56 protein-coding genes (2 of these 56 running past the window's edge) are annotated in these 55,328 nt (G+C 66.6%); 28 read left to right on the top strand and 28 right to left on the bottom strand.

The window, feature by feature from the left end:
* From EP380_RS17170 to EP380_RS17160, 3 genes are all read right to left on the bottom strand, one after another.
* Positions 1-151, bottom strand: partial view of a glutathione S-transferase family protein gene (locus EP380_RS17170; RefSeq protein WP_127599543.1) — the 5' portion only. The gene continues 461 nt to the left of window position 1, outside the view; the window shows 151 of its 612 coding nt (coding positions 1-151); the start codon lies at positions 149-151; the stop codon falls past the left edge of the window.
* 115 nt (positions 152-266) lie between these two features.
* Entirely contained in the window at positions 267-1,085 is an 819-nt protein-coding gene (locus EP380_RS17165) for an EAL domain-containing protein (protein WP_127599541.1), read from the bottom strand.
* A gap of 103 nt (positions 1,086-1,188) precedes the next feature.
* Positions 1,189-2,121 (bottom strand): EAL domain-containing protein, encoded by a 933-nt coding sequence (locus EP380_RS17160; RefSeq protein WP_127599539.1) that lies wholly within the window; start codon positions 2,119-2,121, stop codon positions 1,189-1,191.
* A 248-nt stretch (positions 2,122-2,369) separates the two neighbouring features.
* Here EP380_RS17160 and EP380_RS17155 point away from each other — a divergent pair, with 248 nt between their 5' ends.
* Positions 2,370-3,572, top strand: a complete 1,203-nt coding sequence (locus tag EP380_RS17155) for a pyridoxal phosphate-dependent aminotransferase (RefSeq protein WP_127599537.1) — start codon at positions 2,370-2,372, stop codon at positions 3,570-3,572.
* Positions 3,573-3,746: 174 nt separating this feature from the next.
* On the opposite strand, the gene EP380_RS17150 is transcribed toward EP380_RS17155, so the two are convergent.
* Positions 3,747-4,754: a helix-turn-helix domain-containing protein gene (locus EP380_RS17150; protein WP_127599535.1), complete on the bottom strand. Its 1,008-nt coding sequence runs from the start codon at positions 4,752-4,754 to the stop codon at positions 3,747-3,749.
* A gap of 114 nt (positions 4,755-4,868) precedes the next feature.
* On the opposite strand from EP380_RS17150, the gene EP380_RS17145 reads away from it, so the two are divergent.
* The gene (locus EP380_RS17145) at positions 4,869-5,594 is read left to right on the top strand and encodes an alpha/beta hydrolase (protein ID WP_127599533.1); all 726 of its coding nucleotides are present in this window, start codon (positions 4,869-4,871) and stop codon (positions 5,592-5,594) included.
* A 51-nt stretch (positions 5,595-5,645) separates the two neighbouring features.
* Here EP380_RS17145 and EP380_RS17140 read toward each other — a convergent pair whose 3' ends face one another.
* Positions 5,646-6,650 (bottom strand): hypothetical protein, encoded by a 1,005-nt coding sequence (locus tag EP380_RS17140; protein ID WP_127599531.1) that lies wholly within the window; start codon positions 6,648-6,650, stop codon positions 5,646-5,648.
* A 375-nt stretch (positions 6,651-7,025) separates the two neighbouring features.
* On the opposite strand from EP380_RS17140, the gene EP380_RS17135 reads away from it, so the two are divergent.
* Together EP380_RS17135 and msrP are read left to right on the top strand one after the other, a co-directional pair.
* Positions 7,026-9,074, top strand: coding sequence for an elongation factor G (locus tag EP380_RS17135; protein WP_127599529.1), 2,049 nt, complete (start codon positions 7,026-7,028; stop codon positions 9,072-9,074).
* A 110-nt stretch (positions 9,075-9,184) separates the two neighbouring features.
* The gene (msrP, locus tag EP380_RS17130) at positions 9,185-10,150 is read left to right on the top strand and encodes a protein-methionine-sulfoxide reductase catalytic subunit MsrP (RefSeq protein WP_106570553.1); all 966 of its coding nucleotides are present in this window, start codon (positions 9,185-9,187) and stop codon (positions 10,148-10,150) included.
* A 345-nt stretch (positions 10,151-10,495) separates the two neighbouring features.
* Here msrP and EP380_RS17125 read toward each other — a convergent pair whose 3' ends face one another.
* Both EP380_RS17125 and trxB read right to left on the bottom strand, forming a co-directional pair.
* Positions 10,496-11,392, bottom strand: a complete 897-nt coding sequence (locus tag EP380_RS17125; RefSeq protein WP_106570554.1) for a LysR family transcriptional regulator — start codon at positions 11,390-11,392, stop codon at positions 10,496-10,498.
* 27 nt (positions 11,393-11,419) lie between these two features.
* On the bottom strand, positions 11,420-12,394 hold the full coding sequence (trxB, locus tag EP380_RS17120; protein ID WP_106570555.1) for a thioredoxin-disulfide reductase: 975 nt from the start codon (positions 12,392-12,394) through the stop codon (positions 11,420-11,422).
* A gap of 251 nt (positions 12,395-12,645) precedes the next feature.
* Between trxB and EP380_RS17115 the strand changes: the two genes are divergently transcribed.
* Positions 12,646-13,119, top strand: coding sequence for an Lrp/AsnC family transcriptional regulator (locus tag EP380_RS17115; RefSeq protein WP_106570556.1), 474 nt, complete (start codon positions 12,646-12,648; stop codon positions 13,117-13,119).
* A 9-nt stretch (positions 13,120-13,128) separates the two neighbouring features.
* Here the strand turns inward: EP380_RS17115 and greA are convergent, their stop codons facing one another.
* Together greA and EP380_RS17105 are read right to left on the bottom strand one after the other, a co-directional pair.
* On the bottom strand, positions 13,129-13,602 hold the full coding sequence (gene greA, locus EP380_RS17110; RefSeq protein WP_106570557.1) for a transcription elongation factor GreA: 474 nt from the start codon (positions 13,600-13,602) through the stop codon (positions 13,129-13,131).
* Positions 13,603-13,762: 160 nt separating this feature from the next.
* Positions 13,763-14,299: a PH domain-containing protein gene (locus EP380_RS17105; protein WP_106570558.1), complete on the bottom strand. Its 537-nt coding sequence runs from the start codon at positions 14,297-14,299 to the stop codon at positions 13,763-13,765.
* Positions 14,300-14,436: 137 nt separating this feature from the next.
* On the opposite strand from EP380_RS17105, the gene EP380_RS17100 reads away from it, so the two are divergent.
* Positions 14,437-15,582: a PQQ-dependent sugar dehydrogenase gene (locus EP380_RS17100; RefSeq protein WP_338036307.1), complete on the top strand. Its 1,146-nt coding sequence runs from the start codon at positions 14,437-14,439 to the stop codon at positions 15,580-15,582.
* A 75-nt stretch (positions 15,583-15,657) separates the two neighbouring features.
* On the opposite strand, the gene EP380_RS17095 is transcribed toward EP380_RS17100, so the two are convergent.
* Positions 15,658-16,197, bottom strand: a complete 540-nt coding sequence (locus EP380_RS17095; protein ID WP_106570559.1) for a carbohydrate-binding module family 14 protein — start codon at positions 16,195-16,197, stop codon at positions 15,658-15,660.
* A gap of 202 nt (positions 16,198-16,399) precedes the next feature.
* Between EP380_RS17095 and EP380_RS17090 the strand changes: the two genes are divergently transcribed.
* The 4 genes from EP380_RS17090 to EP380_RS17075 all read left to right on the top strand — a co-directional run bounded on the left by EP380_RS17090 (position 16,400) and on the right by EP380_RS17075 (position 19,667).
* Complete coding sequence (locus EP380_RS17090; RefSeq protein WP_127599527.1) at positions 16,400-17,290, top strand: DMT family transporter; 891 nt, start codon at positions 16,400-16,402, stop codon at positions 17,288-17,290.
* A gap of 72 nt (positions 17,291-17,362) precedes the next feature.
* Positions 17,363-17,788: a DUF3775 domain-containing protein gene (locus EP380_RS17085; protein WP_106570561.1), complete on the top strand. Its 426-nt coding sequence runs from the start codon at positions 17,363-17,365 to the stop codon at positions 17,786-17,788.
* 223 nt (positions 17,789-18,011) lie between these two features.
* The gene (locus EP380_RS17080; protein ID WP_238719899.1) at positions 18,012-18,722 is read left to right on the top strand and encodes an extensin-like domain-containing protein; all 711 of its coding nucleotides are present in this window, start codon (positions 18,012-18,014) and stop codon (positions 18,720-18,722) included.
* 132 nt (positions 18,723-18,854) lie between these two features.
* Entirely contained in the window at positions 18,855-19,667 is an 813-nt protein-coding gene (locus EP380_RS17075; RefSeq protein ID WP_420845874.1) for an extensin-like domain-containing protein, read from the top strand.
* A 14-nt stretch (positions 19,668-19,681) separates the two neighbouring features.
* Here EP380_RS17075 and EP380_RS17070 read toward each other — a convergent pair whose 3' ends face one another.
* Complete coding sequence (locus tag EP380_RS17070; RefSeq protein ID WP_127599523.1) at positions 19,682-20,074, bottom strand: acyl-CoA thioesterase; 393 nt, start codon at positions 20,072-20,074, stop codon at positions 19,682-19,684.
* Between the two features lie 196 nt (positions 20,075-20,270).
* Between EP380_RS17070 and EP380_RS17065 the strand changes: the two genes are divergently transcribed.
* From EP380_RS17065 to EP380_RS17055, 3 genes are read left to right on the top strand one after another with little or no spacing between them, the layout of a single operon-like run.
* Positions 20,271-21,362 carry a Zn-dependent alcohol dehydrogenase gene (locus tag EP380_RS17065; protein ID WP_127599521.1) on the top strand — a complete coding sequence of 364 codons (1,092 nt, stop codon included), beginning with the start codon at positions 20,271-20,273 and terminating at the stop codon, positions 21,360-21,362.
* Between the two features lie 30 nt (positions 21,363-21,392).
* The gene (locus tag EP380_RS17060; protein ID WP_106570566.1) at positions 21,393-22,607 is read left to right on the top strand and encodes a mandelate racemase/muconate lactonizing enzyme family protein; all 1,215 of its coding nucleotides are present in this window, start codon (positions 21,393-21,395) and stop codon (positions 22,605-22,607) included.
* Positions 22,608-22,617: 10 nt separating this feature from the next.
* Entirely contained in the window at positions 22,618-23,541 is a 924-nt protein-coding gene (locus tag EP380_RS17055; RefSeq protein WP_127599519.1) for an NAD(P)-dependent oxidoreductase, read from the top strand.
* Between the two features lie 355 nt (positions 23,542-23,896).
* Here the strand turns inward: EP380_RS17055 and EP380_RS17050 are convergent, their stop codons facing one another.
* The 8 genes from EP380_RS17050 to EP380_RS17015 all read right to left on the bottom strand — a co-directional run bounded on the left by EP380_RS17050 (position 23,897) and on the right by EP380_RS17015 (position 31,904).
* Positions 23,897-24,574 carry a hypothetical protein gene (locus EP380_RS17050; protein ID WP_127599517.1) on the bottom strand — a complete coding sequence of 226 codons (678 nt, stop codon included), beginning with the start codon at positions 24,572-24,574 and terminating at the stop codon, positions 23,897-23,899.
* An 84-nt stretch (positions 24,575-24,658) separates the two neighbouring features.
* Positions 24,659-25,321 carry a twin-arginine translocation signal domain-containing protein gene (locus EP380_RS17045; RefSeq protein WP_275069010.1) on the bottom strand — a complete coding sequence of 221 codons (663 nt, stop codon included), beginning with the start codon at positions 25,319-25,321 and terminating at the stop codon, positions 24,659-24,661.
* 308 nt (positions 25,322-25,629) lie between these two features.
* A complete protein-coding gene (locus tag EP380_RS17040) occupies positions 25,630-26,304 on the bottom strand; it encodes a 5-formyltetrahydrofolate cyclo-ligase (RefSeq protein WP_127599512.1) in 675 nt (224 codons plus the stop codon).
* 135 nt (positions 26,305-26,439) lie between these two features.
* Positions 26,440-27,336: an NAD-dependent epimerase/dehydratase family protein gene (locus EP380_RS17035; RefSeq protein ID WP_127599510.1), complete on the bottom strand. Its 897-nt coding sequence runs from the start codon at positions 27,334-27,336 to the stop codon at positions 26,440-26,442.
* Between the two features lie 4 nt (positions 27,337-27,340).
* The gene (locus EP380_RS17030) at positions 27,341-28,165 is read right to left on the bottom strand and encodes a glycosyltransferase (protein WP_127599508.1); all 825 of its coding nucleotides are present in this window, start codon (positions 28,163-28,165) and stop codon (positions 27,341-27,343) included.
* Positions 28,166-28,198: 33 nt separating this feature from the next.
* Positions 28,199-29,419 (bottom strand): NAD-dependent epimerase/dehydratase family protein, encoded by a 1,221-nt coding sequence (locus tag EP380_RS17025; RefSeq protein ID WP_106570572.1) that lies wholly within the window; start codon positions 29,417-29,419, stop codon positions 28,199-28,201.
* A gap of 168 nt (positions 29,420-29,587) precedes the next feature.
* A complete protein-coding gene (locus tag EP380_RS17020) occupies positions 29,588-29,830 on the bottom strand; it encodes a DUF1344 domain-containing protein (RefSeq protein ID WP_106570573.1) in 243 nt (80 codons plus the stop codon).
* 442 nt (positions 29,831-30,272) lie between these two features.
* Positions 30,273-31,904, bottom strand: coding sequence for an FAD-binding oxidoreductase (locus EP380_RS17015; protein ID WP_238719898.1), 1,632 nt, complete (start codon positions 31,902-31,904; stop codon positions 30,273-30,275).
* Between the two features lie 452 nt (positions 31,905-32,356).
* Here EP380_RS17015 and EP380_RS17010 point away from each other — a divergent pair, with 452 nt between their 5' ends.
* On the top strand, positions 32,357-33,097 hold the full coding sequence (locus EP380_RS17010) for a helix-turn-helix transcriptional regulator (protein ID WP_106570575.1): 741 nt from the start codon (positions 32,357-32,359) through the stop codon (positions 33,095-33,097).
* 292 nt (positions 33,098-33,389) lie between these two features.
* Positions 33,390-34,148: a helix-turn-helix transcriptional regulator gene (locus EP380_RS17005; protein ID WP_127599504.1), complete on the top strand. Its 759-nt coding sequence runs from the start codon at positions 33,390-33,392 to the stop codon at positions 34,146-34,148.
* A 635-nt stretch (positions 34,149-34,783) separates the two neighbouring features.
* Here EP380_RS17005 and EP380_RS17000 read toward each other — a convergent pair.
* Positions 34,784-36,028 carry an endonuclease/exonuclease/phosphatase family protein gene (locus EP380_RS17000; protein WP_238719897.1) on the bottom strand — a complete coding sequence of 415 codons (1,245 nt, stop codon included), beginning with the start codon at positions 36,026-36,028 and terminating at the stop codon, positions 34,784-34,786.
* A gap of 217 nt (positions 36,029-36,245) precedes the next feature.
* On the opposite strand from EP380_RS17000, the gene EP380_RS16995 reads away from it, so the two are divergent.
* The 4 genes from EP380_RS16995 (at position 36,246) to uvrB (ending at position 41,154) form a co-directional block, all read left to right on the top strand.
* Entirely contained in the window at positions 36,246-36,743 is a 498-nt protein-coding gene (locus EP380_RS16995; RefSeq protein ID WP_127599502.1) for a hypothetical protein, read from the top strand.
* Between the two features lie 9 nt (positions 36,744-36,752).
* Positions 36,753-37,268 carry a SixA phosphatase family protein gene (locus EP380_RS16990; protein ID WP_127599500.1) on the top strand — a complete coding sequence of 172 codons (516 nt, stop codon included), beginning with the start codon at positions 36,753-36,755 and terminating at the stop codon, positions 37,266-37,268.
* Positions 37,269-37,556: 288 nt separating this feature from the next.
* Entirely contained in the window at positions 37,557-37,985 is a 429-nt protein-coding gene (locus tag EP380_RS16985; protein ID WP_127599498.1) for a GNAT family N-acetyltransferase, read from the top strand.
* Positions 37,986-38,100: 115 nt separating this feature from the next.
* A complete protein-coding gene (gene uvrB, locus EP380_RS16980) occupies positions 38,101-41,154 on the top strand; it encodes an excinuclease ABC subunit UvrB (RefSeq protein WP_127599496.1) in 3,054 nt (1,017 codons plus the stop codon).
* Between the two features lie 22 nt (positions 41,155-41,176).
* Here the strand turns inward: uvrB and EP380_RS16975 are convergent, their stop codons facing one another.
* Positions 41,177-41,404: a hypothetical protein gene (locus EP380_RS16975; protein WP_127599494.1), complete on the bottom strand. Its 228-nt coding sequence runs from the start codon at positions 41,402-41,404 to the stop codon at positions 41,177-41,179.
* 313 nt (positions 41,405-41,717) lie between these two features.
* On the opposite strand from EP380_RS16975, the gene EP380_RS16970 reads away from it, so the two are divergent.
* From EP380_RS16970 to EP380_RS16960, 3 genes are all read left to right on the top strand, one after another.
* Complete coding sequence (locus tag EP380_RS16970) at positions 41,718-42,107, top strand: hypothetical protein (RefSeq protein WP_127599492.1); 390 nt, start codon at positions 41,718-41,720, stop codon at positions 42,105-42,107.
* Positions 42,108-42,367: 260 nt separating this feature from the next.
* A complete protein-coding gene (locus EP380_RS16965; RefSeq protein WP_106570583.1) occupies positions 42,368-42,583 on the top strand; it encodes a cold-shock protein in 216 nt (71 codons plus the stop codon).
* Positions 42,584-42,890: 307 nt separating this feature from the next.
* On the top strand, positions 42,891-43,349 hold the full coding sequence (locus tag EP380_RS16960; RefSeq protein WP_106570584.1) for a BA14K family protein: 459 nt from the start codon (positions 42,891-42,893) through the stop codon (positions 43,347-43,349).
* A gap of 66 nt (positions 43,350-43,415) precedes the next feature.
* On the opposite strand, the gene EP380_RS16955 is transcribed toward EP380_RS16960, so the two are convergent.
* The 3 genes from EP380_RS16955 to EP380_RS16945 all read right to left on the bottom strand — a co-directional run bounded on the left by EP380_RS16955 (position 43,416) and on the right by EP380_RS16945 (position 45,533).
* Positions 43,416-44,057, bottom strand: a complete 642-nt coding sequence (locus EP380_RS16955) for an MBL fold metallo-hydrolase (RefSeq protein WP_106570585.1) — start codon at positions 44,055-44,057, stop codon at positions 43,416-43,418.
* A 140-nt stretch (positions 44,058-44,197) separates the two neighbouring features.
* Positions 44,198-44,482 carry a hypothetical protein gene (locus EP380_RS16950; protein WP_106570586.1) on the bottom strand — a complete coding sequence of 95 codons (285 nt, stop codon included), beginning with the start codon at positions 44,480-44,482 and terminating at the stop codon, positions 44,198-44,200.
* A gap of 154 nt (positions 44,483-44,636) precedes the next feature.
* Positions 44,637-45,533: a branched-chain amino acid aminotransferase gene (locus EP380_RS16945; RefSeq protein ID WP_106570587.1), complete on the bottom strand. Its 897-nt coding sequence runs from the start codon at positions 45,531-45,533 to the stop codon at positions 44,637-44,639.
* Between the two features lie 238 nt (positions 45,534-45,771).
* Here EP380_RS16945 and EP380_RS16940 point away from each other — a divergent pair, with 238 nt between their 5' ends.
* From EP380_RS16940 to EP380_RS16920, 5 genes are all read left to right on the top strand, one after another.
* Positions 45,772-46,305, top strand: coding sequence for a MarR family winged helix-turn-helix transcriptional regulator (locus EP380_RS16940; RefSeq protein WP_106570929.1), 534 nt, complete (start codon positions 45,772-45,774; stop codon positions 46,303-46,305).
* Positions 46,298-47,002 (top strand): response regulator, encoded by a 705-nt coding sequence (locus EP380_RS16935; RefSeq protein ID WP_106570588.1) that lies wholly within the window; start codon positions 46,298-46,300, stop codon positions 47,000-47,002. The genes EP380_RS16940 and EP380_RS16935 overlap by 8 nt, the downstream gene beginning before the upstream one ends.
* Before the next feature lie 60 nt (positions 47,003-47,062).
* Positions 47,063-48,478, top strand: coding sequence for an ATP-binding protein (locus EP380_RS16930; protein ID WP_106570589.1), 1,416 nt, complete (start codon positions 47,063-47,065; stop codon positions 48,476-48,478).
* Between the two features lie 71 nt (positions 48,479-48,549).
* The gene (locus EP380_RS16925) at positions 48,550-48,966 is read left to right on the top strand and encodes an antitoxin Xre-like helix-turn-helix domain-containing protein (RefSeq protein WP_106570590.1); all 417 of its coding nucleotides are present in this window, start codon (positions 48,550-48,552) and stop codon (positions 48,964-48,966) included.
* Positions 48,963-49,643, top strand: a complete 681-nt coding sequence (locus tag EP380_RS16920) for an RES family NAD+ phosphorylase (protein WP_238719896.1) — start codon at positions 48,963-48,965, stop codon at positions 49,641-49,643. The genes EP380_RS16925 and EP380_RS16920 overlap by 4 nt, the downstream gene beginning before the upstream one ends.
* Positions 49,644-49,663: 20 nt before the next feature.
* Here EP380_RS16920 and EP380_RS16915 read toward each other — a convergent pair whose 3' ends face one another.
* Genes EP380_RS16915 through EP380_RS16905 form a run of 3 tightly spaced genes read right to left on the bottom strand, consistent with a single transcriptional unit; the run spans position 49,664 to position 54,394 of the window.
* Positions 49,664-50,791, bottom strand: a complete 1,128-nt coding sequence (locus EP380_RS16915) for an osmoprotectant NAGGN system M42 family peptidase (protein ID WP_127599490.1) — start codon at positions 50,789-50,791, stop codon at positions 49,664-49,666.
* Positions 50,788-52,614 carry an N-acetylglutaminylglutamine synthetase gene (ngg, locus tag EP380_RS16910; RefSeq protein ID WP_127599488.1) on the bottom strand — a complete coding sequence of 609 codons (1,827 nt, stop codon included), beginning with the start codon at positions 52,612-52,614 and terminating at the stop codon, positions 50,788-50,790. Before ngg ends, EP380_RS16915 begins: the two co-directional genes overlap by 4 nt.
* 4 nt (positions 52,615-52,618) lie before the next feature.
* Positions 52,619-54,394, bottom strand: a complete 1,776-nt coding sequence (locus EP380_RS16905; RefSeq protein ID WP_106570593.1) for an N-acetylglutaminylglutamine amidotransferase — start codon at positions 54,392-54,394, stop codon at positions 52,619-52,621.
* 102 nt (positions 54,395-54,496) lie between these two features.
* Here EP380_RS16905 and EP380_RS16900 point away from each other — a divergent pair, with 102 nt between their 5' ends.
* A complete protein-coding gene (locus EP380_RS16900; RefSeq protein ID WP_106570594.1) occupies positions 54,497-54,970 on the top strand; it encodes a MarR family winged helix-turn-helix transcriptional regulator in 474 nt (157 codons plus the stop codon).
* Positions 54,971-55,167: 197 nt separating this feature from the next.
* On the opposite strand, the gene EP380_RS16895 is transcribed toward EP380_RS16900, so the two are convergent.
* Positions 55,168-55,328: the end of a tRNA-binding protein gene (locus EP380_RS16895; RefSeq protein ID WP_106570931.1), read on the bottom strand. It continues 199 nt past the right edge of the window; only the last 161 of its 360 coding nucleotides appear in the window; the start codon falls outside the window, past its right edge — the gene reads right to left on this strand; the stop codon is at positions 55,168-55,170.

The following is a 55,328-nucleotide window of genomic DNA, read 5'->3' as shown; positions in this document are numbered from 1 at the left end:
CGTTCGGGTTTTTGGCGAGGAAGTCCGGCGCGCGGGTCGACCCGTCGAGCGCGTCGACCTCGACGTGGCGAAAGCCAATCCCGAGCTTGGCCAGCAGCAGCCGCGGCTTGTAGCAATTGCCGCTGTCTCCCATGCCGTAGATCGTGATCATCGCCCGCCACCTTGCCGATCCGGAAACGCGCAAACCGCGCCGCGCCCACTATCGGCCGCGCGGGAGCGCTTGACCAATCAATCGTTTTGGTGGACCGATCGACAATCTTGACCTGTCAGCGCGAGGTCGCCTGCGCTCCCGGCGCGGCCTCGGCCGAAAGCGCTGCCACCGACAAGGCGGCATCGTCGAATATCGTGCCGGCGAGCGCCGGGCGGGCCAGCAAAAACCCCTGCAGATGGTCGGCACCGGCCGCGATCGCGACACGCAGTTGCTCGGGCGTCTCGATCCCCTCCACCAGCACCTGGGTGCCCAGTTCGTGAAAGCGCGCGAAAAGCGTGGGCAGGAAATCGCGCGCGGCCTCGTCGGCGACGATCTTTTGAAACCAGGCCGCATCGAGCTTGACGATATCCGGCCTGATCAGCCGCAGCCGGGCCGGCGTCGAATGGCCCGCCCCGAAATCGTCGACCGCCACCCGCATGCCCGAGCGGCGGATATTTTGGGTCAGCGCCGTCACCCGCTCCGTTCCCGCGCCGAGGGCTTCGGTGATCTCGCACACCACCATCCCCGGCGCGATTTCGTTTTCCGCAAACAGCCAGTCCAGATGCTCGACGTCCTCATCGGGCATGGCCGGGTCGACATTGAAGAACAGTTCCAGCCCGTCCACGCCGATATTGTGGTAGTTGCGCATGTGCAGCACCCGGCACAGGCGCTCGAGCGCGGCCCGCTCCTCGGCCGCGGCGCGCTCGAAAAGCTTGGCCGCCGGCACGGCCCTGCCGCCGGTAAAGGCGATCACCAGCGCCTCGACCGCGAACGGCATCAACAGGTCGTCCTCGACCCGGAAAAGCGGCTGATAGCAGCTTTTCAACCGCAATTCCTGAAAGCGGCCATAGGCGATGCCGACCTCGTCGACATTGAAGGCGAAGGCGTCGCTCACCCTCGCCCCCCCGGCCGCGCCGTCGCACGGCAGCGACACGAAAGCGGCGCGCGCAGGCGATTTGCTGCGATGGCCGGGAGCGCGGCGTGGGCCATGGCAGCGGTCAACGGCCGGACTGACGGCGGCCGAATGTCGGGCGCCTCGCAGCCTGTTGATGACGGCTCTGCGGCGGCGCGTCGTCGGTTTCCCGCACAGGCATCGCGCCGCCCCCCGACCATGACGGGTCCGGCCCGCCGGGCGCGTGCGCGGCGGAGAAAATCGAAAAGCTCGTCGGGGCCAGTTCCGGCCGGGCCAGCACAAAACCCTGCACCATCGACGCGCCGCTTTCCTCGGCGAGTTCCAACTGCCACATCTCCTCGATCCCCTCGAACACGGTTTCGATGCCGTTGTCGGCGAAACGCGACACCATCACCTTCAAAAGTCCGAATCCGGCTCCCGAATCCATCAGCCGCGTGATCCACTGCGCGTCGAATTTGACGATATCGGGCTTCAACTCGTCAATACGCTGAATATCGGAATCGTCCGCCCCGTAATCGTCGACGGCGATCTTGAACCCGCTGGCCCGCAAGGCGTCGACAAAACGATGCAGCGCGCCGGAGGAGGCGGATTTCTGTTCGGTCACCTCGCATACGATCCGGCCGGGATGCATGCCCGCCTCGTGCAGCACCAGCCGCATGTCGCGGATCGCCACGTCCACGACCTCGGCGTCGGTGAACAGGGACGGATCGAAATTGACGAAGATCGACACTTTCGGGTCGAGACACGCCGCCGCGTTGAGCAGATGCAGCGTGCGCATCAAGGTTTCGACATGGAAGCGGTCGATCGGCGGGATGCTGCGAAAGAACGCATAGGGCGACAGGCCGGTCCCGTCGCGAAACGGCCGCACCAGCCCCTCGAACGCCGCGATGGAAAGCTTGCCCTCGCCGAAGGCGAACACCGGCTGAAAGGCGCTCTTGATCGTGTAGACGCCCCACACGCCGGTCGAGGTGCCGTCATTCTGGCGAACGATATGGGCAAGGCCTGCGCTGCGCGACACGAAACCGGCTCTCCGCATTGAACCCGACCGGCGACGATGATCCGCCGCACCGCGATCCGCCGGCCGCACCGATACGAAACCGGCCGGATCCGCGCCATTATCGGCGAACCGGTTTTGATCAAGGTTAACGACGCCGATTTTTTTGCGTCGACGGCGGACGCCGGCAAGTCTTGCGCTCGTGCCCGCATTCGGACATTACAAGCCGCTGCCCGATGCAGCGACACCCTGGCCGAAAGGAGACGATCACCATGGCCTTCCTCGCCGACGCCCTGTCCCGCGTAAAGCCCTCCGCGACCATCGCGGTCAGCCAGAAAGCGCGCGAGCTCAAAGCGAACGGCCGCGACGTGATCGGCCTGGGAGCCGGCGAGCCGGATTTCGACACGCCCGACAACGTCAAGCACGCGGCGATCGAGGCGATCCGGCGCGGCGAGACCAAATACACGCCCGTATCCGGCATCGTGCCGCTGCGCGAGGCGATCGCGGCGAAGTTCAAGCGCGAGAACAATCTCGACTACAAGCCGGAGCAGACCATCGTCGGCACCGGCGGCAAGCAGATCCTGTTCAACGCCTTCATGGCCACGCTCAACCCGGGCGACGAGGTCGTCATCCCCGCGCCCTACTGGGTCAGCTATCCGGAAATGGTGGCGATCTGCGGCGGCACGGCGGTGTTTGCCGAAACCAGCATCGAGGACGGCTTCAAGCTGACGCCGGCCGCACTGGAAAAGGCGATCACGCCCAAGACCAAATGGCTGGTGATGAACTCGCCCTCCAACCCGTCGGGCGCGGCCTATACCGAGGCCGAGCTGAAGGCGCTCGCCGACGTGCTGTTGAAAAACGAGCATGTGTGGACGCTCACCGACGACATGTACGAGCACCTGACCTATGGCGATTTCGCCTTCCGCACCATCGCCGAGGTCGAACCGGCGCTGTACGGACGCACGCTGACCATGAACGGCGTGTCGAAGGCCTATGCCATGACCGGCTGGCGCATCGGCTACGCGGCCGGGCCGGTCGAACTCATCAAGGCGATGGACATGATCCAGGGCCAGCAGACCTCGGGCGCCTGCTCGATCGCGCAATGGGCCGCGGTCGAGGCGCTCAACGGGCCGCAGGATTTCATCGCCCGCAACAAGGCGATCTTCCAGGGGCGCCGCGATCTCGTCGTGTCGATGCTCAACCAGGCCCGCGGCATCTCCTGCCCGGTGCCGGAGGGCGCCTTCTACGTCTACCCGTCCTGCGCGGCGCTGATCGGCAAAAAGACGCCGTCGGGCAAGGTGATCGAAACCGACCAGGACTTCGTCACCGAACTGCTGGAGGCCGAGGGCGTGGCCGTGGTGCAGGGGTCCGCCTTCGGGCTCGGCCCGAATTTCCGCATTTCCTACGCGACTTCGGAGGAACTGCTGGAAGAGGCCTGTACCCGCATCCAGCGTTTTACCGGCTCGCTGAGCTGACGCTTTTCGGCACGGGCATAGCCCACAACAAGACCGACCCGGCCCCCGCGGCCGGGTTTTTGCTTTCCGGCGGTCAGGGCCGTTCTGCTTTTCACGGAATCGCAGACCGGTTTAACTTATTGTTTTGACGTGTTTTTGAACGGCGAACCGGCTTCCACTTCGCCTGGAAACGCTTTAGTGAGCCAGACGCCGCCAGGCGCCCGGCGGCGCGCCGTAGCGGGCGCGAAACGACCTGGAAAAATGCGACAGGTCGGAAAAGCCGCACGCATAGGCGATCGACGTCACCGGAACGGCAGCCTTCGCCGGCGCGCGCAGCGCGGCCGCGGCCTCGCGCAGCCGCACCTCCATCACAAAAGCACCGAGCGTGGTTCCGGCCCGCGCAAAGAGCTTGTGCACATAGCGTGGCGAGATGCCGATGGCCCGGGCACACCGCGCCGCGTTGAGACGCGGATCGGCGAAACAGCGCTCAACATAGCGACGCAGGGCCACAAACTGCGCGTCCGCCCGCGACCCGGGCGCCACCGCGACGCCCTCACCGCCCAGGGCCATCGCCGTCAGGTCGAGCAGCATGGAAAAAAGCCGCGCCGACGCGGCTTCGGGCAGATAACCGGCAGTCTCGTCGATCGAGCGCGCGGTCTCCGCAATCAGCCGCCCGAGCGCGGGCACCGTCGACAAAAGACGGGGCCGCTCCGGCAAATGGCCGCCGAGGCGGGAAGCCAGCGCTTCGCGCGGCACCCAGAACGAGGATACCGCCAGCGACGACAGCCGGCGATGCTCGAGCGAAAACGGCCGCCCCGAATCGAAAATCCCGACATCGCCGGCGCGCAGGGCGATCTCCGTCCCCGCCTGATCGATGCGGCACTCTCCGCCCCGCTGCAGATTGAGATAGTAGCATTCGCGCGGCGAGCGGGCGATCTCGCGGCCAGTCCGCAAGACAAGATGGGCTGTCGCATCGACCCGGTTGACGGCGCCCTCGCCCAGCCGGTGCGATTCCACCCGCGCCTTGAACCGCCGCCGCCGCGCCGCCTCCAACTCGGGCAGGAGCTCCATGAAGGACTGGCAGATGCCGTCTCGATAATAATCGAAGGCCTCGACATCCCCGACATCGCGCGTGTCCCACACGCTGCCCCAATGCAAAGACGGCCCGGCAACAATATGCCTCCCCCCCGGCGTGGTCGTCATCGCCTGCCCCCTTGCGTTCGCTCCGGTCCATCATCGGTGCGCGCCCGGCCAAGTCCGCCGCGACCGTTTGCGCCAACATCGTATGCCCGACAACAAAAGCGCAGGGAGAAAAAAATGGCAACTTACGTGCTCGTTCACGGCGCCTGGCATACCGGCGAACTGATGGAGGCGGTCGCCCGGCCGATCCGCGACCAGGGTCACGATGTCCACACGCCGACCATCGCCGGCAACCGGCCGCACGACGATCGGCGCACCGGACTCGAGGCGGCGATCGGCTCGATCGTCGCCTTTATCGAGGACCGCGATCTGACCGACATCATCCTTGTCGGCCACTCCTATGGCGGCATGATCATCACCGGCACCGCCGACCGGCTGCCCGGCCGCATCCGCCGCCTGGTGTACTGGAACGCCTTCGTGCCGAACGACGGCGAGTGCCTCAACGACATGGTGCCGCCCCACTATGTGGCGTTGTTCGATAGCATCAGCGCCGCGAGCCCGGACAATGCCGTCATGCTGCCGCCGCCGGTCTGGCGCGAGGCGTTCATGAACGATGCCGATGGCGCGATGGCGCAGGCGAGCTACGAAAAGCTCAATCCGCATCCCTACGCGACCTTCACCGACGCGATCGCGCTGTCGGCGAACCCGGCCGACATGGAGGTTGCCAAATCCTACATCAACTTCACCGAAGACACCGCCCTGCCCCAGTCGCTCGGCTGGCATCCGCGCCTGTCCGAAAAGCTCGGCCTGTTCCGGCTGGTCCAGGCGCCCGGCGGGCATGAGGTCTGCTTCACCAATCCGGCGCTGCTCGCCCAAAAGATCATCGAGGCCGGTCGCGACTGAACCGGTGCGGGCATTGCGGGGGCGCGGCCGACACGGCCGCGTTCTGCGCCCTCACCAGACCGACAATTCGTGCGCGGCGGCGATGACACCCAGCGCGCGCCAGTGCTCCTGCGGAATATTGGCCAGGGTCTTTTCGTCGAGCACGTCGCGGGTCTCGAGATAGCGCATCTTGTTGTAGAACTGCGCCTTGTCCCGTTCGATCAGCTCGTGTTTCTGCAAAAAATCATTCAGGTCGGCGGCGAGCCTGTCGAATACGCCGGGCTCGACCCCCCTCAGCATCTCGTCCACCCTGAGCTCCAGGTCGGAGGGGCCGGCCGCCTGGTAGAGATGGTAGAGCCGCGCCAGATGGTACGTGCTGACGAAGCGGGATTTGACGGCGACCGTCCTGACGCTCGGCGACCGGCGGCTTTCGATCATGGCCACCCCGCCGCTGACCGAAACGCCGATCCGCGGCGTATCGCCCAGAAGCGCCTGCAGCCGTTTCTGGGTCAGCCCGGCCTCCAGCGACGCGCCGCCGGCAGCCATCATCCGCGTCCGCGCCTTGACCTGCCCCCTGATGATGTCGCTGACCATGAGATAGGCCGTCTCGCGCCCGTCGATGACGAACCGCACGAGGTCGCATTTTTTGTCGTTCGAAACGCGCTCCGTCGACGGCTCGTGCTCGGTGTGTTCGCGCGAGGCCGGGTCGATCGCGATCCTGGCGATGCCCGAGATCGCCAGATCGAGATCGGCCTCGATCTGCGCCAGCCCTTGAACGGAGATGCCGGCGCCGACACCGAACGACACCTCGTTGGCGAGCGTGATGTCCAGCGCATCGACGTCGCGAAAAGCCGACGCGCCGAGATCGAGGCAGTTTTTCCGCGGCACCACCCGTCCCTCGTCGGGATATTGGATGATGTCGCCCTTGCGGATGTTTCCGTTGGTGAAAATCGGAACAGCATAGTGGTTGGCGAGGAAATAACGCGCCATGACGGCCTTGTACTGGTCCTGGTACATATCCGCCAAAGCCGGCGACGACATCAGTGCAAAGGCAAGAATAAGAAACAAGCGACGCACAGGACCCTCCCTCATTTTCAATGGAACGCCGTATCTTTCCAAGTAAAATGACAAATCTTGCCCAATACAACAAAAAACCGACAAGCGGCACCGGGCTTTGGGGGTTCCGCCCCGACGAAGCGGTGCGGATCCGGACGGCGACACCAGGCGGCGGGGCGTGTGCCGGACGGCGGCGTCAGGCCCGGTCGCCCCCGCCGCAAGAGCCGCGCCGACCGGTTTGCCGCCGCCGAAATCCGGCGGGCGCCGCGCGGGCGCATCTCTTGCCACATTGCCAAAGCCGTGTGACGATATCCGTGCCGGGTGCCCGAAGCCCGGCGCGCGACGGCCGCGGGCCGGCCGCCGCTCGCGAGCAAGCGTGAGGAGGAGGTCGTTGACATGGGCAATCGCGCCGGAGGAAGACGCACGGGACCGAAATGCATCGCCATTGTCGGTCCCTTCGCCAGCGGCAAGACATCGTTGCTGGAAGCCATTCTGGCCCGCACCGGCGCCATCGCGCGCCAGGCCACCGTCGCCTCGGGCGCCACGGTCGGCGACGACAATCCGGAGGCGCGCGCGCATCTGATGAGCGTGGAGGCGAGCCTTGCCACCACCGGCTTCATGGACGACGACCTGACCTTCATCGACTGCCCGGGCTCGATCGAGTTCGCCTACGAGGCCGAACCGGTTCTGGCCGCCTGCGACCTGGCGATCGTGGTCGCGGAGGCCGACGAGAAGAAAATCCCGGCCCTGCAGCTGATCATGCGCACGCTGGAAGAACACGGCATTCCGCGCGTTCTGTTCCTCAACAAGGTCGACAAGGCCGCAATCGGCGTGCGCGCCACGCTGAAGCTGTTGCAGCCGGCGAGCGCGGTGCCGCTGGTTCTGCGCCAGATTCCGCTGCGCAAGGACGGCATCGTCATCGGTTCGATCGATCTGGCGCTGGAACGCGCCCACATCTATCGCGAACACGCCGAAAGCGAGATCGCGCCGATCCCCGACGACGAAAAGGCCCGCGAGGTTGAGGCGCGCTTTTCCATGCTGGAAACGCTGGCCGACCACGACGACGCGCTGATGGAGCAATTGCTGGAGGAAATCGAGCCGCCGCGCGACGCGGTGTTCGACGACCTGGCCGCCGACCTGCGCGCGGGCTCCGTCATTCCGGTGCTGATCGGCTCGGCCGAGCATGGCAACGGCGTGCTGCGGCTCTTAAAGACGATACGACACGACGCGCCCGACATCGCCCAGACCCGCGAACGGCTCGGGCTCGGCGAGACCGACGAAACGATCCTCCAAGTCGTCAAGACCGTACACACGCCGCATGGCGGCAAGCTTTCCTATGCCCGGGTGCTGGCCGGCTCGATCGCCGACGGCGCCGAAATCGTCACGCATGACGGCCGCACCGGACGCGTTTCCGGCCTTTACCGCATGCTCGGCCGCAACCAGACCAAGCTGCAGAATGCCGGCGAGGGCGAAACGGTCGCGCTCGGCAAGCTCGAGGAGGTGCGCACCTGCGACACGCTCGCCGTCGGCAAGACGCCGCCGCCGGCCCTGGCCACGCCCGAGCCGCCGCAGCCGGTCAACGCCGTCGCCCTGCGGCCGCACGAGCGCAAGGACGAGGTCAAGCTGTCGGCCTCCCTGCAGAAACTGGCCGAGGAAGACCCCTCGATCGCGATCGAGCACCAAGACAGCGGCGAGACGGTGATTTCGGGCCACGGCGAAATGCATCTGCGCGTGACCACGGAGCGGCTCGGCAGCAAGTTCCAGATCGAGGTCGATTCCAGCCGGCCCGGCGTTCCCTATCGCGAAACCATCCGCAAGGGCACCACCCAGCGCGGCCGTCACAAGAAGCAGTCCGGCGGCCATGGCCAGTTCGGCGACGTCGTGCTGGAGATCAGGCCGCTGCCGCGCGGCAGCGGCTTCGAGTTCACCGACACCATCACCGGCGGCGTCGTGCCCAAGCAATATATCCCCTCCGTCGAGGCCGGCGTGCGCGACTATCTCAAGGCGGGCCTGTTCGGCTTTCCGGTGGTCGACATCGCGGTCAATCTCGCCGACGGTTCGTTCCATTCGGTCGATTCCTCCGACATGGCCTTCCAGATGGCGGCGAAGCTGGCCATGCGCGAGGCGATGCCGGCCTGTTCGCCGGCGATCCTGGAGCCGGTCATGAAGATCGAGGTCTTCACCCCCTCCGACGCCACGGCCAAGGTGACCGCCATCCTGCCGCAGCGCCGCGGCCAGATTCTGGGGTTCGACGCCAGGCCCGGCTGGCCGGGGTGGGACGTGGTGGAGGCGATGATGCCGCAGGCCGAGATCGGCGACCTGATCGTGGAGCTGCGCTCGGCGACCGCCGGCGTCGCCACGTTCCGGGCGAGCTTCGATCACATGGCCGAACTGACCGGACGCCTTGCCGACGAGGTGGCCAACGCCCACGGCAAGGCGGCCTGACGTTGCCGGGCACGGCGGCCGTGCCCGGCCCACGCAGATGTGATGGCGATTGAGTTGCCCGCCCGTTCACGCGCGCTAGGTTTTGCGCCACACGGATTCGGGAGGACGTCATGGTTGCCATCCACCGCCGGCCGTCCTGGGCGCTCGCCGAGCGCCTGGCGACGCCCGAGGCCGCCTTCATCAATCGCCGCGCCCTGCTCGCGGGCCTGGGCGCCGGTGCCGCCGCGCTGGCCGCGCCCGCCCTGGTCGGCACGGCGCGGGCGGCGGCCGATCCCACCGCCGACCTCTACCCCGCGACCCGTAACCCGGCCTTCACCGTCGCCCGCCCTCTCACCCCGGAGGAAACGTCGAGCCAGTACAACAATTTCTACGAATTCGGCTCGCACAAGCAGATCGCCAACGCGGCCCAGGCGCTCCAGACACGGCCATGGGACATCGAAATCGCCGGCCTTGTCGACAAGCCGCAAAAGCTCGCCTTCGACGAGCTGATCCGCAAAATGCCGCTGGAGGAGCGGCTCTATCGCCATCGCTGCGTCGAGGCCTGGTCGATGACGGTCCCGTGGACGGGTTTCGCGCTGTCGCGCCTGGTCGCGCTGGCCGAACCGCAGGCCGAGGCCAAATATCTGCGGCTCGAAACGTTCCTCGACCCGAAAATGGCCTCCGGCCAGAGACAGGTCTGGTATCCCTGGCCCTATGTGGAGGGCCTGACCCTTGACGAAGCGCGCAACGAGCTCGCCTTCATGGTGACCGGCGCCTACGGCAAGCCGCTCGCCAAACAGTTCGGCGCGCCGCTGCGGCTCGCCTTGCCGTGGAAATACGGGTTCAAATCGATCAAGTCGATCGTCAAGATCACCGTCACCGCCGAACGGCCGGTCAATTTCTGGCAGGAGATCGCACCCGGCGAATACGGGTTCTGGGCCAATGTGAACCCGCAGGTTCCGCATCCGCGCTGGAGCCAGGCCGAGGAGCGCGTCCTGCACACCGGCGAGACCGTGCCGACCGTGATCTACAATGGCTATGGCGAACAGGTGGCCGGGCTTTACCAGGGCATGGACGGGGAAAAACTGTTCATGTGACGCCGTCCGGAGATCGATGCCGGCCATCCGGACGCCGCGCCGCCAGCAAACCACCGGCCGCGCCGGCCGATAGACAAAAAAAAGGCCGGTACCTGAAAGGACCGGCCTAGCTAATGGAAGTGCCGTAAAACGGCGAAACCTCCAGAGGGGAACACTCGCGGGCGCTAATGGGAGGAGGAACGCGCCCGGGAGTGATTGTTATATGTGCCGGCTCTGCCCTTTTCGCAAGCAGATGAATTGCATCGCACCCATGCAATTATGCATGGTTTGTGCAACTGATTGAAAACCGGGCAGAATTGCCTGTCCAACGGGCAAATTTCGGGCCTCGAAAACCCGTTTGAGCCGTCAATAGGCCCAGCTGCGCGCCTTGGAAAAGATGAAATCGCGAAACGCCTTGAGTTTCGCCTGGTTCTTCATCGCCTCGGGATAGCAGAAATAGGTGTCGAAGGCCGGCACCGCCATGTCCGTCAGCACCTGCACGAGCCCCGAGCCCGGATCGGCCATGTAGTCGGGCAGCATGGCGATGCCGGCGCCGCGTCGCACGACCCGGCGCATCGACATCAAATCGTTGATCTGCAGCGTCGCCGGTCTCTTTTCGCCTTCCGGCATGCCCAGGCTCTGCAGCGTGTTCAAATCCTTGAGATAGGCCGGCACCGGCTCGCCGAAGGTGATCAGGCGATGCTTGTCGAGCTCGGCCGCGCTTTCGGGTTCGCCGAACCTGTTGATGTAGGACGGCGCGGCAAACACGTGCAGGTGCACGGTGAACAGCCGCCGCTGGATCAAGTCCGGCTGTTGCGGCTGGCGCAGGCGTATGGCGCAGTCGGCCTGGCGCATCGTCAGGTCCAACTCCTCATTGGCCAGGATGAGCTGGATCTGGATATCGGGATAAAGGTCGAGAAATTCCTGCACGCGCTGGGACAGCCATCCCGACCCCAGCCCGACCGTGGTGGTGACGCGCAGCAGGCCGGACGGCTTTTCCGTCGTTTCCATCAGCCGGCTGCGGACCGATTCCAGCTTCACGAACACTTCGTGCGCCGTGTTGAACAAAAGTTCGCCCTGCTCGGTCAGCACCAGCCCGCGGGCATGGCGGTTGAACAGGGACACGCCGATTTCCTGCTCAAGCGCGCTGACCTGGCGCGAGATCGCCGATTGCGACAGATTCAGCTTCTCCGCCGCGTGGGTGAACGACCCAGCCTCGGCGGCGGCGTGAAACACACGCAGCTTATCCCAGTCGAGTGACATCAGCCCTCCTCCCGGACCGGCGATCCGCTATTCTGCGGCTTCGCGGTGGGCTTCCTGTTCGGCCAGGTATTTTTCCGCTTCCAATGCCGCCATGCAGCCGAGACCGGCGGCCGTGACGGCCTGGCGGTAGATGTCGTCGGTGACGTCGCCGGCGGCGAAAACACCGGGAATGTCGGTCCGGGTCGAATCCGGCTCCGTCCACAGATAGCCGTTCGGCTTCTGCTTGACCTTGCCTGCGAACAACTCCACCGCCGGCGCGTGGCCGATCGCCACGAACACGCCGTCGATCGCCATTTCGGTGATCTCGCCGGTCTTGTTGTTGCGCAGACTGATCGCGTTGACGGAGGCCGGCAGCGGCGGCTTTCCGGCTTCGCCCTTGATCTCGTCCACCACGGTGTCCCACAGCACCTTGATGTTGTCCTTCTTAAACAACCGATCCTGGAGGATGCGCTCGGCCCTGAATTCGTCGCGGCGGTGGACCACCGTGACGGTTTTCGCCAGGTTGGACAGGTAAAGCGCCTCCTCGACGGCGGTGTTGCCGCCGCCGACCACCACGACCTCCTTGCCGCGATAGAAGAACCCGTCGCAGGTCGCGCAGGCCGACACGCCGAAGCCCATGAATTTTTCCTCGCTCGGCAGGCCCAGCCATTTGGCCTTGGCGCCGGTCGCGATCACCAGCGCGTCGCAGGTATAGTCCGTGCCCGAATCGCTCTTCAAGCGGAACGGGCGCACGTCGAGGTCGACCTCCGTAATCAGGTCGGAGACGATTTCGGTGCCGACATTCTCGGCCTGCTTGAGCATCTGCTCCATCAGCCACGGCCCCTGGATCGGCTCGGCGAAACCCGGATAGTTTTCCACCTCGGTGGTGATCATCAACTGGCCGCCCTGCTCGAGCCCGGCGATCAGCATCGGCTTGAGCATCGCGCGCGCGGCATAGATCGCGGCCGTGTAGCCGGCCGGACCGGAGCCGATAATGATGACGGGGGCGTGTGTTGCGCTCATATCCGGGTTCCTTTCGCACGTCCGCGCCGCCGCCAACGGCAAGCGGGCGGGCAAGGCCACGTTGATCTAAGGAATGGGGCCCCCATTGTGCAAGGGCGCGGCCGGCTTTTCGCACAACTCCGGCGGCCGCGGCGCGCGGATAGTCGCCGGTTGCGGCCGGCGGGCCGGGCGCTTGGCTCCATCGCGGCTTTGCCGTATGAGTTCTGCCTGAGCGACCGATTCTTTCGCCAAGAACGCCAAATGGGTAACAAATGACCTTCAGGGCCGAACTCGACGCGACGGATTGGAAGATCCTGCGTGAACTGCAAAATGACGGCCGCATGACCAATGTCGAGCTGTCGCGCCGGGTCGGCATTTCGGCGCCGCCCTGCCTGCGCAGGGTCAAGCGCCTCGAGGACAATGGCGTCATCCGCGGCTACCGGGCGCTTTTGAACGCGCCGGCGCTGGGGTTCGACGTGGTCGCCTTCTGCCTGATCGGCCTGCAGCATCAGGCCGAGAGCGAGCTGAAGGCGTTCTCCGACCTCACCCGCACATGGCCGATCGTGCGCCGCGCCTGGATGGTGTCCGGCGATTCCGACTTCCTGCTTCACTGCGTGGCGACCGATCTGACGACGTTTCAGAACTTCGTCATCGAGAAGCTGACCTCGGCGCCGAATGTCGACACGGTCCGCACCGCGCTGACCATTCGCCAGGTCAAGGATGACGGGCTGGTCGACATCGCCTGAGCGGTCGCCTCAGACCCATTTCAGCTTGACGATCTCGTAGCCGCGCGCCCCGCCGGGCGCATTGACCTCGATCGCCTCGCCCACGCCCTTGCCGATCAGCGCGCGTGCGATCGGCGAGGAAATCGAGATACGGCCGGATTTCACGTCGGCCTCCTGATCGCCGACAATCTGGTAGACGCGCGTCTCCTCGGTATCCTCGTCGACGAGTTCCACCGTGGCGCCGAACTTGACCGTGTCGCCGGACAGCTTCGACACGTCGATCACCTCGGCGCGCGCGATCATGTCCTCGAGCTCGCCGACGCGGCCCTCGTTCAGGCTCTGCGATTCCTTGGCGGCGTGATATTCCGCGTTTTCGGAAAGGTCGCCATGCGCGCGCGCTTCCGAGATCGCCTCGATGATCCGCGGACGCTCTTCCTGCTGGCGCCAGCGCAGTTCTTCCTTCAGCGCTTCGAATCCACGTACGGTCATCGGGACCTTGTTCATCGTCACACCTTTCTCGTCTGTCGCGCCAGACACTGTCCGGCGGCGCAAAGCGCAAAAAGAAAACGGTCCGCAGGCGCATGCCACGGAACCGCAACAAATCGTTCCCGTCCTATATAGCAACCGTCGCGGGCGTTTTCACGCCCAAAAATTTGCCGGACCATCATCGCGCCGAGGCAAAAGGCCGCGACGGCTCCGGCTTTGTCTCCGGCGAATCGGGCGCCGGACGCGCCTCGTCCGGCATCTGCCGGACGATCGCGGCCCGGGCCTGATGCGGGTGCTTGAGGTCGCCGACGACGATCCGCCGGCCGCCCAGAAGCGTGACGACGAGCGCGCCGCCACCCGAAATCCGCCCCGCCAATCCGCGCCGGACCGCGACGCGATCGATCAGCCGGTAGGGAATGTCCTGCGCTTCGCTGGAGGGGAAGCCGCGGTGCATGTAAAGCGCGCGCGGCATGACGGCGACCCGTATGGTGAAAAACCGCAAGGTGGCATGCGCGATCAGGAACGGGCCGCCGAGCGCCAGCACCACGATGCACAGCCTTGCCAGCGCGCCGTCGCCGCGCCCGGCCACGACGAGCCCGGCCAGCGCCAGGCCATATCCCGAAAGGATCACCAGGCTCGGCAGGAACAGAGACAGCGCCGACGGCAGGAACGGGCCGCCATATCCGGGCTGGGGATTGTCGTTGACCCCACGCATGCCGTGCCTCGTGATTCGTGTTCAACCGCTTGTGAACAGGATACATCGCTTTTGGCCGCTGTCACGGCGGCGAATGCTTGCAAAGCAGGCAAACGCCACTACCTCGACTGCAGGACCAAACCGTACCGGAGGGGACCGTGAACAGACTGACCCTGGCCATAGCGAGCCTGACCATCGGCCTGTCGGCGGCGCTGACGATCGCCCGCACCGCATCCGCGCAGAGTTTCGAGACCGAGGAGGCGGTGATCCAGGCCGACATCCTGGCCGACGGTCTCGACCACCCTTGGGGCCTGGATTTCCTGCCGAACGGCGACGCGCTCATCACCGAGCGGCCGGGAACCATGCGCATCTTCTCGCAAGGAAGGCTGTCGCCCCCGATCGAGGACCTGCCGCCGGTCGCCGCGCGCGGCCAGGGCGGCCTGCTCGACGTTGCCGTCGCGCCCGATTTCGACAGCACCGAGCTGATCTATTTCACCTATTCGGAGCCGGGCAGCGAGGGCGCCGGCACCGCGCTGGCGCGCGCGCGGCTGGTGCGCGGCGACGCAGCCGCCAGGCTCGCCGAGGTCGAGACCTTGTTTTCGATGGCCAGGAAAACCGCCGCCGGCCAGCATTTCGGCTCGCGCATCGTCTTCAATCCCGACGGCACGCTGTTCGTGACCACCGGCGACCGCGGCGACGGCCGGCGCGCCCAGGACATGGACGACCATGCCGGCGCCGTCCTGCGCCTCAATCGCGACGGTTCGGTGCCCGCCGACAATCCCTACGCCGACACGCCCGGCCACCGCCCGGAAATCTGGTCCAAGGGCCATCGCAACCCGCAAGGCGCCGTCTGGGACCCGGTGACCGGGGCGCTGTGGACGATCGAACACGGCGCGCGCGGCGGCGACGAGTTGAACAGGCCCGAGGCCGGGCGGAACTATGGCTGGCCGGTGATTTCCTACGGCCGCCATTATTCGGGCGACCAGATCGGCGTCGGCACCGACGCCGAGGGGTACGAGCAGCCGGTCTATTACTGGGATCCCTCGATCGCGCCGTCGGGGCTCGACGTCTATGACGGGGACATGTTCCCGGCCTGGAAGGGCGATCTTCTGGCCGGCGCGCTTAAATTCGCGCTGGTGAGCCGCATCAAGCGCGATGCGCAAGGAAACGTCACCGGCGAGGAGCGCATGTTCGAAGGCGCGTTCGGCCGCATCCGCGACGTCGACGTCGCGCCCGACGGGTCGGTGTGGCTGATCACCGACGACAGCGACGGGGCGATCGTGCGCCTGTCGCGCGGCGACTGACGCGGACCGCTCCGCTTCGCAAAAAAGAGGGCACGACTCGGCGAGTCGCGCCCTTTTTTCGGCGATTGCCGCCCGTCAGCCGTTGTCGCGCTCGTAGGCGGCAATATGCCGGTCGAGTTCGGCATATTCGGGACAGCCCGTGCCGCAGCGTCTGGCGATCTCGTCCAATTGCTCCCGCGCCGCGGCGACGTCGCCCATCTGCAGATGCGCCTCGCCGAGATATTCGCGCGTCAAGACGTGGTCGGGATCGAGCCGCAGCGCCTCCTCGTAATAACCGAGCGCGACCAGCAGCCTGCCCTTTTTGCGGTGCGCATAACCGAGCATGTTGTAGATGCCCGGCTGCTTGCGTCCCTCGGCGAGCCGCAGGACGGAGATCGCCTCGTCATACTGGCCGGCATAGGCGAGCGCGCGCCCGGCCTCAAACAGCGTCTCGGTCTCGAGCGCGCTCGATTTCGCGACGCATTTCTTGGTCGACTTGTCGTAGACCTGGCCGGCCGGGCAGTCCATCGTGTCGCTGCCACCACCGCCGCCGCCGCCGGCGGCCAGCGCGGCACCGCCCGAAAGCGGCAACCCGACCATCAACGCGGCGGCAAGGCTCGTCAGATATCTCGGCATAGGCTCCTCCTGCATGACCGTTCCCGAATACGGCGCGGGCGGTCGACTGGTTTGTTCCTTCATGAAGAACAATAAGACCGAAACACGCCGTGCCCTCCTCACATTGCCGTGACGAGGCGTTGGCGCATGCGGCCTTTCCGGGCTTTGCCGCACCGTTTCGGCTTGCTAAACCAAAGCATCGTCGCTCCCGAAACGGTTTTTTATGTCCCGCTCCGTCGCCAATCTGGTCCTTCTGCTTGCCGGCGCGCTGTGGGGCATGGGTTTCGTCGCCCAGTCGACCGCCATGGACGCGCTCGGCCCGTTCCTGTTCGTCGGCCTGCGCTTCCTGGTCGCCACCCTCGCCATGCTGCCCTTCGCGCTCAGAGAGCGGGCGGCGGCCGAAACCGCGCTGGCGCCGGCCGACTGGCGCGCCTTCGGCCTGATCGGCATCCTGCTGTTCGGCGGCATGGCCTCCCAGCAGGCCGGCCTGCTGACCACGACCGTCACCAATTCCGGCTTTCTGACCGGGCTCTATGTCGTGATGGTGCCGTTTCTGGTCGTTGTCCTCTACCGGCAATGGCCGCATCCGGTGGTGTGGCCCGCCGCCTTCGCCGCGCTCGCCGGCATCTGGCTTTTGTCGGGCGGCGCACTCGCCGGACTGACCGTCGGCGACTGGCTGACTATTTTGTGCGCGCTGTTCTGGGCCCTGCAGATGATCTTCATCGCCCGCCACGCCGCCGGCAGCGGACGGCCGATCACGCTGGCGGTCACCCAGTTCGCGGTCTGCGCCGGGCTGGGGCTCGCCACCGCGCTGGCGCTGGAACCGATCCGGCTTTCCGGCATCGTCGCCGCCGCGCCCGAAATCCTCTATGCCGGCATTTTCTCCGGCGGCATCGCCTTTACGCTGCAGGCGGTCGGCCAGCGCTACACCACCGCCTCGCAGGCCGCGATCTTCCTGTCGTCGGAATCCGTCTTCGCCGCCCTGTTCGGCGCGATCTTCCTCGGCGAACGGCTGCCGGCCGCCGGGCTCGTCGGGTGCGCGCTGATCTTTTTCGCCATCCTCGCCGTCGAAATCCTGCCGCCGCTTCTACTGCGCCGGCGCGGCCCGGCCTGAACCGCCGACTTCATTTGCATCGGCCCGGCGTTGAATTCATTATGCGACGACGGGCGCGCATGGAGCGGCACGGTGCACAAACCGATCGAACACGACTGGGATCTGACCATCGACCCTGACACGGTGCGCGTCTTCATCCTCAAGGCGAAGGCGATCAGCGCCGCGCTCAACGACGATTACAATGACGGCGCCGAACACGAGATCGAGTTCGACGGCGACATGCGCGACGGCCATCATCACGACGGGCTCGCCGAGGAAGAATCCGAAAACCTGACCGAGAAGGAGCTGCGCGCCCTGATCGGCGACCTGAACGTCGACGAGGCGGCCGAACTCGTCGCCCTCGCCTGGATCGGCCGCGGCGACTACGAGGCATCGGAATGGGACGCAGCCGTCGCCGAGGCGCGCCAGCGCGGCCGCCGCCGCACCGCCAAATATCTGCTCGGCATGCCGATGCTGGGCGATTGGCTGGAGGAAGGCCTGGAAGCGATCGGCGCGTGACGGCTTAGGCGGTGCGCCTTGAGGCCGCCCATCCGGGCTCCAGAGCCTATGTTTCATCAACGAAACGCGATGTGACCGAACCGGTCACGCCACGGTCGCCACCGCTGTGTATGGCACGGCGACAGGAACGTTGAACCGGTTCGAAAACACGTTGACTCACAACCACAACCCGATGAATCACCGCGTCACCAAACCAGGGCAAGTTTTTGTTTTGGCTTTTATCTTGAGCGCAGCATCGGCAAGCGGGATCGCCGCCGCCCCGCTGCCGGAAACCGCGCCCGCGCCCGCATTGCGGCCGGTCCCGGAAACGCGGACGGCTGCGCCCATTCCCGCGCCGGCACCACGCCGCGCGACCGGCGACGACGCGCAACCGGCCCCGCCGCCGGCCGAGGCGGACGCGACCGAACGGGACTGCCGCAAGCGCCTGCGCACGCTCGGCGTCTCGTTTCGAGACGCCGCGCCGGTGCGCGATCCGGCGGGCTGCCGCATCGATCATCCCGTGCTGGTGCGAACGCTTTCCCCGCAGGTCGGCCTGCGTCCGCCGGCGCTGTTGAATTGCGCCATCGCCGAAACCGCCGCCCGTTTCGTGCGCGACGTGGCCGCGCCGGTCGCCGCGCGCCGCTTCGCGCAGCCGCTCGCCGCGCTGCATCAGGTATCGGGTTACGTGTGCCGGCCGCGCAACGGCTCGGCGAAACTCTCCGAACACGCGTTCGGCAACGCAATCGACCTGTCGGCCTTCGAACTGGCCGACGGCACCCGCATCGAGGTCGGCAAGCCTGCCGGGGATGGAGAGCGCCAGTTTCTGCGTGGCGTGCGCGACCGCGCCTGCGGACCGTTCAAGACCGTGCTCGGTCCGGGCGCGGATGCCGACCATGCCACCCATTTCCATTTCGACCTGGCCGAACGGCGCGGCGGGGCGACTTTTTGCCAGTAAGCCCGGGTCGCCAGTGAGCCCGGACTGCCAGTGAACCGGGGCGGCTCGCCCGGATTTGGCCCAAATCGTAAATGCCGGCGCTGAACTTTCCTTTACGCTTCGCCGCTAATTTGGCGTGAAACGGACGGGAAAATGTTCATGCGTCTATCGTTCCGCCGCTCTCCACGGCCGGCTCCGCGCCGGTCGCGCCGCCTAACCGCCGCACCGGTCGCCGTGCTTGCCGTCGGGATGCTGGCGCTATCGGCCTGCTCCGTCTCCGAGGTGATGCGGCCGGACGTCGATGTCGGCGCCAGGACCAGCGCCGTGCCGGCGCGCGGACTGGCGCGCCTGGTGCCGTCCAACCCGTTCATGGCCGGTTTCCCGCGCCTAAACAGCCCGGCCTCGCCATTCCAGACGCTATCTGCCGAGGAACGCCAGTGCCGATCCGCGCTGAAACGGCTCGGCGTTACCTATCGCGACATCGCGCCGATCCACGACAGCGCGTCGTGCCGCATCGACCATCCGGTCGAAATCTCCGGCTTTTCGGGAAACATCGCGCTGAAGCCGGCCGCCACGCTCAACTGCCAGATGGCGCTCGCTTTCGCCCGCTGGACCAAGGACGAACTCGCCCCGGCCGCGCGCTGGCGCTACATGTCGGGCATCCGCACCATTCACCAGGGCTCGAGCTATTCGTGCCGGCGCATCAACGGCAGCGCCAAGATGTCGGAACATTCGCGCGGCAACGCGCTCGACGTCATGCAGATCGACCTGAAGAACGGCAAGAAGATCGACGTGCGCAAGCCGGGCTGGTTCTCCTTCCGCGAGCGCGGGCTCCTGAACACCGTGCGCTCGGACGCCTGCGGCTATTTCACCACCGTGCTCGGGCCCGGCTACGACCGCGACCACGCCGACCATTTCCACTTCGACATCAAGCCGCGCCGCAACGGCTACCGCGCCTGCAAATAGGCCCGGCCGCGCCGTCAGCCGTCTGCCGGCACCGGGCTCGGCTTGCCGTCTTTGTCGAGCGCCACCATGATGAAATCGGCGTCGGTCACCTTTTCCATCAGGTCGGACAGGTAGCGCTGCGCCCAGGCCTCGACCTTGAGCACCATGGAGGTGCGGCCGACGCGGGTGATCTCGGTATAGACGCACAGCGTGTCGCCGATCTTCATCGGCTTGGCGAACGACATCTCCTTGACCGCGGCCGTCACCACGCGCCCCCTGGCGCGCTCTGCCGCGCGGATGCCGCAGGCGAGATCCATCTGCGCCATCACCCAGCCGCCGAAAATATCGCCGGCGGCGTTGGCGTCGCCGGGCATGGCCAGCGTGCGCAAGGTCAGCTCGCCGCATGGCGGGATCCGGTTTTCGCCCATGGTTCGCCTTTCAAGATCGTGTCGCGCAAACCCCGCTGGTAGCGGCGGGACTGTCCGGCGTCAACGACGGCCGGCACCTGGACAGACCCGTGCGGCTACGAAAATCCCGACCTGCCATGTCGCCCTGGCGGCGCGCAATCGTCGCGCCCCTCGCCTAGTCTTGGCCGCACGAAATCGCCAGAAAGGCCGAAACCCGATGCCGAAAGCCCGCGCCGCCGTGTGCCACGCCTTTGGACAAGAGCTGGCGATCGAGGAGATCACGCTCGCCGACCCCGGCCCGGGCGAGGTGCTGGTCGACGTCAAGGCCTGCGCCATCTGCCATTCCGACATTTCCTATGCCGACGGCGCCTGGGGCGGGACGCTGCCGGCGGTCTACGGCCACGAGGCGGCCGGCGTGGTGGCCGCGACCGGGGCGGGCGTGACCGGCCTCGCGCCCGGCGACCATGTCGTCGTCACCCTGATCCGCTCCTGCGGCGCGTGTCATTATTGCCGCCGGCAAAGCCGGGTGATGTGCGAGGAGGTGTTCGCGCTCGACCGCGAGGGCGCGCTTACGGGCGCCGACGGAAGCCGCTACGAGCAGGCCCTGCGCACCGGCGCCTTCGCCGACAAGGTGGTGGTGCATCAAAGCCAGCTCGTGGCGATCCCCGCCGACATACCGTTCGACAGCGCCTCGCTGTTGGCCTGCGGGGTGATCACCGGCTTCGGCGCCGTGGTCAATTCCGCCCGCGTCGGGCCCGGCGAGGCGGTCGCCGTCATCGGCTGCGGCGGCGTCGGGCTCAACAGCATCCAGGGCGCGGCGATCGCCGGCGCGGCGCCAGTCGTGGCGATCGACCTTCACGACGACAAGCTGGAGGCGGCCAAACGGTTCGGCGCCACCGACGGCGTCAACCCGGCCCGCGAGGACGCCGCGGCCCGCGTCAAGGCGCTGACCAACGGGCGCGGCGTCGACCATGTCTTCGTCACCGTCGGCCAGAAGACCGCCTTCAACGGGGCCTTCGACTACATCACCAAGAACGGGACGGTCGTCGTCGTCGGCATGCCGCCATCGGGCGTGCTTGCCCACTACGATCCCGGCACCCTTGCCGCCTGGAACCAGAAGATCATCGGTTCCAAGATGGGCGAGGCCGACATAGCGACCGACATCCCCGCCCTTGTCGAGCATTATCGCGGCGGCCGGCTCAAGCTCGACGAGCTGGTCAGCGCGCGCTACCCGTTGGAGGCGATCAACCAGGCGATCGCGGCGGTGAAGACCGGCCACGCGCTGCGCAACGTAATCGTGTTCGACTGACACCCGGCGGCTGAGAAGGAGCGGCAGACGATGAAGATCACCGACGTGAAGACCTGGGTGGTCGGCAATCCGCCGCCCGGCATTGGCGGCAAATATTTCATCTTCGTGCGCCTGACGACCGATGGCGGCGTGACCGGCTACGGCGAGGCCTACAACGCCACCTTCGGCCCGCACGTGACCGCCCGGATGATCGAGGATCTGGCGGCGCGCTATCTGGTCGGCCGCGACCCGCACGACATCGAGGCGTTTTTCCGCCGCGCCTACTCCTCCGGCTTCACCCAGCGTCCGGACGTCTCGGTGATGGGTTGTTTTTCCGCGCTCGAGATCGCCTGCTGGGACATTATCGGCAAGGAGGCCGGCAAGCCGGTCTACATGCTTCTGGGCGGCCGCGTGCACGAGAGCCTGCGCTCCTACACCTATCTCTACCCGCAGGAAGGATCGGTGCATTCGGAAGACGCGCCCGAGGGCCGCAACGTCTACAACGACCCCGATCTCGCCGCCCAATGCGCGGCCGACTATGTCAGCCAGGGTTTTACCGCCGTCAAGCTCGATCCGGCCGGCCCCTACACCGCCTTCGACGGCCACCAGCCGCGGCTCGTCGACATCGACACCTCGGCCGGCATGCTGAAGGCGATCCGCGCCGCCGTCGGCAGCAAGGCCGACATCCTGTTCGGCACCCATGGCCAGTTCACCGCCGCCGGCGCGCTGCGGCTGGCGCGCGCCATCGAGCCCTACGACCCGCTCTGGTTCGAGGAACCGGTGCCGCCCGACATGCCCGAAGTGATGGCGCAGGTGGCCCGCGCCACCTCTATTCCGGTCGCGACCGGCGAGCGGCTGACCACCAAGGCCGAATTCGCCCGGGTGATCGAGCACCGCGCCGCCGCCATCCTGCAGCCCGATCTCGGCCGCTCCGGCGGCATTCTGGAAACCAAGAAGATCGCGGCGATGGCCGAGGCCTACCATATCCAGATCGCGCCGCACTGCTATTGCGGACCGATCGTCGGCGCGGCCAACATCCAGCTCGCCGTCACCCTGCCCAATTTCCTGATCCTGGAATCGCTCAAGCAGTGGGACGGGTTTCACGCCCGGCTGTTGAAGAAAAAAATCGCATGGCAGGACGGCGACGTCATTCCCCCGACCGGGCCCGGCCTCGGCGTCGAACTCGACGAGGCGGTCTGCGAGGCCCACCCCTATGACGGCGACGACCTGCATCTGCAGATGATGCAGACCCCGCTGATGCCCTGAGGAGGCCGCCATGACGGACAAGCCCGACTACGCCTTCATCGGCCTCGGCCATCTCGGCCACCATCTCGCCGCCCGCCTGCTTGCGGCCGGCTACGCCGTTTTCGTCCACGACCGCGACCGGGAGGCCGTCGCCCGGCTTGTCGACAAGGGCGCGGTCGCCTGCGCCGGCCCGGCAGAAGCCGCCAAAAGCGCCGGCAACGCCATCACCTGCCTGCCCTCGCCGGCGGTCAGCGAGGCGGTGCTGGCAGGGCCGGGCGGCCTGCTCGACGGCCTGCCGGCGGGCGGGACCTGGATCGAAATGTCGACCAACGGCCGCGACGAGATGCTGCGGCTGGCCGGCCTCGCCGCCGAGCGCGGCGTCGCGGTGCTCGAATGCCCGGTCACCGGCGGCGTGCATCTGGCCGCCGAGGGCCGCATCACCGCGCTGGTCGGCGGCGACGCGGCGCTTTACGACAGCCACGCCCCGGCGATCGCGGCGATGTGCCACAAGCATTTTCTGATGGGCCCGCTCGGCGCGGCGGCGGTGATCAAGGTGATCACCAACATGCTCGCCTTCATCCATCTGGTCGCCGCCGGCGAGGCCTTGATGCTGGCCCGGCGCGGCGGGCTCGACCTGGCCCAGGCCTATCACGCCATCGCCGCCTCGTCGGGCACCAGCTTCGTGCACGAGACCGAGGGCCAGCTGGTCTTGAACGGTTCCTACGATATCGGCTTCACGATGGACCTGGCGCTCAAGGACCTCGGTTTCGCGCGCGCCATGGCCGCAGAATTCGGCGCGCCGCTCGATCTGGCCGCGCGTGTCGAGGCGATCTTCGAAAACGGCAGGGCGGCCTATGGCGGCGAGGCCTGGTCGACCATGATCGTCAAGCTGCTGGAGGACAAGACCGGCACCGATCTGCGCGCCCCGGGTTTCCCCGCCCGGCTCCAAACCTGAGGCGCGCCGGCGCGGACGGCGTTGGGGACCGCGGGCGCACAAAGCCGGTGCGCCCGGCCCCGGCCGCCGCGGCGCCGCGACAGGCGATCACCGTGTCGCCGGCCAAGAGCTTGTCGGAGCCCGTGCCGACCTCGGCCGCGATCTCGTAGGCCAGCGCGTAGAAGCCGGCGTCCTGCCAACCAGCCAGGTCGGTTCCACTTGGACGGGCTAATATTCTGGCATTTCCGACATAGCCCGTCTCACCCAGGCCGTCGAGATCGCCCACACCGGTGTCACCCAGTCCAGCACTGCAGCCGCGATTATACGCATCCATAGAGAGGATTGAGAGGAAGAGATCTTTAGAAATTGCCATTGGTCAAATCCTGGTGAAATGGATCGAGTAAAGCGTTTCCTCAATCGTCAGTTCATCCGCATATCTCTTGGAGGTAGGTTTGAGTCTGCCACTGATTGAATCCAGCCACCCCAGCACCGCCTCCACCCGTCCCTCCGTCACGGCCTCGTCGGTGATCTCCAGCGTGACGCGTTTCAGCGCCACGCCCGGGCCGAACGTTGCCGCCAGATCGTCGGGATCGACGCGCCTGACGGTCGCCGGGTCCGCAATGTCGGTGAAAGTGACCAGCAGCGGGTAATGCTTCGGCGGGACGTCGTGCGTCTCCCCGTTGAAGCGACGCATGCGGCTGGCGGGCACCAGATAGGGATCGCCCTGCTTCGGCAGCGGATCGAACAGCACCGCACGCGCGACGAGATGCGCGGAGCCCACCAGCGCGAACAGATATTGCCCGTCCGGCAGCCGCAGCACCACCGCCTCGGCCCTGACCGACCAGTCGCGCGGCGATGCCTCGGGCAGGATTTTCGGCGTCGCCCACCACGCAACCTCGGCCACGCTCGATGCGCTGACCGGCCCGTCCGGCGTGTCGATTTCGATTGTGAGCTTCTGCCGCCATTCGTAACCGGGATAGGTGATGCGCCAGCCGAGATAGGCCGCCGCGACCAGCGCCGCCAGAACGGCGAGAACCTTGCGCGAGCGGCTCATGTGTGGACCGCGTGCGAGAAGGCGGAACGTCCCCGGTTGGACGGGTGCGTAACAAAGAGCGAAGGTGCCTTCGAGATCGGCATTTTATCTCCGGACAAAGTTGCCGTTGTTGACCGTCGCGGCGAAGACTGGGGCGAAAGAATCGGGTGACCGACCTAAGGGCGTTTCCGGGTACTCCCCCAGCCACCGCAGCACCGCCTCCACTTCTCCCTCCGTCACGGCCTCGTCGGTGATCTCCAGCGTGACGCGTTTCAGCGCCACGCCGGGGCCGAAGGTGTCGACGAGATCGTCGGGATCGACGCGCCTGACCGTCGCCGGGTCCGCAATGTCGGTGAAAGTGACCAGCAGCGGGTAGGCCTCGCGGGCAACCTCGCGCACGCCGCGAAAGCTTGCGATCTTCGGATAAAGCGTCTCGTAGTCGGAGCGGCGCTCGCCCAGTTCCTCGTGCAGCGTATAGCCGGCGATGTACTTCGTCGGCTCGCCGATCAGCGCGAACAGCAAACCGCGTTCGCCGAGGTCGACCACCGTCGCCTCGCCGCGATAGGCGGTGGGGTAGTGGTCGAGCGCGTTGGCTTCCTGCCAGCGCACATACGAAACCGCCGCGCCGGAAACGGTCTCGCCGTCGACCAGCACCTCGACGGTCAGCTTCTGGTTCCACTCCCAACGCTCGGCGAACCACCCGCAACCGGCGAGCGCCAGCAGCGCCGCGACCAGCGCGACCTTCGCCAAAAAATCCCGCCGGCTCACGCCGCACGCCCCGCGCCGTGCGCGGCGAAAGCGGCGGCCGAGTACGCTGCCGCCGATCTGCTTGCGTCGTTCGAAAGGACCATGCCGAGGCTCCCGCTACGGCGTCGTCCGCCGCGCTTTCTCCAAAGCCGCCGCCCGAAGGCCGCGCCGTCACCCCGCCCACCACATTAGCGATGGCTTGTTAAAAAATCATGCCACGATATCCCAGCCGCGATGCGCCCCGCGCCTGCCGGCCCCGCACGGATCTCGCCGTGCCGGTGCGCCGGCTGCATGCGACCCCGCCGGAGCCGGGCTGTAGACGTCTGAGATTATTGACCGGCGCGCCCGGCCTCGGTGACGATGAAGTCCATCGCGATGTCGTGGGGCTGCGGATAGATGGTGGCGATGGCGGCCGCGGCGTAACCGACGCCGATCACCGTCGGCCGGGCCGGCAGCGCCGCCAGCGTGCGGTCGAAGAACCCGCCGCCGTAACCCAGCCTGTAATTGGCCGGATCGAAGCCGACGACCGGCGAAATCACGATGTCGGGGATCACGGCCGGCGCCGCCGGCGGAACCGGAATGTTCCACACGCCCTTTTCCAGCTTCATGCCCGGCCGCCAGTCGCGAAACACCAGCGGCGCGGCCTTTTCCACCACCACCGGCAGGGCGAGCGTGCCGCCGCGCCGCATGAAGTCGGCGGCGAAGGCGCGCAGATCCGGCTCGCCGCGAAACGGCCAGTAGAGGCTGAGCCGCCGACCGGCCGGATCGCCGATCGCCGCGTCAAGATGGGTCGCGATCGCGCCGGCCATGGCGCTGCGTTCGGCGGCCGGCACGGCCAACCGCGCCTCGATCAGCCGCTGGCGTTCGGCCTTGCGCCAGCGCATGATGTCGGCGCGCGCCCGCGGATCGCTGTCGGGCGCGGCAAAGCCCGGCTGCAATTCGTGCATGAAACAGGGCGGCGAGGCATAGGCCCCGCCGGCCGGCCGGTCGTCCTCGTCCGCCATCGCACACCTCGCATTCTTGCGGCACCGCGGCGGCAAAACCCGCCATGTCCCGATCGGTAACCGAGCCGATCCTAGACCGCCACGCAAGGCCGCCCCTGCCACGCAAGCGACATCGCGGCGTCGCATCGCCGACCCTCACCGCCTTGCGCACATCTCGCGCACGGTGCGCTCAAGAAGCGCCATGCCGCCCGGCCGCCAGCCGAGCGCGCGCAGTTTGCGCGTGTCCATCAGGTTGAGAGGGGCCGGGTCGGCGCGCGCCGGCAGGGGGCCGCCCGCGCCGGCCGCCTCGCCCACAAGCGCCAGAAGGTCGTGCCGGTCGAGCAAGATATCGGCGACGTTGAAGAGCTCGCCGCACACCGCCCCCGGCGCGGCCGCGAGCACATGCCGCACCGCCTGGCCGACATCGGCGCCGTGCACCTCGCCGGCCACGCGCGGCGCGACCGGCCGGCCGGCGAGGAAATCGTCAAACAGCGGCTGCCATTTGTGCGCCCGGTTCGCCGCGGCCGGCCCGTAGACGCCGGTGATGCGCAGCGCGGCGGCGCAAAACCCGGCATCGCCCAGCCCCATAAGCCCTTGTTCGGCGGCGTGCTTCACCGTGCCGTAAAGCGTGTCGGGATGACACGGCGTGTCTTCAAAAAGCACAGCACCCTGCGGCTGCCGGCCGTAGACGGCGCGGCTCGACAAAAACACCACGCGTCTCACGCCGGCACGTTTGGCCTGGTCGAACAGGGCCAGGCTGCCGTCGAGATTGCGGCGGCGAAACCCGCCCGGATCGTCGCCCTCCCCGCCCCGGTAACGGCCGGGCAGATGGTCGAAGGCGGCGTGAACGAAAAAATCGATGCCCGCAAAGGCCGCGCTTCGGTCGCGGCCGGGATCGAGCGCGGCTTCGACGAAGCCGGTGGCACGCGGAAAAAAACCGGCCGGCGGCGCTGTGCGGCCCAAAAGGGTAACGTCGTGGCCTGCGGCAAGCAGGGCCTCGACGACGAACCGGCCGACAAGGCCGGTGCCTCCCGAAACCAGCGTCGCCGGCACGGCCCTAACCCCGCGCCGTCGGCGCGGGCGGCGGCAGGGCAGCGATAGCGGGGATCGCGCCGCCCTGGTGGAAGGCCCGCCACAGCTCGATCAGCGGCCGCAGCCTGTCGGCCTTGGCATGGTCGCCCTGCCAGGGTTTTTCGTACTGGTAATGCACGACCGCGACGGAATTCCAGTCCCACAGTTCCGGCAGGTTGAACCAGACATATTGCAGCATGTTGCAGAACACCGGCAGGCCGTGCCAGTCGGGAAAGTAGCTTTGCAGAAAGGTCTGGTCGGTGCGGGGCCAGAAGGCGCCGGGCGCATCGAGCACGGCGAGCATTTTTTCAAACGTCCGTTGCGAGGGCCTGGCGACGAACACGCCCGAATTCATGCGGTGGAAGTCGGCAAGCCGCTCGTAGACATTGGGCGCGGCGGAAAACTCCGGATAGGCAAACAGCCGGTCGATATTGCGCAGGACCAGCGTGTCGGCGTCGAGGAAGACGACGCTGTCATACTCCTCCAACTGCCACAGCCTCAGCTTGGCGAAATTGTCGAGCGGGGTGTGGAAGGCCGGCTTTTCGCCCCTGGTGAAAGGATTGCGGCCGTGGATTTCCTGTTTGGCATGGCGCGCGTTGAACGCATCCGAGGTCGCCAGCATCGCGACCGGCCGCAGCCGCGCGCCGAGCGCGGCGGCCGGCGCCAGCGCCGCCGGCGCAACACCGCCCGTGTGCATGACCACGATATCGGCGCTCGTCCCCGTCAGCCGCAGCGAGCGCACCAGCGCCGTCGCACCGAGCGCGAAATCGGCATTGGTGACCAGCGTGACATAGGCGCGCGCATCGCTCACCGGGAAAATCTCGTCATTCGCCTGCCCACGGGCCTAGGAAACGCTCTTCAGCCGCCGGCCCTCGGGATCGCGTTCGACCGTCGGCGCGATGTCCCTGGTCCAGGCCGAGACGGCGGGGATGCGCGACCGGTCGACGCGATAGGCGAACTTTTTCGCCACGTCGATCACTTCCGACAACAGGCCGGCCTCCAGCGTGGTCGGATCGAGGCCGAGCGCCATGAACTGCTCGTTGTCGACCACCAGGTCGTTCTCGGCCGCTTCCTTGCGCGGATTGGGCAGATAGGCGACCTCGGCTCCGGCGATGCGCGCGACCATCTCGGCCAGGTCGCGCACGCGGTGGGTTTCCGTCATCTGGTTGAAGATCTTCACCCGCTCGCCCGATTTCGGCGGGTTGTTCAGCGCCAGTTCGATGCAGCGCACCGAATCCTGGATATGGATGAAGGCGCGGGTCTGGCCGCCAGTGCCGTGCACGGTCAGCGGGTAGCCGATCGCCGCCTGAATCAGGAAGCGGTTCAACACCGTGCCGTAGTCGCCGTCATAATCGAAACGGTTGACGAGCTGGTCGTGACGGCGGGTCTGGTCGGTGTGCGTGCCCCAGACGATGCCCTGATGCAGATCGGTGATCCTGACCCCGTCATTCTTGGCGTAAAACTGGAACAGGAGCTGATCCAGGCATTTGGTCATGTGGTAGATCGAGCCGGGATTGGCCGGGTAGAGAATTTCCTGGCTGACCGTCTCGCCGGCCAGGGTCTCGACACCGACCGGCAGATAGCCTTCCGGGATCGCCGCGCCGACGCTCGAATAGCCGTAGACGCCCATCGTGCCCAGATGCACCAGATGCGCGTCGAGCCCGGCTTCCACCACCGCGTTAAGCAGATTGTGCGTGGCGCTGACATTGTTGTTGACGGTGTAGTTCTTGTGCCGATCGCTCTTCATCGAATAGGGCGCGGCGCGCTGCTCGGCGAAATGCACGATCGCGTCGGGCCGCTCCTCGGCGAGCCAGCGCTTCAACACCTCGTAGTCGCGCGCCAGGTCGATCAGATGGAAATGGATGCGCCGCCCGGTCTCCTGATGCCAGATACGGGTGCGCTCCTGGATCGAATCCATCGGGGTGAGCGACTGCACGCCCAGTTCGGTGTCGATCCAGCGCCGCGAGAGATTGTCGACGATATGGACGTCGTGACCGCGGTCGGACAGATGCAACGAGGTGGGCCAGCCGACGAATCCGTCACCGCCGAGAACCGCTATTTTCATCGAATTGATCCCTCTCACAAAAACCTGCCGCGTGGTAGCCGGCATTTATGACAGGAATGGTACGCCGCCGAAACGGCCTCGCCCGGCACGCCGCGAAGCCGGCCGGGCCAACCGAGAAAGGCCGGCCCCTTGCGGGACCGGCCGGGAGAGGAATCGGGTCCGCCGCGCCTACTCCTGCTTTTCGACCTCGACGGCGCTGGTGGTGGCGTCGTCCACGGTGATCATCACCTTGTCGCCCGCCGCGAGCGCATCGAGATCGACGGCGGCATCGGCGACGTAGCTGGTGCCGTCATCGAGCATGATGGTGCGGCTGGCCGGATCGACCGATTGGACCGTGCCCTGTACCTCCGCCGCATGGGCGGCAACGGCGAAAAATGCGGTAGCGGCGAGGGCAGTAAGCAATTTGGTCATCACATGACTCCGTTATTTCCGTTTCGCCGGCCGGAATCTCCGTTGCCTGAGACCCGTTTGAGTCAATCCCGGCCGACGGGGCTTATCTAGGCCCCTCCGGATGCTGTCCGCAAATCAACTCGTGTAAAAGAATCAAACGATTTCAATGACTTGTTTTTGCCACAATCCGAGGCTTGCGCGCCGGGAAACGGCATCGGCCGACCGGCGCCGAGCCGCGCGGCGGCGCTGTGCCGGCCTTCATCGCGACGGCTGTGGACGCAACTTTGCCGAAATTGGCGCGCGTCCCGTTCACGGACGGCGCCGGGCACGCGCCGCGGTCGCCTCGCCCAATAAATTCGCGTTACGTAATATAAATAATGTGAGTGTCGCGACCCTGCCGGGGCACGGCCCGCAACGCCGGCGGCAAGCTCCGTTCGGGAGCGTATCGCGCAGGCGACGCGGTTCAGGCCGGCGCCGGCAACGGGATGTCGGCCGCCATCGCCTTCAACACCCGATAGAAGGTCGAGCTCAACAGCTCGTCCGGATCATAGGCGCGCTTGTTGGCCAGGAAACGCGGCAACTCGGGATAGCTGGCGATCAGTTGCGCGCCCGTATAGTGGAGCTGATAGGGCAGGAAGAAGCGTCCGCCATGTTTGAGGGCGATGTCGATCAAGGCCCGCGTCAACGCGCGCATCGCCGTGGAGCCGGCCTCGTCGGCCGGCTGGTTGATGTAAAGCACCAGCGAGAAGGCGGGCGCGCGCGCATAGGAAAGCGCGATGTCTTCGGCATGCACCACCCGTACCGAGGCGTTGAGCACCGGCAGGGACTGAGCGGCCAGCACGCGGCGCATGTCGGCGATGAAGGCGTTGTAGGCGGCGCGCGGCACGAAATATTCGTGCAGGATATCGGTATCGCCCGCCAGATCGTTGAACAGGTACGGCACGGAATCGTGCATGGGATCGTTGCGCGAGACCAGGCACGCCTCGCCCTCGCCGAGCGCGTCGGTGCGCGCCACGGTGCAGTTTTCGAACTCCGGCTCGAGTTTCTTTTCCGCGTACCATTTCAGCCGCTGGAACAGCGCCCCGTGCTTGGCCAGGTTCATGATCAGCCGCTTGAGCTTGACCGCGCCGGGCGCGCCGAGCCGGGGCATGTCGAGCGGCGCGCGCTCGGCCACCTTGTCGTAGCGATAGACGATCATCTCTTCGAGCAGGCTGCCGGGCGCCGTCGACAGATGGCCGTAGAACAGGCCCGGGCCGCCCTCGCCCGCCAGGTCGCGCTCGAAATAGCCGGGGAAATCCTCGGAGCGGATGACCGCCCGCGCGGTGCGGTAGACGGCGTTGGCGACGATGTCGAGCGTGGCCGACACGATCACGCCGAACAGGCCGTAGCCGCCCAGGACGTGGCGGAAGAGCTCGGCGTTTTCCTTGCGCGAGCAGGTCAGCACCGTGCCGGAGGGCAGCATGACCCGCATCGCGCGCACACTGCCCGCCAGCGCGCCGGCATGATGGTCCATGCCATGCGCGTTGACGGAGATCGACCCGCCGACGGAGAAGATGTCGGTCGACTGCATCGCCTTGACCGCGAACAGCGGATGCAAAACGTTCTGGATGTCGTGCCAGGTCGCGCCCGGCTCGACGGTCACCGTGCGTTCGGCCGCGTCGACCGCGATGGCGTTGAAGGCGCGCATGTCGAGCACCAACGCGTGATCGTCGAACGCATGCCCGCCCATGGAATGGCGCACCGCCGCGACCGACACTTTCAGGCCGTTGGCGCGGGCGAAGGCGAGCGCTGTGGCCACATCCTGTTCGCCGCGCACGCCGACGACGCCGTAGACCGGCGTTCGAGACAGGGCGCTGGCATCGTTGAGATTGCCGCCTTTCGCGATCCATGGCAGTGCGGGGTCGTGCGGCGGCGCCGGCGGCGGGTCGACGGCAAGGCTCAGCCCATCCGCATCCGCGACCCGGCCGGCATCCTTGGGCCCGGACGGCGCGCGCGCCAGCCGGGCGAGCGTCACCCCGCTCCAGCCGATGGCGCCGACGCCCACGGCAGCCCCCAGAACGGCGCGCCGAGACACCCAGTACCGTTTGCGCCGCACCGCCAAATCCGCCTCCCGATCCGCCCCGGCCGGCCCGCTTAGACCGGCTTTCGCGGCGCGGCGCAACCGTCTCCAGTTCCGGACGCGCCGCGGTCCGGCGGCTGTCCGGCTTCACCTGGCCGAAAAATCGCCGCCGTCGACGAGACCGGCGCCGCTTGCGCGCGAACTTGGCCGAAAACCGGCATTCGGCGTCCGCCGCACCAGCAAGCCTTTCGCTTGCGGCGGGAGGCCGGCCCGCGGCTCCGACACGGTCGCCGGTTGCAGATCGTCACATAAATTATCAACTATTTTGGCAATAATCGCGATCAATTGGGGAAAAATTGGATAATCCGGATGCGGTTTTCTCGCCGAACCACTAGGTTCGCACCATAAACGCGCACGTCACACAGGGTGTCACCGATTATCGGCGGCGACGCAAAACGAACAAGAAAAATGAGGCGCGATCAAACAGCATGTCGTCGAATTTCCTTACCGCCCAGTCGCTTACCGACCTCATCGAGAAAATGGCGGCGATCCGCAACCGCTACGACGGCTACGATGTGCTGCTGGAGATGTGCGGCCAGGCCGGCTATCTGCACGGCGTGATGCTCGACCTACCGGTCGAAGCCAGCCAGCACCTAGCCGACCACATCCTGATCAGCAACTGGCCCGACCGGTTTTTGCGCGACTACGACGCGTTCGGCCTGATGGCGACGAGCCCCGTGATCGCGCGGGCGCGCGACGCCGTCGCGCCGTTTCACTGGTCGTCCAAGGCGAACATGGCCCGCCGCAACCAGACGGAGGCGGAACGCGCCGCCGCGCTTTTCGCCGAACACGGGTTCGTCACCGGCGTGGCGGTGCCGACCGCCGGGCGCCCCGGCAAACGACGACTGCTTTTTCTCGCAGGCGACCGGGCCGAACCGGATGTCGTCGAACTGTCCTATCTTATGATGCTTGCCGCCCATCTCAGCGAACGCCTGCTGGACGTGCTGGACACGCCCTGTCGCAACGAACCCGCGGCGCGGCTGTCGGACCGGGAGCGCCAATGCCTGATCTGGACCTCGGCCGGCAAGACCAGTCTCGAGATCGGCACGATCCTCGGCCTGTCCGAACACACGGTCAATCAGTACATCGCCTCAAGCAGCCAGAAGCTGGGCGCCGTCAACCGCGCCCACGCGGTCGCCAAGGCGGTGCGGCGGGGCCTGATCGAGTAGCGCCGCGCCGCACAGCCGATATGCGCCGATCGTAGCACCGTTTCCGACCGGTGCCGCGCACGGCTCGCAACAATCTTCGAACGAGAAATCCGATCGACGGGATCGAATATTCCGCGGATCCTTGGCCGCGCGGCACGATGTTTCGCCGCAACAAATCGCCACCACTGCCGCGCAAGACGCTTGTTTTTTGCGCAAAAAGACCTATCTGCGGCCTTATTCCCATAAAGTCGACCGGCAGAACGGCTCAGTCCAGCCGGTCGAGCGCCGGCGTTCCGGCACGCGAGCAAGACACGTGACACAAGCCGCATTGATTTCGGCCAGCATGGGCTGGACGGCGTTCCGCGCACGCATGGAACGCGTCGTCGGGCCGATGGAAGCCTATGACCTGCTCATGGAGCTGACACGCGATGCCGGCTATCGCCATTTTGCCGTTTTGACGGCCCGATCGGGAGCGGATACGGCCTTGCCGTACCAGGTCGTTCTGACGAGCCTGTCGCACAGTTCGGTGCGGGAATATCAGGAGCTGGACGCAGCCTTCGGCGACAAGACGCTGGTCGAGGCGCTGCGCGGCGGCCGGCCCTTCTTCTGGGATCGTCGCACGCCGGCGCCTTTATCCGCGCGCGCCGCCGATGCCGGCAACGACAATCGCGCGACCGACGGGCTCCTGTCCCGGCTCGGCATTCGCACCGGGCTCGGCCTGCCGGTCTTCCGCGCCCGCGCACCGCATGGCTTCGCGCTGTTCGGCGGCGAACGCCCGGTCCCCGACATCGGCCAGGCCGCCCATCTGTCGTTTTGGTGCAACGGGATTTACGAACGCATGGCCAGGTTCGAACAGTCGCAACGGGACCGACCGCGGTCCCGGTTGACCGCACGCGAACTGCAATGCCTGAACTGGACCAGCGCCGGCAAGACCAGCGTCGAGATCGCGGCGATACTCGGCCTGTCCGAACACACGGTCAATCAGTATATTGCCACCAGCAGCCAGAAACTCGGCACGGTCAACCGCACCCAGGCCGTCGCCGAGGCGATCCGGCTCCGGCTGATCGACTAGCGCCGTTAGACTCCAACGCCTTGTTTGAACACGCGTCCGGGCGGCAAACCGGCCCCCGCCTCGCCTGTTAACGCTCTGATGCCGTGCATTTTTTGGGAAAAGGGCGTGCCGTTCCGCCATGCCAAACCGGCCCCTGCCCTTCAAGTCGCACGCCAAAGTTCCGGACGGGATCGAATTCCGGGCTGGATCGGCAAGCCGGCGCCATGCCCGAACCGGATGCGCAAGGGCTCGCGCGGCCAGCGACCATAGGGGTGGGGTTGAGCGCTGGCCGCGCACCGCGGAAACAGGGAAGAGCTCTCGATCCCGCTCCCGTGGATTTATGGGCGGCCATCCGTGGGGAGGATGGCCTGACCCTGTCTTGACTATGGGATAGAACCGGAACCGGCGCGATTACGTCATAACACCATATGGGCTTGTTCGGTGTCTCGCACACGCAGCGCGGGAGCGTCTTGATGGTCGCCCGGCGCCGCCGTTTTCCGCTTCTCCTCCCAAAGATAGACACATTCTAGCGCGGTTGTGGCGGCGTCGATATTCGCCTTATTTCGGATACGAAAACTGGGGGTCCCGGTTTAGCGCGATCTTAACCGCTGCCTGCCACATGCGGGGCCGCGCCCAACCGTCAAAGCCCGGCCCCGTCAGCCGACCGCCTCGCTTTCGGCCTCCGCGCGCATGCGCTGCAGATAATTGTCGGCGAAATCGATCTTCAGTTCGACGAACAGCGGAAAATGATCGCTGATCTGAAACGTACGCCAGTCGTCGAGATAATAGGCCTCGCGCGCGTCCCGGTCGGCAAGCAGGAGATCTTCGGCCTCGATCGACCGCACCGCAATGTCACGATCCTTTTGCGCACGCTCGCGCGCAGTATCCGTCGTCGCAGCGGAAATCCGCGCCTCGGCCTTCACGCGCCGGGCTTCGGCCGCGTCGCGCCGCCCGCGGATGATCGCCGACATCGCCGGGTCGTGCAGATCGAAATCCTGATCGCGGAAGACGACCGAAAACATGTCGAACACCCCGTGCGCCTTGCCGCTTTCGGGATTGGCGAGCGCGACCTGCTTGTGTTTGGGCAAGAAGGAGATCTGGTCGTAGAATTTCGTCTTCTTGGCGTTGCTGCCGATCTTGTTGCGGAACACCTCGAAGCCGTGCCGGGCCAGCGCGTCGAAGGTCTCGCCCTCGAAATCCTCGATATTGAAATCGCCGACGAGAATATGGTTGTAGACCGGGTCCCGCCTTGCCCGACCGGCAATGAATTTGGCGACCGCGTCGATTTCCTTCACCCGGCGCTTGAACTTGTCAGACCCCGGCGAACTGCTGCCGTAATATATGTGCACGGTGGCGAAGGCGAATTTGAACCATCCCGACTGGAAGGTGCACGAGAACGGCGTGCGGGCGAACTGCCTCTCCTTGGTCACGTCGGAAATCTGCCGCGAGAACGGCAGCACGATCTCGCCGGCCACGCCCTTGAAGGAAATCTTGCTGCGGTCGTAGAGGAAACCGAGCCGCTCCCGGTTGCCGCCCGGCCCCTCGGTGACGTCGGTCATGATGAAATCGTAGCCGGGGCCGAGCACGTTCATCAGTTCCTGGAACGGCCCGAGATCGTCGCAGAGTTCCTGAACGGCGACGATATCGAAGGCCGAGATCATCTCCGCCAGATAGAAGAAACTCTCCTCCAGCCGCGGTCCGTGGCCGAACCGGTTGTCGTCGAAATTGCGAATATTCCAGGTGCCGAGCAAAAGCGTCGAGGACGCGGTCCGGTCGGGCATCCGCTCGGCGATCGCCTGCCGCAGGCGGGCCAGCCCGTCGATGGTGCGAATCCGCGCGGCCCTGCGCGCGGGCTTGTCGAGGCGTTTGAAGGCATAGCGCAACTTCCAGTAGGCAACCATGGCGAAACCCCGATCGTTTTCACGCTATGATGGCATCGATCATGCAACGCCGCTGTGGCCGACTTCACACAAGACGATCACGGCATCTCGTCGAGGCGTCGCCGCGGGACGCGTCCTCGATCCGGCTGCGACGATCTCTCGCGCGCGCCGGCCGCCGCCCGGACTTGCAAGCCGGCCGATCTCGCGCAAACTGGCGGGCATGAAACCGTCCTGGCTTATGACCGCCCTTCTCCTCGCCGCGACCGGCACCGCCGCGCACGCCCAATGGCGGGTGCAGGCGCAACAGGCGGTGGCCGCGCCGCAGAGCACGAACAGCACCGTGGCGGCATTGACGGTGGGATGCGGCGATCCGTTTCAGGTCGAACTCCACGCCGCCGACGGCGCGCCCGTGCTGCCGCAGGCCGGCGGCAGCGCCGACTATCTTTACCGGCCCGGCAAAATCATCGCCAGCGTCGACGATCATGACTGGCCGCTGGTGGCGGCCGCCTCGGACATGGCGATGGTGCTGTTTTCGGAAGGAACGGTGGCCGAAAACCATCTGGCCCCGCTCGACCGCCGGCTGATCGACGCGCTGCGGCAAGGACGGCGGCTGGTGCTTTATTTCGACATCACCGGCGCCAACGCCGCCGACGGCTCGCCCTTCGAGACCTTCGCCGCCTTTTCGCTCGACGGCGCCGCCGAAACGCTGGCCGCCGCCCTGGACGGCTGTCCGTAGGCTGACCAGATGCGCGAACTCCTGCTGCTGCGCCATGCCAAGTCGAGCTGGGACGATGCCACGCTCGACGATGCCGACCGGCCGCTCGCCGCGCGCGGCCGCAAGGCGGCGCCGGTCATGGCGCACGCGATGGCCCGGCACGGCTGGGTGCCCGAACTGGCGCTGGTTTCGCCCGCCCTGCGCACCCGGCAGACCTGGGCACTGGTCGCAGCCGAATTGCCGCGTCCGGTCGAGACCCGGCTCGCCCCCGAGATTTACGAAGCCGAACCCGAGATCATTCTGGAGACGATCCGGTCCGTGCCGCCCGCGATCCGTCGGCTTGTCGTCGTCGGCCACAATCCGGGACTGGAGCGCCTGGCCGAAACCCTCGCCGGGCCGGGCTCCGACGCGGCCGCGCTGGCGCGGCTGCGAACGAAATTCCCGACCGCGGCCCTGGCCCGGTTCGAGGTGGCAACGCACTGGTCCACGTTGACATCGGGCGCCGCCCGGCTCGTCGGCTTCCTGAAGCCGCGCGATTTCGGCTAGCTGCGTTCGCGACCGGCGCTGCGATAGACGTCCGCGGAGCCGGGACAGTCGGCGGACGCAGCGGCGAACACGAACTTGCGCGTCCTTGCAATCCGCGCTAGCAGCTCGGCGAATGATCGGAGGTTTTATGTCCCGGTAAAGGAGGGGCGGCAACGTCCCGCAAACGGACGAGGCCCGCAGGAAGTCGGGCCCCCTGTTCGTTTGGCTTACCAATATCGTGAATAGGCAGCCTGCCGCGCCGGTTTCCGGGGCGTGTTTGTGGTTGCCCGAACCGGACATGAGCGAACCATGATCAAGACCTACCGCCCCGGCGTCGATGACGACGCCATCGTCGATATCTGGCTCAAGGCCAGCCGCCTCGCCCATCCCTTCCTCGGCGAGGATTTTTTGCGGCGCGAGGCCGACACAATCCGCCATACCTACCTGCCGGCGGCCGATACCCGCACGGTCTGGGCAGACGGGCGGCCGGTCGGCTTCCTGTCGCTGCTCGGCGATCAGGTCGGCGGCCTGTTCCTCGACCCCGCCTTTCACGGCCGCGGCCTTGGCCGCGCGCTGGTGGACGACGCCGTTGCCCGTCGCGGCAGCCTCGAACTCGACGTGTTCGTGGACAATGCCGTCGGCCGGCGTTTCTATGCCGGTTACGGGTTCGTGGAAACCGGGCGGCATGTCGACGAGCCGACCGGCCATCCGGTGATCCGCCTGCGCTATCCGGCCTGACCGCGACCGGCGCGTCGCCGTCCTGACACCGGCCTGTCAGGAGGCGCGACGCGCCGGCTTAAGCGCACCGGCCCGAACCCTTCCCTTTCGGCCGGACTCTCTCCATATTCCCGGCATGGCTTCCAAATCCGACAACAAGGCGCCGCGCCCGGCCAAGGACGACAAAGCGCCCGGCACGCGCAAGCGGCGCAGCCCGCTGACCGATTTTCACGACGCCGCCGAACCGCTCGATCGCGGCGACGGCGGTTTTGCGGAAGCGCCGCAAAAGGATATGTCCGGCGCGCCGCTGTCGGGATCGGTATCGGACTGGGCCCGCGAGATGGAACGCGCCGCCGAGGCGGACGCCCGCGCGGCGGAGATGCGCGCCATTCGCTCGGCCGCCGGCAAGCACCGCGTCAAGGCCGCCGGAGAACCAGCGGCGCGGCCGTCGAAAAAAGTGCCCGAACGCTCCGGCGCCCCGACCAAGACGGCGCGCGGCACCTCGATGGGCGGAGCGGCCTCCGCCAAGGACCGCGCGGCCGCCGGCCTGAACCCGGTCGCCGGCCTCGACATCTCGCTCGAGGACGCCGGCACGCTCGCCAGTTCCAGCGTCACCGCGACGGTGGAGGCGCTGTCGAAGCTGATCGAAAGCGGCAACCCGCTGCACAAGAACGGCAAGCTGTGGACGCCGCACCGGCCCGAACGGCCCGAAAAGTCGGAAGGCGGCGTGCCGATCCGCATGGTGACGGAGTACCAGCCCTCCGGCGACCAGCCGACCGCCATTCGCGACCTGGTGGAAGGCGTCGATACCGGCGAGCGCACCCAGGTTCTGCTCGGCGTCACCGGCTCGGGCAAGACCTTCACCATGGCCAAGGTGATCGAGGCGACGCAGCGTCCGGCGCTGATCCTGGCGCCGAACAAGACGCTCGCCGCCCAGCTCTACGGCGAGTTCAAGCAGTTTTTTCCCGAAAACGCGGTCGAATATTTCGTTTCCTACTACGATTATTACCAGCCGGAGGCCTACGTCCCGCGCACCGACACCTATATCGAGAAGGAATCCTCGATCAACGAGCAGATCGACCGCATGCGCCACGCCGCGACGCGTTCGCTGCTGGAGCGCGACGACGTCATCATCGTCGCCTCGGTGTCGTGCATCTACGGTATCGGCTCGGTCGAGACCTACACGGCGATGACCTTCCAGATGCAGGTCGGCGACCGGCTCGACCAGCGCCAGCTTCTCGCCGACCTCGTCGCCCAGCAATATAAGCGCCAGGACGTGAATTTCGTGCGCGGCTCGTTCCGGGTGCGCGGCGACACGATCGAGATCTTCCCGGCCCACCTGGAGGACCGCGCCTGGCGCATATCGCTGTTCGGCGACGAGATCGAGACGATCACCGAATTCGATCCCCTGACCGGCCACAAGACCGGCGACATGAAATCGGTGAAGATCTACGCCAATTCGCACTATGTGACGCCGCGGCCGACGCTGAACCAGGCGACCCGGTCGATCAAGCAAGAGCTCGCCCACCGCCTCGACGAGTTGGAGAAGGCAGGCCGGCTCTTGGAGGCGCAGCGGCTCGAACAGCGCACCCGCTTCGACCTGGAAATGCTGGACGCGACCGGCTCGTGCGCCGGCATCGAGAATTATTCGCGTTACCTGACCGGCCGCGCGCCGGGCGAGCCGCCGCCGACGCTGTTCGAGTACGTGCCCGACAACGCGCTGGTGTTCGTCGACGAAAGCCATGTGACGATCCCGCAGATCGGCGGCATGTATCGCGGCGACTTCCGCCGCAAGGCGACGCTGGCCGAATACGGCTTCCGCCTGCCCTCTTGCATGGACAACCGGCCGCTGCGCTTCGAGGAGTGGGACGCGATGCGGCCGCTGACCGTCGCGGTGTCGGCGACGCCGGGCGGCTGGGAGATGGAGCAGTCCGGCGGCGTGTTCGCCGAACAGGTGATCCGCCCGACCGGGCTTATCGACCCGCCGGTCGAGGTGCGCCCGGCCAAGACCCAGGTCGACGACGTCCTGGGCGAGATCCGCGACACCGCGCGCCGCGGCTACCGCACGCTGTGCACCGTCTTGACCAAGCGCATGGCCGAGGACCTGACCGAATATCTGCACGAACAGGGCATCCGCGTGCGCTACATGCACTCCGACATCGACACGCTGGAGCGCATCGAGATCATCCGAGACCTGCGCCTCGGCGCCTTCGACTGCCTGGTCGGCATCAACCTGCTGCGCGAAGGGCTCGACATTCCCGAATGCGGCTTCGTCGCCATTCTCGACGCCGACAAGGAAGGGTTCCTGCGCTCCGAGACCTCGCTGGTGCAGACGATCGGCCGCGCGGCGCGCAATGTCGACGGCCGCGTCATTCTTTACGCCGACACGGTGACCGGCTCGATGGAACGCGCCATGGCCGAGACCGCGCGCCGGCGCGAAAAGCAGCTCGCCTGGAACGCCGAAAACGGCATCACGCCGGAGAGCGTGAAATCGCGCATCGCCGACATTCTCGATTCGGTCTACGAGCGCGACCATGTGCGCGCCGACATTTCGCGCCACACCGAGGAAGGCGCGCTGGTCGGCCACAATCTCAAATCGCATGTCGAGCATCTGGAAAAGAAGATGCGCGACGCCGCCGCCGATCTCGATTTCGAGGAGGCGGCCCGCCTGCGCGACGAGATCAAGCGCCTGCAGGAGACCGAGCTGGCGGTCATGGACGACCCGATGGCCCGCGATACCGGCGTGGAGAACACGCAAAGGAGCCGGCGCGACAAGGCCAGGGGCAAAGCGGCGAAACCGCGCGGCGCCGGCGGCGCGGCGGCGGGCGGCGACAGCCTGTTTTCCAAGCCGGCGCTCGACGACATGGGCGGTTCGGGCGACCACGCCACCCCGGCCGGCGCGGTGCCGCGCTCGCTGTTCAAAAAGCAGTCGCACCGCCAGGCGCACGGTCCCGATTACGGCACGCCGGGCGAAGAGCGGCCGGGCGGGGAACAATCCCTGTTCCGCAAGAACACGCTCGACGAGATGACGGTCGGACGCACCGAAAAGCCGCTCGGCGGCGAGCCGCCGGCGCCGCCCGAGGAGGCCAAGCCGGTCAAGCGTCACCGCGCCGGCGCCGGCTCCTACGAGGACCCGGCCGACGAACGCCGCGCGCGGCGGCCGAAAAAGAGCGGCCGGCCGGGCCGGTAGGCGCAGTCATAGGGCTGCGCGATCAGCCCTCCAGCCCGGCGCGGACGAGGTCGAGCGGCTGGCGCGGACCGTGGTGGTAGGCGACCGTGATCCTTTGTTCGATCGCGGCGCGCCGCGCGCGCTGGCGGGCGGACACGCCAAGTTCACAGCACACCGCCTCCACCACCTGTCGGATCGCCTCGCGCGCCTCCTTGGGGCGCGGCGGCGCCGGGACGGGCTTGCGGCGGGGGGATTGCGTGGGGCGGGTCATCTCCTTGGCCTCCTGTCGGGCCGGCTCCATTGACGATCGTTTCTCGGCCAACCTTTAAATCTAACGCATGAAATGCGGACATGGATCGGCAGGCGCAATCACAGTTTGTGCCGTTCGGTAACCCAACGGCACCGGAAACCGCATGGCAGCCCACACGATGCGCCATCCGCACCGCCCGTTGCGCGCCAGCGCCGGGTTTGCGGCCTGCTTCACCTTTCGTTAAGGCAAAACCCCGTTTGTCGAAGCGCCCGTTGGATCGACGGCCTCTCAGGCCCCAGATTGAGCAGTGGACCACCAGACCGGGAGACGGACCTTGACGCTTCATAGCACCGCCGCATGCCTGTTCCTGTCCGCAGCCCTCGGCCTGGCTGCCCTGTCCGGCGCCGCGGCCGCGCCATTATTTGCGGCAGCGCCGTCGACGCCGCCCGGTACGGCGGCCGCGATCCCGGCCGGCGGCTGCCACCAGGACACGCGCCGCCATTTCGTGCCGGAGTTCGGCAAGACGCTGCGCCATCACCACCGCCGGCGCGACTGCCGGCCGGTCGCCGACGAAACGGCTGAGCGCCGCAGGCCGGCGGACTGCCACCGCGCCCCGCGGCTTCATCGCGTGCCGGGCGCAGGCCGCATCTATCATCGCCATGTCGGCGATGATTGCCGCATCCGCATCATCCGCCGCTCGAGCGAACCGGCGATCGGCAACTGAGGCCGACCGGCAAATCCGCGCTTGCCGCCAACGAAAAAATAGGGGACAAATTCCGCATTCGGGCATTTGCCGGCCCGGAGACTGGAATGGCATGCCCCGGCTTTGGACTGCCCCTCGTGGCGCCCGGGTGGATCGCGAAACGAGAGGGCCCCTGGCACCGCCCCGGCGTCGATCCGACTGTTTCTTCTCCCCCAGTGAACGACCGATGACATGCGGCATGCCCGCAAACCGAGCAACCTGACGGGAGAAAGGAGATTCCGATGGGTCAGATGACCGGAACCGTCAAGTTCTTCAACCATGCCAAGGGTTATGGCTTCATCACGCCCGACGACGGCGCCAAGGACATTTTCGTCCATATTTCGGCGGTCCAGGCATCCGGCCTGACCGGACTGGAAGACGGACAAAAGGTCACCTTCGACACCGAACCCGACCGACGCGGCAAGGGCCCCAAGGCGGTCAACCTGATGCTCGCCTGAGACATACGCACGCTTTCGCGTCGCGGGACCGCCGGTCCCGCGCTCAAACCCGGCCACGCGGCCGGGCCTCGTCCGCGCCGGCCATCCGCCGGCGGCGACCCTGCCGGACCGCCCTGTCACACGACCGTACAGCCGGCACGTCCCCGTTTCGCGCCACCGCCGCCGCCCGATCGCGTCGACAACCAGCCCGTTGTTTCAAAACCCTATTCTTGCTGAACGCGCCGTTCAGCCAGCGTTCAGTCGCGCCCTTCTAAAACAGCGCCAATTCCGGCCCGCCTTTCGCGCCGGCGCTTTCATGGAGAGCTTGATGAACCGTTTTCTCAAATCCCTGCTTCTCACCACCGCGGTCGCCGCGACCACACTCGTACCGGTGTTGGAAGCCAGTGCCGGGCAGCGCTGGCGCGAGCATCGTCCGCGCCATCCCGAGGTCAATCATCGCCAGAACACCCAGGAGGACCTGCTCGCCGCCGGCATTCTCGGCCTGGTGGTCGGCGGCCTGATCGTCGGCGCCGTCAGCAGCGCGGACCGGGAACCGGCCTATGTCGACGACTACCGCGATGCCGGCTTCGACGATTTCCCGCCGGCGCCCCAGCCGCGCCCGTATCGCCGGCGCGTCGTCAATGCCGATCCCTATGCCGGCAGCGACTATCAGCCCTGGAGCCGCGAATGGATGCGCTATTGCCAGCAGCGCTATCGCTCCTTCAACGTCAGCACCGGCACCTATCGCGGCTATGACGGCAGGGACCATTTCTGCGTCGCCGACTGACCTCCAGCCAAGACGCGCACGCTGCCCCGTCCGCTTCGCGGGCGGGGTTTTTCGTGTCGGGATACCCTAGACCAGGAACGGATTGCTGCGCCGCTCGTCGCCGAAGCGGCCGCCCGGCCCGTGGCCGCAAATAAACCCGACCTCGTCGCCGAGCGGCAGCAATTTTTCCTTGATCGAGCGGATCAGCGTCTCGTGGTCGCCGCCCGGCAAGTCGGTGCGCCCGATCGAACCGTTGAACAGGACGTCGCCGACATGGGCGAACTGGGCCGCGCGGTTGAAGAACACGACATGGCCCGGCGCATGTCCGGGACAATGCAGGACCTCGAAATCGTGAGCGCCGAAACGCACCGTTTCGCCCTCGGCCAGAAACCGGTCCGGCACGCAATTGCGCACCGGATCGGCAAGGCCGAACATTTTTGCCTGCTCCTCGAGATTGAGCAGCATCTGCCGGTCGGCCTCGTGCGGGCCGACAATATCGACGCCGAGCGCCTCCTTCAGGTCCATCGCGCCGCCGGCATGGTCGATATGGCCATGCGTCAGCCAGATAGCCTCGATCGACAGCCCATTCTCCTCGACGGCCGCGCGGATGCGTTCGACCTCGCCGCCCGGATCGACGACCACACCGTGCTTGGTGTCGGTATCGAACAGGATCGTGCAGTTCTGCTGGAACGGCGTGACTGGAATGATGCCGGCGTTGAGCTGTCCCATGGCGCTTTCCTCGTTGGTCGCCCCTCCCATAACGGCCGGGTGCGGGAGCGTCCACCCGTCCCGGGGGCGAGGACTCTACGCGGCGAACGAAAAAGGGCGGCCCACGCGGCCGCCCTTGCCCACCGGCCGGACAGGCCGGCTCAGCTCTTTTTCATCGACTGCATCACCGCGCCGACAATGCCGGTCAGGATGCCACCGCCGGCGGCCCCGCCAACCGCATCGCCGAGCATGCCGCCAAGCGCGCCGGCGGTCGCCGGATCCCCCAGCAGCGAACCGATGATCGTGCCGCCGCCGACGCCGCCGATCGCGCCGACGACGGTGCGCAGGATCGCGCTGACCGCCTGCTGCTTGAGCGCGCCCGAAACCGCGTGCCCGCCAATGGCGCCGGTCACCAACTGAACAATGATGGGAAGTAGCGCTTCCATGTCGTTTTACCCTCCGTGGCCAAGCCGGTCCCGCTGCCGGCATAGCCATCGAAAAGGCAATGCGCCCCGGAGTCAAACCTATAGCGGCGGGGTTTCACGCATTTTCTTAAATCGCGGCCGCAACCCCTTCGCCACGGTCATAAACGACCGCTATCTATTCCGCAGCGGCCACCGCGCGCCTGGGATGGACCTCGGCCGAGTAGTCGGCCATCAGATTGCGGGAGAACTCGCCGGGCTGGAAACGGTAGGGTCCGATTTCCGACACCGGCGTCACCTCGGCGGCCGTTCCGGTCAGGAAACATTCCTGGAAACCGTCCATCTCCTCGGGCAGGATGGTCCGCTCGACGACCTCGTAGCCGCGCCGGCGCGCAAGCTCGATCACCGTGCGGCGGGTGATGCCGTCGAGGAAACAGTCCGGCTTCGGCGTATGGATGACGCCGTCCTTGACGAAGAACACGTTGGCGCCGGTGGCTTCGGCGACGTGGCCACGCCAGTCGAACATCAGCGCGTCGGCATAGCCCTTGGCCTCGGCGGCGTGTTTGGACAGCGTGCAGATCATATAGAGACCGGCCGCCTTGGACTTGCAGGGCGCGGTGCGCGGATCGGGCCGGCGATATTCGGCGATGTCGAGGCGGATGCCTTTCAGCTTCTGCTCGGGATCGAAATAGCTCGGCCACTGCCAGATCGCTATGGCGCAGTTGATGCGGTTATTCTGGGCCGAAACGCCCATCTGCTCGCTGCCGCGCCAGGCGATCGGGCGCACATAGGCGTCGCTGAAACCCTGCATCGTGAGAAGCTGGCGACTGGCCTGGTCGATCTCGGCGACCGACCAGGGTATCGTGAAGCCGAGGATGCGCGCCGATTCGTGCAGCCGTTCGCTGTGCTCGGTGAGCTTGAAAATCTCGCCGCCATAGGCGCGCTCGCCTTCGAACACCGCACTGGCATAGTGAAGACCGTGCGTCAGCACATGCACCTTGGCATCGCCCCACGCCACGAACTCACCGTTCATCCAGATGTGACCGTCGAGCTGATCGAATGGAACGGATGCCATGTTTACCTCCTGCGGACCAGCGCCGCATGTGTGACAACGTACCGGAATTTCACGCCGGTTCCCGTGTTGAATTGAAAGTGTCGCCAATCATGGTGCGAAATGCAAAGGGAAGGATCCATCCCCAATCCGGAAACGCCTTGCCTTTTCGTTCGCAATCTGCCGAAAAGCTTGTCGAAAATTACCAGTCGGCTCGATATATGTCAACAAGGCTGACATATTTTTTACCAACGGAACCATGATGCCAGGCAAGGACGAACACGAACCGGTACCGATCCGCACGGCGCTGTCGCGCGCCGACGGGATCGATCTGGACATTATCGAGCTGCTTTTCTTCGCCTATCGCGATTTCACCTCCGACCCGGACCAGATTCTCGCCGCCGACGGTTTCGGCCGCGCGCATCATCGCGTGCTGCACTTCGTCAACCGCATGCCCGGTCTGACGGTGGCCGAACTGCTCGACGTGCTGAAAATCACCAAGCAAAGCCTGGCGCGCGTGCTCAAGCAACTGATCGACACCGGCCATATCGTGCAGCTTCCCGGACCGAAGGACCGCCGCCAGCGCGAGCTTTACCCCACCCAGCGCGGCCGCGCGCTCGCCCTTGCCCTCGCGCGGCCACAGTCTCGGCGCATCGATGCGGCGCTGAAGGAGACGGGCCGCGACAAGCGCGATGTGATAGAAGGTTTCCTCAAGGCGATGGTGAACCCCGATCTGCGCGCGCAGATCGACAATCTGCCGGGCAGGCCGGGCACTTTGGGATCCGACGATGGCTGACGAAATGATCATTCCCGCCGACGACGCGCCGCATCTTCTCGTGGTCGACGACGACACCCGCATCCGCACCCTGCTCAGCCAGTTCCTGACCACCAACGGTTTTCGCGTCACCGTGGCCGAGACGGCGGACGCGGCGCGGCGCCACCTTGCCGGGCTTGATTTCGACCTGATCGTGCTCGACGTCATGATGCCGGGCGAAAGCGGCGTCGACTTGACCAAGGCGCTGCGCGAAAGCCGCGATGTCCCCATCCTGATGCTGACCGCGCTGTCGGAAACCGACAACCGCATCACCGGGCTCGAGGCCGGCGCCGACGACTATCTGCCCAAACCGTTCGATCCGCGCGAACTGATCCTGCGCATCAACAACATTCTGCGCCGCGGCGGCCCGCCCCAATCGCCGAAGGTCGAACAGATCGTGTTCGGCCCCTATACGTTCCAGATCGCCCGCCGGGAGCTGAAAAAGGCCGGCAAAGGCATCAAGCTCACCGATCGCGAGCAGGAAATCCTGGCGATCTTCGCCGAACGGCCGGGCGAGACCATACCGCGCCACGAGCTGGTCAGCGGCGACACCGAAGTGGGCGAACGCACGATCGACGTCCAGATCAACCGCCTGCGGCGCAAGATCGAGCGCGATCCGGCCAATCCGGTCTGGCTTCAGACGGTGCGCGGTGTTGGTTACAGGCTGAGCGTGGAATAGACTGTTCCGGCCCGCGCGTTGCGCGACGGGCGAAACGGCAGCACTCCACGGGCGCTCCAGATGGCAACCACGAACGGAACTTCCGCGACCGAGCGGCCCGGCCTGGGCCGCAGGCTGGCGCGTGTCGTCAGCCCCGTTCCCAATATCTGGCGGCGTTTCTGGCGCAAGGTATCGCGCCGCATGCCCAAGCGGCTCTACGCGCGCTCGCTGATCATCGTGATCGCGCCGATGATCCTGCTGCAGTCGGTGGTGGCGTTCGTGTTCATGGAGCGGCACTGGCAGACGGTGACCCAGCGCCTGTCGACGGCGGTGACGCGCGACATCGCCGCCATCATCGACCTGATCGAGACCTATCCCGACGAGCGCGGCAAGCAAAACGCGGTGCGCATCGCCCAGGAGCGGCTGTCGCTGCGGGTCGACATCATGCCGCCCGACCCGCTGCCGGCGCCGGGGCCGAAACCGTTCTTTTCCATCCTCGACCAGATTTTGAGCGCGGAAATCACCAGCCAGATCAACCGGCCGTTCTGGATCGACACGGTCGGCAATTCCAACGTCGTGGAAATCCGCATCCAGCTCGACGAGCAGGTTCTGCGGGTGTTTGCCCGGCGCAGCCAGGCCTACGCCTCCAACACGCATATTTTCCTGTTGTGGATGGGCGGCACCTCGCTGGTGCTTATCATCATCGCGGTGTTGTTCCTGCGCAACCAGATCCGCCCGATCCAGCAACTGGCCGAGGCGGCCGAGAGTTTCGGCAAGGGACGGCCGACGCCGGAGGATTTCCGCCCGCGCGGGGCCGAGGAAGTGCGCCGCGCCGGGCTCGCCTTCCTGCAGATGCGCGAACGCATCGAACGCCAGATCGAGCAGCGTACCGCCATGCTGACCGGCGTCAGCCACGACCTGCGCACCATCCTGACCCGCTTCCGCCTGCAACTGGCCGTGTCCGGCGGCAAGACCGACGTGGCCGCGCTCGACAACGACATCGAGGACATGCAGTCCATGCTGGAAGGCTACCTGTCCTTCGCGCGCGGCGAGGCGCTGGAAGACACCGGCCGCATCAATCTGGAAACGCTGTTTGCCAAGCTGACCGAGGAAGCCAAATTGCGCGGCCGGACGCTGACGGTGCAATTGTCGGGCGATCCGGAGGTACACGTCCGGCCGACCGCCTTCTCCCGACTGGTGACCAACCTGGTCGGCAATTCCTTCCGCTACGCCAAATCCGTCCACATCACCGCGATCCACGGGCCCGGCTCGCTGATCGTCACCGTGGACGACGACGGTCCGGGCATTCCGGCGCAGGAGCGCGAGCACGTGTTCCGTCCCTTCGTGCGCCTCGACGAGGCGCGCAACCAGGATTCGGGCGGCACCGGGCTCGGGCTCTCGATCGCCCGCGATATCGCGCGCAGCCATGGCGGCGACATAACCCTCGACGACAGCCCGCTCGGCGGCCTGCGCTGTGTCGTGCGCGTTCCGGCCTGAGCAGCGGCCGCGCCATCGCGTGATTTGATATTTCTGCCAAGTGGCCTTATATTCAATGCCAGATGGCAAATATGAAATCCAGATCGAACGCGCCAAACGCACGGCGGACCCCGGAAGGCGCCGCGCCGGTCGACCGGGCCGCGGTCGCGGCCAAGGCCTGCGCGCGCATCGCCGACGCCTGGCGGTTGCGCAACGAGGAGGCTGCCGGCCTGCTCGACGTTTCGGCCCGCACCTGGGCGCGGGTGAAGACCGGATCGTGGACCGGCCGCCTGTCGCAGGATCAATTGCTGCGGGCGAGCGGACTGATCGGCCTTTACAAGGGCTTGCATCTTTATTTCAGCGACCCGCTCGCCGACGAATGGGTCCGGCTTGCCAATACCGGTCCCGCCTTCGGCGGCCGCCGGCCGGTCGACGTGATGATCGCGGGCGGCCTGCCGGCGATCCTGCAGGCGCGCGACCATGTCGATGCACTGAGGGGCGGCGCTTGACCCCTTCCATCACCGCGATCGCCGAACCGGCGACGGTACGGCTGATCTCGACGGCCTATTTCAAGCCGCCGGTGCTGCGCCCGCTCGTCGACACGGACGAGGAACTGGCGCTGCTGGCCGAGATCGAGGGACTGACCAGCCGGCGGCTGCGCGCCGAAAGGGGCGAGGTCGGCGGGCTCGACGCGCGCGAATTGCTGTACCGCGCCTGGGGGCACACCCATGTCAACGCCGCCTTCGCCTATACGAGGCCGGAGGGAAACCGCTTCAATGACGGGACGCGCGGCGCCTGGTACGCCGCCTTCGAGGATCTGACCGCGCTGGCCGAGATCGGCTATCACCGCACCCGCGAACTCGCCCGTATCGGCCGTTATCACGACGAAGGCGTCTACCAGGCGCTGCTGGCCGGCTTCATCGGCGACTATCACGACCTGCGCGGCCTCGATGGCGCCCTCGCCTGTCTCGATCCCGACCCCGCCGTCGGCTATCCGGCCGGACAGGCCCTTGCCCGCGCGCTGCGCGAGGATGGCGCGCGCGGGCTGATCTACCCCTCGACGCGCCGGCCGGGCGGCACCTGCCTGGTCGCCTTCGAGCCGCATTGCGTGCAGAACGTGCGCCCCGGCGCGCGCTGGAAATTGCAGTGGAGCGGAACGCCCGACTATACCGTCACCACCGACTGAGCGGGCACCGCCGCCCGGCCTCAGTCATCGCGATCGGCGGTCGGCTGTTCGGTAAAGCCTTCCATGTCGGAAATCTCCTCCACGTCGCGCTGGATCTCCAGCGGACTGGTGACGTAGGCCGTCAAAAGCCGCGCGATCGAATGCAGCGCGTGTTCGTGGACACGCTCGTAGCCGTGCGAGGCATCCACCCCGAAGGCGACCAGCGCGGTGCGCACGTCGTGCCCGGCCTCCACCGCCGACGCCGAATCGGAACGGTAGAAACGGAATACGTCCTTCTGGAAGTCGATCTCGTTCTCGCGACAAAGCTCGACCAGCTTCTTGGTCAAATGATAGTCGAACGGTCCGGTCTGGTCGGCCATGGCGACGGTGACGCCGAATTCCGACGAATTCTGCCCGGGGGCGCTGGTGCCGTTGTCGACCGTCACCATCGAGGCGACCTCCGGCGCGACGATTGCCGTGGCGCCGGTGCCGACCTCCTCGGCGATCGTGAACAGGAAATGGATGTCGACCGGCGTGCGCGCGCCAGTGCGTTCCAGCGCCTCGATCGTGGCCAGCGTGATCGCCGCGCCGGCCTTGTCGTCGAGATGGCGCGACACGATGAAGCCGCTGTCGAGGAATTCCGGCTGCGGGTCGATGGCGACGATGTCGCCGACATCGATCCCCAGGGCCCGGGTCTCCTCGTAGGAGGTCGTGCGCTCGTCGACCCTCAGCTCCAGATTGGTCCAGCCGACCGGCTGGGTGTCGATCTCGTCATTGTAGGTGTGGCCGGACGCCTTGAGCGGCAGGATCCCGCCACGGAAATGTCGGTCTTCGGAATAGATGTTGGCGCGCGCGCCCTCGGCGAAACGCGCCGACCAGTTGCCGATCGGCACCAGATCGAGGCGCCCGTTCGGCTTGACCAGCTTCACCTGGGCGCCGAGCGTGTCGAGATGGGCCACGACCGAGCGCGCACCCTCGCGCCGGCTGCCCTGGCGCACCGCCCGGATCGCCCCGCGCCGTGTCAGTTCCGGCGTCAGGCCCAGCCGTTCCAGCTCCTCGGTGCAATGGCGCACGACCGTGTCGGTGAAGCCGGTCGGGCTGTCGATTGCCAGAAGCGCCTTGAGTTGCTCGACCAAATAGGCGGTGTCGATCGCAATCCCGCCGCTCATGGAGCCACCTCCGCCCCTTCGGAGCCCGAAATCTCCGCCCAGGGCATGCGCGCGTGGGGAAACAGAAGGTCGATGAAACGCTCGGCCGTCGGCTGCGGTTCGTGATTGGCCAGGCCCGGGCGCTCATTGGCCTCGATGAAGACATAGTCGGGCTCGGTCGGCGACTTGACCATCAGATCGATCCCGACGACGGGGATGCGGATTGCCCTGGCCGCCGCGCAGCCGGCCTCGACCAGGCGCGGATGCACGATGCCGGTGACGTCGTGGATCGAGCCGCCGGTGTGCAGATTGGCGGTCTTGCGCACCACGATCTCGCGACCGGCCGCAAGCACCTGGTCGAGCGCGATCGACTGGGCGCCGAGGCAGCGCACGGTTTCGTCGTCGATCGGGATCCTGCTTTCGCCGCCAGTGGCCGCGGCGCGGCGGCGCGACTGGTGCTCGATCAGCGTGCGCACGTCGTGCTCGCCATCGCCGACGACCAGCGGCGGGCGGCGCACGGCGGCGGCGACCAGCTTGCCGTCGATCACCACCAGGCGCAGATCCTCGCCGTCGAAACAGGATTCGACCAGAACCCGGTCCGACACGCTTCTGGCCTCGGCGACCGCCTTGACGACCTCGTCCATGGTCTGGAGCCCGACCGCGACGCCGCGCCCCTGCTCGCCGCGCGCCGGCTTCACCACCACGCTGGCGTGGCGTTTCAGGAACGGGGCCACATTGCCGGCATCCGCGTCGGCCGCGATCTGCTCGGGCACGGCAAGTCCGGCGCGCGCGACCACGCGGCGCGTCACCGCCTTGTCGTCGCAGATCGACACCGCCACGCCCGAGGTCATTTCCGAGAGGCTTTCGCGGCAATGGACGGAGCGCCCGCCATAGGTCAGCCGGAAGAAGCCGCCCTCCGCATCCGTCACCTCGACCTTGATACCGCGCCGGCGGGCTTCGTCGACGATGATGCGCGCATAGGGATTGAGCGCGTCGTGCTCCTGGATCGGCGTGGCGAACAGTTTTTCGTTGATGGAGTTCTTGCGCTTGACGGCGAAGATCGGAATGCGGCGGAACCCGAGCTTTTCGTAAAGCGCGATCGCCTGTTCGTTGTCGTGGATCACCGACAGGTCCAGGAAGGCGGCGCCGCGGGCCTGAAAATGCTCGGCCAGCCGGCGCACCAGCATCTCGCCGATGCCGGGATGGCGCGACTGGGGATGGACGGCCAGACACCACAGCGACGAGCCCCGTTCGGGATCGCCGAAAAGCCGCTGGTGATCGATGCCGGTCACCGTGCCGATCACCTCGCCGGTCGCCTCCTCCTCGGCCACGAAATAGGTGATCGAGCGGCTGTCGCGCTGGGCCCAGAAGAAGTCCGGATCGACCGTGACCATGCCGCGCGCGGCATAGATCGCGTTGACGGCCTCGGCATCGTCGCGCGAGGACAGACGGCGCACGAAGTAGCTGCGCGGCTTGCGCCGGCTCGGCCGGTAGGTCGACAGGTCGAGCCGGTAGGTGTGCGAGGGATCGAGAAACGTCTCCTGCGGCGCGAGCGCCAGGACCACGTGCGGGTCGCGGATATAGAACGCGATGTCGCGGCGCTTGTCGCCCTCCTCCTCCAGCGCGGCGATGATGCTCTCATTGTCGGGAAAGGTCTGCGCGAACAAAAGCCGCCCCCAGCCGCAATCGAGCGCCACCGCCTCGCGCATGGCCTCGTGCTCGCCCTCGCCGTGCGCGATCGGCGGTTTCAGCGAATCCGCGCGCAGCCGCTTGAGCCGGTGGCCGAGCGCCTTGTCCGCGCGGATGGGGTGGGATTTGGATTCCGCGCCGCGATCCTTGGTCATTGGGCTAGATCCCATGCGTCTGGAGCCACATCTCGAGCAGGCCCACCTGCCACAATTCGGACCCGCGCAGCGGCGTGATGTGATCCGAGGGCGCGGCAAACAGCGTCTCGAGATAGTCCTTGCGGAACAGACCGCGCTCGCGCGCCGCCTGCGAGGTCAGCGCGTCGCGCACCATGTCCAGATAGGGGCCGTCGACATATTTGAGCTGGGGAACGGGAAAATATCCCTTCTTGCGGTCGATCACCTCGCTCGGCACGATCTGGCGGGCGACGTCCTTGAGCACACCCTTGCCACCGTCGCGGATTTTTTCCTCCGGCGGAATGCGCGCGGCGAGTTCCACCAATTCGTGGTCGAGGAACGGCACACGCGCCTCCAGCCCCCAGGCCATGGTCATGTTGTCGACCCGCTTGACCGGATCGTCGACCAGCATGACGGTCGAATCGAGCCTCAGCGCCCGGTCGACCGGCGTGTCGGCGCCCGAACGGGTCAGATGGGCCTCGACCAGTTCGCGGCTGGGGTCGACGCCGTCGATCCAGTCCGCCCCGAGCTGCGTCTTCAGCTTTTCATGCGTGCGGTCGAAGAAAACCTTGGCGTAGTCGCCGACCACGTCGTTGGAGTTCATCAGCGGCGGATACCAGTGATAGCCGGCAAAAATCTCGTCCGCGCCCTGGCCCGACTGCACCACCTTGATATGCTTGGAAACCTCCTGGCTGAGCAGGTAGAAGCCGACATTGTCGTAGGACACCATCGGCTCCGACATGGCCGCGATCGTGCCGGGCAGCGCGTCCATGAGATTGTCTGAGGGCACGAAGATCTTGTGGTGGTCGGTGCCAAAAGTCTTGGCGATCAGGTCGGAATAGACGAATTCGTCGCCCTTTTCGCCGTTCGCCTCCTCGAAACCGACCGAAAAACTCATCAGCCCGGTCTGGCCGGCCTCGGCCAGCAGGCCGACGATCAGGCTGGAATCGACGCCGCCCGACAGCAACACGCCGACGGGAACGTCGGCCACCATGCGCCGCTTGACGGCGAGCCTGAGCGCCTCGAGAACCCGCTCGCGCCATTCCTCCGACGACACGCCGCTGTCGGCCGGATCGCGGGCGAAGGGCGGATCCCAGTAGATGCTCTGACGGCTGCTGCCGTCGGCTTCGATGACGCGGATCGTCGCCGGCGGCAATTTGCGCACGCCGGCAAGGATGGTGCGCGGCGGCGGCACCACGGCATGAAACGACATGTAATTATGCAGGGCCGCCGCATCGATGCCGGTGTCGACGTCGCCCGCCGCCAAGAGCGCCGGCAGCGACGAGGCGAACCGCAGCCGCTCGGGATTTTCGCTCAGATAGAGCGGCTTGATGCCGAAGCGGTCGCGCGCCATGACGATGCGGCCGGTCTCGCGCTCCTGGAGCACGAAGGCGAACATGCCGTGAAAACGTTCCACGCAGCGCTCGCCCCAGGCATGCCAGGCCTTCAGGATCACTTCCGTGTCGCCGGTGGAAAAGAAGCGGTAGCCTTTTGCCTCCAGTTCGGCGCGCAATTCGGGATAATTGTAGATGCAGCCGTTGAAGGCGATGGTCAGACCGAGTTCCGGGTCGCTCATCGGCTGGCGCGCGCGCTCGGACAGATCGATGATCTTCAGCCGGCGATGGCCGAAGCCGGCATTGCCGTGGATGACGATACCCGAACCGTCCGGCCCGCGCGGCGCCAGCGCATCAGCCATTTTTGAAATTGCGATGGCGGAAGGCTCCGCCCTGTCGAATCTGATTTCACCACAAATGCCGCACATAGGCGCGCGTTCAAACCTCCAGTGTCTTAAGGGATGCCATTGCTTTCGTCGCCGGTTTATTATAGTTCGAATGATTAGAAGTCAAATGATTGCCGGCTGTCGATGGACGAACAACAGACCCTGAACGCGCGACGCGACGAAACGTTCCCGACCGGGGAGCTGCGCGGCCTGATGAAATCGATCCGCCGGGTCGTGCGCGCGACCGACCTGCAGTCGCGTGCGCTCGCCCGCGCCAGCGGGCTGACGACGCCGCAGCTCGTTGTCCTGATGGGGGTCGCCGAACTGGGCGAAGTGACCACCAACGCCCTTTCCCACTACGCCGATCTCAGCCCGGCGACGGTCGTCACCATCCTCGACAATCTGGAAAGCCGCGCCATCGTCGAGCGCTATCGCTCGACCACCGACCGGCGCATCGTCTACACAAGGCTGACCGAAAAGGGCCGCGACATGGTCACCAACACGCCGGGTTTTTTCGGCGTCGACTTCGTCACCCGCTTTGCCGCCCTGCCCGAAAAGCGGCGCCGGGCGATCCTCGCCGGGCTGGAGGAACTGGCCGGGCTGATGGGCAGGGCCTAGGCGCCGCCGGACGCCGAAAAATGGCCGCCGCGCTCAAGCCGGGCGGTGTGCATGAAAGCGACGGCGGCGACCCGCTACGGAAGATCGACTGAGACTGAGGCGCTGAAGCGCACGCGCCGGTGCTCATTGCCGGCGCCGGACCGGCAAGGTGCAAACAGCGGCCGCTCTCCTGAGGAAAGGCGATATCCGGACCGGGGTTAAAACAGGCGGCCGCCGTCCGGGACGTTTTTGTCGACCGTCGCCAGCACCACGGCCCCCTCCTCGTCCGGAAAGCCCAGGGTCAGCACTTCCGACAGGAATTTCCCGATCTGGCGCGGCGGAAAATTCACCACCGCCATCACCTGGCGGCCGACCAGTT

Source organism: Nitratireductor alexandrii (assembly GCF_004000215.1).
GTDB lineage: Bacteria > Pseudomonadota > Alphaproteobacteria > Rhizobiales > Rhizobiaceae > Mangrovimarina > Mangrovimarina alexandrii.
The sequence above is the reverse complement of the archived record's forward strand: the minus strand, read 5'-3'. Positions and strand labels throughout refer to the sequence as shown.

Excerpts from the sequence above, each read along its gene's own strand:
- EP380_RS17105 (WP_106570558.1), bottom strand. The coding sequence starts at position 14,299 with ATGCGTGGGGTCAACGACAATCCCCAGCCCGGATATGGCGGCCCGTTC.
- greA (WP_106570557.1), bottom strand. The coding sequence starts at position 13,602 with ATGAACAAGGTCCCGATGACCGTACGTGGATTCGAAGCGCTGAAGGAA.
- EP380_RS17095 (WP_106570559.1), bottom strand. The coding sequence starts at position 16,197 with ATGCCGAGATATCTGACGAGCCTTGCCGCCGCGTTGATGGTCGGGTTG.
- EP380_RS17055 (WP_127599519.1), top strand. The coding sequence starts at position 22,618 with ATGACGGACAAGCCCGACTACGCCTTCATCGGCCTCGGCCATCTCGGC.
- EP380_RS17040 (WP_127599512.1), bottom strand. The coding sequence starts at position 26,304 with ATGGCGGACGAGGACGACCGGCCGGCCGGCGGGGCCTATGCCTCGCCG.
- EP380_RS17050 (WP_127599517.1), bottom strand. The coding sequence starts at position 24,574 with ATGAGCCGCTCGCGCAAGGTTCTCGCCGTTCTGGCGGCGCTGGTCGCG.
- EP380_RS16975 (WP_127599494.1), bottom strand. The coding sequence starts at position 41,404 with ATGACCCGCCCCACGCAATCCCCCCGCCGCAAGCCCGTCCCGGCGCCG.
- EP380_RS16900 (WP_106570594.1), top strand. The coding sequence starts at position 54,497 with ATGGACGAACAACAGACCCTGAACGCGCGACGCGACGAAACGTTCCCG.
- EP380_RS16950 (WP_106570586.1), bottom strand. The coding sequence starts at position 44,482 with ATGGAAGCGCTACTTCCCATCATTGTTCAGTTGGTGACCGGCGCCATT.
- EP380_RS17090 (WP_127599527.1), top strand. The coding sequence starts at position 16,400 with ATGTCCCGCTCCGTCGCCAATCTGGTCCTTCTGCTTGCCGGCGCGCTG.
- EP380_RS16955 (WP_106570585.1), bottom strand. The coding sequence starts at position 44,057 with ATGGGACAGCTCAACGCCGGCATCATTCCAGTCACGCCGTTCCAGCAG.
- EP380_RS17135 (WP_127599529.1), top strand. The coding sequence starts at position 7,026 with ATGGGCAATCGCGCCGGAGGAAGACGCACGGGACCGAAATGCATCGCC.
- EP380_RS16940 (WP_106570929.1), top strand. The coding sequence starts at position 45,772 with ATGCCAGGCAAGGACGAACACGAACCGGTACCGATCCGCACGGCGCTG.
- EP380_RS16965 (WP_106570583.1), top strand. The coding sequence starts at position 42,368 with ATGGGTCAGATGACCGGAACCGTCAAGTTCTTCAACCATGCCAAGGGT.
- EP380_RS16905 (WP_106570593.1), bottom strand. The coding sequence starts at position 54,394 with ATGTGCGGCATTTGTGGTGAAATCAGATTCGACAGGGCGGAGCCTTCC.
- EP380_RS17150 (WP_127599535.1), bottom strand. The coding sequence starts at position 4,754 with ATGACGACCACGCCGGGGGGGAGGCATATTGTTGCCGGGCCGTCTTTG.
- EP380_RS17115 (WP_106570556.1), top strand. The coding sequence starts at position 12,646 with ATGACCTTCAGGGCCGAACTCGACGCGACGGATTGGAAGATCCTGCGT.
- EP380_RS16935 (WP_106570588.1), top strand. The coding sequence starts at position 46,298 with ATGGCTGACGAAATGATCATTCCCGCCGACGACGCGCCGCATCTTCTC.
- EP380_RS16945 (WP_106570587.1), bottom strand. The coding sequence starts at position 45,533 with ATGGCATCCGTTCCATTCGATCAGCTCGACGGTCACATCTGGATGAAC.
- EP380_RS17145 (WP_127599533.1), top strand. The coding sequence starts at position 4,869 with ATGGCAACTTACGTGCTCGTTCACGGCGCCTGGCATACCGGCGAACTG.
- msrP (WP_106570553.1), top strand. The coding sequence starts at position 9,185 with ATGGTTGCCATCCACCGCCGGCCGTCCTGGGCGCTCGCCGAGCGCCTG.
- EP380_RS16925 (WP_106570590.1), top strand. The coding sequence starts at position 48,550 with ATGAAATCCAGATCGAACGCGCCAAACGCACGGCGGACCCCGGAAGGC.
- EP380_RS17155 (WP_127599537.1), top strand. The coding sequence starts at position 2,370 with ATGGCCTTCCTCGCCGACGCCCTGTCCCGCGTAAAGCCCTCCGCGACC.
- EP380_RS17065 (WP_127599521.1), top strand. The coding sequence starts at position 20,271 with ATGCCGAAAGCCCGCGCCGCCGTGTGCCACGCCTTTGGACAAGAGCTG.
- EP380_RS17075 (WP_420845874.1), top strand. The coding sequence starts at position 18,855 with ATGTTCATGCGTCTATCGTTCCGCCGCTCTCCACGGCCGGCTCCGCGC.
- EP380_RS17025 (WP_106570572.1), bottom strand. The coding sequence starts at position 29,419 with ATGAAAATAGCGGTTCTCGGCGGTGACGGATTCGTCGGCTGGCCCACC.
- EP380_RS17060 (WP_106570566.1), top strand. The coding sequence starts at position 21,393 with ATGAAGATCACCGACGTGAAGACCTGGGTGGTCGGCAATCCGCCGCCC.
- EP380_RS17000 (WP_238719897.1), bottom strand. The coding sequence starts at position 36,028 with ATGGTTGCCTACTGGAAGTTGCGCTATGCCTTCAAACGCCTCGACAAG.
- uvrB (WP_127599496.1), top strand. The coding sequence starts at position 38,101 with ATGGCTTCCAAATCCGACAACAAGGCGCCGCGCCCGGCCAAGGACGAC.
- EP380_RS16960 (WP_106570584.1), top strand. The coding sequence starts at position 42,891 with ATGAACCGTTTTCTCAAATCCCTGCTTCTCACCACCGCGGTCGCCGCG.
- EP380_RS17125 (WP_106570554.1), bottom strand. The coding sequence starts at position 11,392 with ATGTCACTCGACTGGGATAAGCTGCGTGTGTTTCACGCCGCCGCCGAG.
- EP380_RS16995 (WP_127599502.1), top strand. The coding sequence starts at position 36,246 with ATGACCGCCCTTCTCCTCGCCGCGACCGGCACCGCCGCGCACGCCCAA.
- EP380_RS16915 (WP_127599490.1), bottom strand. The coding sequence starts at position 50,791 with ATGAGCGGCGGGATTGCGATCGACACCGCCTATTTGGTCGAGCAACTC.
- EP380_RS16985 (WP_127599498.1), top strand. The coding sequence starts at position 37,557 with ATGATCAAGACCTACCGCCCCGGCGTCGATGACGACGCCATCGTCGAT.
- trxB (WP_106570555.1), bottom strand. The coding sequence starts at position 12,394 with ATGAGCGCAACACACGCCCCCGTCATCATTATCGGCTCCGGTCCGGCC.
- EP380_RS17070 (WP_127599523.1), bottom strand. The coding sequence starts at position 20,074 with ATGGGCGAAAACCGGATCCCGCCATGCGGCGAGCTGACCTTGCGCACG.
- EP380_RS16930 (WP_106570589.1), top strand. The coding sequence starts at position 47,063 with ATGGCAACCACGAACGGAACTTCCGCGACCGAGCGGCCCGGCCTGGGC.
- ngg (WP_127599488.1), bottom strand. The coding sequence starts at position 52,614 with ATGACCAAGGATCGCGGCGCGGAATCCAAATCCCACCCCATCCGCGCG.
- EP380_RS16990 (WP_127599500.1), top strand. The coding sequence starts at position 36,753 with ATGCGCGAACTCCTGCTGCTGCGCCATGCCAAGTCGAGCTGGGACGAT.
- EP380_RS17020 (WP_106570573.1), bottom strand. The coding sequence starts at position 29,830 with ATGACCAAATTGCTTACTGCCCTCGCCGCTACCGCATTTTTCGCCGTT.
- EP380_RS17010 (WP_106570575.1), top strand. The coding sequence starts at position 32,357 with ATGTCGTCGAATTTCCTTACCGCCCAGTCGCTTACCGACCTCATCGAG.